A 55,776-nucleotide genomic window follows, 5' to 3' on the forward strand; every position below is an offset into this window, starting at 1 on the left:
TCGGCCAGCAAGGCTCGACCCGACGGCGTCAGACGGGCATTCTTATGGACGTTCATCCGGGGTCTCCCGGTTAGAGGTTGGAGCTTCGCAACCCCACTCTCTCAACCCGATCCCGGGTGAACAACCTTCATAGCTTCGACAGTTAGCCCGCCCGCTCCACGGCCCGCGCCGCGGCCTCTTCCAGCGCCTTGCCGACGCCCGCCGCCAGGCTGACCTCGGCGACGCCGATGTCGAACTCCACCACGAAGGGGGCCTTGCCGTCACCGGCCTCGAAGGCTGTGCAGCCGATGACGGCGGCGATGCGCTCTCCGGCCGCCCGGGCCGAGACCTGGGGCGTCGCGGGCAGGGCCAGGGCGAACACCTCGGGCCCGAGGCGTGCAGCCGTATCCTCCACCCGCACCAGGCGGCCGATCATCGAGCCGATCTGCGGGATGGCGCGGTCCAGCCAGCCCCCTTGCCGGGCGGCGCCGACATCGTGGCTCTCGGAAACCTTGAGCACGCACACCGACAGCGGCCGGTTGCGCAGCCGCGAGGCCTGGGCCAGGCGGCCGAGATGGGTGGCGAACAGGTCCCGGGTGAACAGGCCCGTCGCCGGGTCCATCAGGCCCGAGGCGCGCGCCTTTTCCAGCGCCTTGCGAATGGTGGTCTGGCGGCGGTAGGAGCGCGCCAGCTCAATCACCCGCTTGGCGGTCTCGGTCTCCGGCGTCTCGGGCGAGGCCACGTCAGAGATGCCGCGATGATAGGCCTCCGACATGGTCACATAGCTCTCCTGCTTCATGTAGAGCAGGGCGGGCGTGTGATAGAGGCGGGTGTTGCGGCGCATGCCCGCGGCGATGGACAGCGCCTCCTGGCTGTTGTCCCCGGCCCACAGCACCACGGCGTCGAAGGGCCGCTCGTGCAGGTAGTCGAAGGCCGTATAGGCCGTGAAGGCGCCCACCACCTCGGCGCCGGAGCCGGTCAGGGCGTTGGACAGGGCCAGGAACTGCGGCGCGGGCTCGCCGATGGCCAGCACCCGGAAGGGCGTGGGATCGGGTTCGGGGGTTTCCAGCCGCCGGCCGCGCTCGCTGAAGGTCTCCAGCCGCAGCTCGAACTCCTCCTCGGCGATGGCCATGCGCACCAGGGTCTCCAGGCGCAGCACCACCTGGGCCGGGTGCACCGGCGCCGTCAGGGTGAGGTCGAAGTTCAGGCCGTCCAGTTCCGGCCCCGGCGCGCCGATGGCGATCACCGGCAGGCGGCGCGGGGCGCAGGCGGCCTTCAGGCGCTTGGCCAGGGTCAGGGCCTCGTGGCCGCCGCTGGCGAGATCGACGATGGCGGCCTCCACCTGCAGGTCGCTGAGCGCGGCGATGGCGGCATAGGGGCCACGCGCCGTGACGGTGCGCCAGCCAAGCCGGTCCAGCCCCTCGGCGAGCGGACCCGCCAGGGCGTCATCTCGCGCGACGATCAGAACTCGCGCATGGACGCCCAGGGCCATTCCTCAACCTTTGAAACAACAAGACAGCCGACCTTGCCGCTTATAGGCGGGAATCGGGCTGAAGGCAGAATATACAGAGGCGCGCGACCGCGACAGGGACGCGCAGGTCATGGGTGTGGAGCATCGCCATGGACAAGCCGCTTTCGGGCCAGACGGCCATCATCACCGGAGCGTCCGGCGGGCTGGGAACCCATTTCGCCAGGCTGCTGTCCGGAGCCGGCGCCTCCGTCGCCCTGACCGCCCGGCGGCTGGACATGGTCGAGACCCTGGCCGGTGAGATCGCCGGATCGGGCGGCCGCGCCATGGCCCTGCGCCTGGACGTCGCCGACGCCGCCTCCATCGCGCCCGCCTTCGCCGAGATCGAGGCGGGCCTGGGACCGGTGTCCATCCTGGTGAACAACGCCGGGGTCGGCGGGGAGGGGCTGGCGCTCGATCTCACCGTCGAGGAGTGGGACCGCACCTTTGACGTCAATGTGCGCGGGGTGTTCTTCGCGGCGCAGGCCGCCGCCCGGCTGATGTTCGCCAACGGGACCGCCGACGCCGGCCAGGCCCGCATCGTCAACATCGCCTCCATCGCCAGCCATACGGTCCTGCCGGGCCTGGCGGCCTACAACGCCTCCAAGGCCTCGGTCGCCATGCTGACCCGCAGCTTGGCGCGTGAGTGGTCGCGGCGCGGGATCGCGGTCAACGCCCTGGCGCCCGGCTACATCGAGACCGACATCAACGCCTTCTGGTGGAGCACCGAGGGCGGCCAGAAGCAGCTCAAGGGCTTCCCGCGCCGCCGCCTGATGGAGGCGAGCGACCTCGACGCCGCCTTCATGATGCTCTGCGGGCCCGCCGCCCGGGCCATCGCCGGAACCGTGATCACGATCGACGACGGCCAATCGCTGCCCGGCGGGGGGTAGGAAATGGATTACACTGTCAATGTTGACCCGCCGGGCGTAACCGACCCGCACGTGCTCTACCAGTATCGCTTGGGCCTCTTCCATTCACTCTGGGCTACCGTTTATGTGACGGTTGATTTCCTGATCGGAAAGCTTCTGAAGCTTCCGGATGCCGATGCTCACATGATCACCTGGGGCATGATGTTTGGGCCGAAGGCGAAGCTGCTGGCGACTCTGATCAAGCTTAGTGATCACCCCAACAAGCAGGCGCTGATGACCGCGCTGAACATCATTCGTGCTGGCAAGCGAGATGTGATCACGCATGGCTACCAGCTGGAAAATGAAGGTGGCGTCGCGTTTCTGGAGAGGTCCAGAAGCAGTCAGGACTTCCAAACCAAGCTTCACGAATTCACTCGTGACGGATTCAGAGATCACGTGAACGGCTTGGTTGGCGCTTCGAATTCGTTCTTCGAGGCTTCCGGAGCCAAAGCCGAAGATATCCAGGCTTTCGTCGATGCCGCGGGAAGTCTAGCCAAGAAGTCTTGAGTGCATGTGCAGCCCCCTTGGCTGACCGCACGTCATTGGCGCTAAGCTCATGCAAAATCGATTGGGAGTTGAGACTATGCGCCAGGGACCGCTGACCGGACTGAAGATCATCGAGTTCGCAGGGATCGGGCCCGGCCCGTTCTGCGGCATGCTGCTGTCGGACCTGGGCGCAGACGTGGTGCGCATTGACCGCAAGGGGACCGGCGGCGCCTCGCCGGCCAATGTCAGCGCCCGCGGCCGCCGTTCCGTCGGCCTGGACCTGAAGAACCCGCAGGCCATCGAGACCTGCCTGAAGCTGATGGAGGGCGCCGACGCGGTGTTCGAGGGATTCCGTCCCGGGGTGATGGAGCGCCTGGGCCTGGGTCCCGACGCGGCGCTCCAGCGCAATCCCAAGCTGGTCTATGGCCGCATGACCGGCTGGGGGCAGACTGGGCCCTATGCCCAGGCCGCTGGCCACGACATGAACTACATCGCCATCAGCGGCGCTCTGCACGCCATCGGGACCAAGGATAAACCCGTCCCGCCGCTGAATCTGGTGGGGGACATGGGTGGCGGGGCCCTCTACCTCGCCTTCGGCCTGATGGCCGGGATCATCAGCGCCCGGGAGACCGGCAAGGGCCAGGTGATCGACTGCGCCATGAGCGACGGGTCGGCCTCCCTGATGGCGATGTTCTACGGCATGAAGGCCAGCGGCATGTGGACCAACGACCGCCGGGCCAACATGCTGGATGGCGGCGCCCACTTCTACGACACTTACCAATGCTCGGATGGCAAGTGGATCTCGATCGGCTCGATTGAGCCGCAGTTCTATGCCTTGCTGCTTGAAAAGACAGGGATTACTGACCCTGCCTTCGCAGGTCAGATGAAGCGCGGCGAGTGGGACAGCCTGCGCGCCAAGCTGGCCGAGGTGATCGCCAAGAAAACCCAGGATGAGTGGACCGCCATCATGGGCGGCACCGACGTCTGCTTCGCCCCGGTCCTCGACCTGGATGAGGCGCCCAAGCATCCCCATAACGTCGCCCGTCAGACCTTCGTCGAGGTCGCCGGCGTCATCCAGCCGGCCCCCGCGCCACGCTTCTCGGCCACGCCCGGCGCCATCCAGGGCCCGCCGCCCGCCATCGGCGCCCACGACACCGAGGCGCTCACCGACTGGGGTTTCTCAGGCGCGGAGATCGAGGCGCTGAAGGCGACCGGGGCGATGAACGGGTAGGGCGATAGCTCAGGCGTCATCCCGGCCGCCGCGAGGCGAAGATCCAGAACCCAAGGGCCGTACGCTGGCCCCTGGGGCCCGGATCAGCCTGGCGGCCGTCCGGGATGACGGAGTTAAGTCTTACGACGCCGGAGCCGTCATCACCGTCAGCGCCTTCACCGAGGCCTGCTGAGCCTTGTGCTCGGCTTCCGGCAGCGGGATCAGGCCGCGCGATTGCAGGTAGCCGCCCTTGCCGGTCGCCGCGTCGGAGACAAAGCCGTCGACGAATTCCCGCAGGCCCGGCGTCACGCCGATGCTGGCCTTCTTCACGTAGATGAACATCGAGCGCGACAGCGGATAGGCGCCGCTGGAGATGGTCTCGAAGGTCGGGGCCACGCCCTCGATCTTGGCGGCCTTCACCTTGTCCATGTTGTTCTCGAGGAACGAGTAGCCGAACACGCCGATCGAATGCGGCGTCTTCTGCAAGGTCTGGACGATGGCGTTGTCATTCTCGCCGGAGTCGACCCAGAGCCCGTCGGAGCGGATGGTGTGGGTCTTGGCCTTGAAGCCATCTTCATCGGTCTTCTTCAGCGCCGCGAGGGCGGCGACTTTCTCGCCGCCCTTTTCCAGGGCCAGTTCGTTGAAGGCGTCGCGGGTGCCCGAGGTGGGCGGCGGGCCATAGACCAGGATCGGTTCCTTGGGCAGGCCAGGGGCGACGGCGTCCCAGGTCTTGACGGTGTTCGGGACGAAGGCGCCGTCCTTGGGCGCCTCGGCGGCCAAGGCCCCGTAGAGGTGTTCGCGCTGCAGGTCATAGCTCAGCCCCGCCTTGGCGTTGGCCACGACGATGCCGTCGAAGCCGATCTTGATCTCGATGATGTCGGTGACGCCGGCCGCGGCGCACTTTTCGAATTCCGACTTCTTGATCGGCCGCGAGGCGGTGGCGACGTCGGGGTATTGCGAGCTCGCGCCGCCGCAGAACAGCTTGAAGCCGCCGCCGGTGCCCAGCGATTCGACTCGGGCGGGCTTGCCGCCGGTGGTCCGGGCGACGTTCTCGGCCACGCGGGTGGCGAAGGGGAAGACCGTGGAGGAGCCCGCGGCCCAGACCTGGGCGCGGTTTCCGCCGCCGCCGCCGCCAGCGGTCTCGGAGGTGGTGTCGGTCTTCTGGCTGCAGGCGCTCAGGGCGAGGGCCGCGCCGGCGGCGAGGTAGATGGCGGTCTTCATAAGGAAACTCCGATGGAGGGCGCCGCTTGCGGCGGCGCCACAGGGGCTCGGGTCCAGCTAACACCCGTTCTTGAAGTTTATGCGACAATGAGGTGACGCCGTCCCCAAGTGAACATGTTCCGCGAGCGCCGTTCAGCCTGGGTTCAGCGGCCGCTCGGTAATCTGTCCCCAGGTTGGTCGTCGGCCACTCCCGTCCCTCAGGCGGCGGCCCGCCCCGATGGTACGACACGCCCATCGATGGCGCGCCACTCCCCCAGGTGGCGCGCCGCTTTGGCTTGGTCGGTCCTTTGGCGCCGCGTCAGATCGCGGCTTGCCTAATCGGCTGGTCTTGATCACCTTCCGCCCGATGTCGATCCGGGGCCAGATTCAGCGTTTGCGAGACATCGACTGGGACCCGCTGCACTGGGTGCGGCGGACCTTGTCGGTGAACGGCAAGGCCCTGACGCGCCTCTGGGGCCGCGACGTGATGCTCTATGTCGGGGGGGTCTCCTTCTTTGTCCTGCTGGCGGTCTTTCCCGGCCTGGCCATCATGGTGGGGGTCTATTCCTTCTTCGCCGACGCCAGTCAGGCCGCCGCCCAGGCCGAGATGCTGTCTCACCTGATGCCGCCGGTGGCGCGCGGCCTGTTCGAGGGCGAGCTCACCCGTCTGGCCCGCGCGCCCCTGGAGGCGGTCTCGGCTCAGAGCGGCGTGGCCCTGATCATCGGATCCTACGCCTCCCACCGGGGGTTCAAGGCCCTGCTGGCGGGGCTGTCCTTCATTCACGACGACGAGGCCCCGCGCGGCTTCGTGGGCTTCAACGTCATGGCCCTGCTGGTGCTGGTGGCGGCCTTCGTGCTGCTGGGCTTCCTGTCGGCGGCCTTCTTCTACCTGCGCTTCGTGGCCGCGGCCTTCGACATCAAGCCCCTGGCCGGCGCGCCCTGGCTGTTCAGCGAGTGGACCTGGGCCAGCTTCGGCATCACCCTGGCCATGAGCCTGATCTACCGCTTCGCCATGTCCAGCCGCCCGGTGGCCTGGAAGGCCTCCATCACCGGGGGCATGGCCGCCGCCCTGCTGTGCCTGTTCATGTCCTGGGCCAGCGCCTTCTATGTCGAGCAGATCGCCCAGCTGGGGGCCACCTATGGCTCCGTGGCCGCCGTGGTGGTGTTCCTGATCTGGCTGTCCTGGACCGTGAACGCCATCTTCTTCGGCGGCGCCCTGGCCACCGAGATCGAGCTGGCCATGGACGAGCACCGGGCAACGACCGCCGCCGGCCTGCTGGCGGACCTGCGGGGCGAAAAGCCTAGGCTGGTTTCCGGATCAGGAAGCTGAGCGTCCCGGCCTCATCGGCCGTCTCCACCACCTCGAACCCGGCGCCCGACGCGAAGTGGGGCACGTCGATCCGCGCCATGGGGTCGTCGGCGTAGAGGCGCACCTGCGCCCCGGCGGGCGCATCCTCCAGCGCGCGCCGCAGCCGCAGGGTTGGCACCGGGCAGTGGTGGCCTCGGGCGTCGACGATGATCTCGCTGGCCATGATTCTGTGCATAGCCCAGTCGCGCCCTGGAACCCAAGCTTGGCCTGAATGCGTTCACTCCTCCAAAGAGGAAAGCGCCCCATGACCGCAGTCTTCACCACCAATATCCCGGCGCGGCTGGACCGCCTGCCCTGGAGCCGGTTCCACTGGCTGGTGGTGTTCGCCCTCGGCGTCACCTGGATCCTGGACGGGCTGGAGGTCACCCTGGTGGGGTCGCTGTCCCCGGCGATCGCCAGTCCCCAGGGGCTCGGTTTCACCGCCAGCCAGGTCGGCCTGACCGGCAGCGCCTATATTCTGGGAGCGGTCCTCGGCGCCCTGATCTTTGGTCGGCTGACCGACACCTTTGGGCGACGCAAGCTCTTCACCATCACCGTCGGGGTCTATCTGGTGGCCACCATCGCCACCGGATTCTCGTGGGATTTCTGGTCCTTCATGGTCTTTCGCTTCATCACGGGCATGGGGATTGGCGGGGAGTACGGCGCGGTCAATTCCGCGATCCAGGAGCTGATTCCCGCCCGGCGGCGCGGCTTCACCGACCTGGTGATCAATGGCAGCTTCTGGATCGGGGCGGCCCTGGGGGCGGTGGGCTCTATCATCGTCCTGGACCCCAACCTGGTGCCCCAGGAGTGGGGCTGGCGCGCCGCCTTCGTGATCGGCGGGCTCCTGGCCCTGATCATCATCTGGGTTCGCCGCTACATCCCTGAGAGTCCACGCTGGCTGATGACCCACGGCCGGGTCGATGAGGCCGAGACGATCATCGCGCAGATCGAGGCCCGGGTCGCTGAAGACAGCGGCCGCCCCCTGCCGCCGGTCCCCGACGCGCCGCACCTGCGGCTGAAGAGTGATCACCGCACCTCCTGGCTGGATATCGGCCGCATGCTGTTTCACCGCTACCCCAAACGGACAGCGCTCGGGGTGGTGCTGATGGCCACCCAGGCCTTCTGCTACAACGCCATCTTCTTCACCTACGCCCTCATTCTCACCCGGTTCTACGGCATCGCGCCCGCCTCCATCGGCTGGTTCATGCTGCCCTTCGCGGCGGGGAACTTCATGGGCCCCCTGTTGCTGGGCCACCTGTTCGACACCCTGGGCCGCAAGGTGATGATCACCGCGACCTACGGCCTGGCCGGGGTGCTGATGTGCATCATCGGCTGGATGTTCGCACAAGGCATGTTGTCGGCGGTCCAGCAGACCGCGGCCTGGACGGTGATCTTCTTCTTCGCCTCGGCCGGCGCCAGCGCCGCCTACCTGACCGTGGGCGAGAGCTTCCCCCTCGAAGTCCGGGCGGTGACCATCTCCCTGTTCTACGCCTTCGGCACCCTCTTGGGCGGCGTGGGCGGCCCGGCCCTGTTCGGCGCCCTGATCGACAGCGGCGAGCGCCATCAGATCCTCTGGGGCTACCTCTTGGGGGGCGGCCTGATGATCTTCGCCGCGATCGTCGAGGTGTTCCTGGGCGTCAACGCCGAGCGCAAGTCCCTGGAGGAGGTCGCGCCGCCCCTGTCCATGGCCCTCGACGACGCGCCCTAGGGTTACGCTCACTGTCGGCAAGGTTGTAGTTTTGTGGCCGAAACGCCTGGGATGACAGCTAACCCTAAGGGTAATGCTGTCGCAACCATGTCCTAAAGGTTGAATTTCGTAACCTGGGCGCAAGGACTGGTCTGTAGGTTCAGGCTTTCGGTGGGCCGTTGACGGGGCGATGAACTCTCTTTCGCGCAGATTCCTGATCAGCGTCGGGCTGATGTCGTTGGTGGTCACCATCCTGGGGTCCATCGGCGCCTTCGTCGTCTTCCAGCAGGAACTGACAAATCGACAGCTGAGCTATCTCTCGGACTATGTGCGCGAGCGCAGCTCCAACATCGACAAGCGTTTCACCAACCTCACCAACCTGCACAAGGCCGCCGGCGTCGAGCTTGAGCGCCGCATGAACCACCTCTCGGACGCTGACGTGGTCCGGCTGACCGATGACTATTTCCCGGCCAAGGGCGACGGCACCCGCCGCAGCCGCGACGCCCTGTTCGATGGCCACCTGACCGCCTCGGGCCGCTGGATCTACGGGATGGGCGCCTTCATTTCCGACGCCGACCAGGCCTCGATGGCCGAGCGCCGCGCCCTGACGGCGGCCTTCTCCGTGGTGTCCGACTTCGGCCAGGCCGCCCGCAGCGAGTACGACAACTTCTATTTCTTCACCCCGGCCGACGCCCGGCTGGTGATGTTCGGCCCCGACCGGGCCGACCGGTTGATGTTCTACCGCCGCGAGGCGCCTGCCAGCCTCGACGTGTCCAAGGAGGAGATGGCCCAGATCACCCTGCCCAAGAACGACCCGACCCGGGTGACCCGCTGCACCAACCTGCAGCGCCTGATCCAGGACAATATGGGCGAGCGCCTCGCCACCGGCTGTCTGACCCCGGCCTATGTGAACGGCCGCTATGTCGGTTCCTTCGGGTCTTCCATTGAACTCACGGGGTTCTTTCTCAACGCCATACGGACCACCCTGCCGGGCGCCTCCAACCTGGTGGTGACGGGGAAGGGCGAGCTGATCGCCTATCCGGGCTTCGGCACGCCGGGCCGCGCCTCGGAGGACACCGTCGCCGACTACGAACGCAAACTCAGCCTTAAGTCCCTGGTGAAGGCGATCCGCCGGGACGGCCAGATGCACGGCGTGATCGATAGCCCAGATGGCCGCCAGGTGGTGGCCTATGGCCGGCTTGCGGGTCCCGACTGGTACCTGCTGCTCACCTATCCCAAGTCGGCCATCACGCTCTCGGCGGCGCGGTCGGCGTCCTGGGTCCTGGCGATCGGCGCGATCGCCTCCCTGATCCAGACCCTGCTGGTGGTGGCCCTGGCCCGCCGCACCATCGTCTGGCCCCTGCGTCAGCTGGCCGGCGCCTGCGAGCCCGAGGTCTACGGCGTCCGTGACCGCCGTCCCGAGCGGGAGGACGTCAGCAAGATCGAGCGGCGCACCGATGAGATCGGCGTCCTGGCCAACGCCCTGCGTGGCGAGCGCGAGAAGGTCGAGGAGGTGCTGGCCAGTCTGGAGGACCGGGTCCGCGACCGGACCGCCGAGCTGGAGCGCGCCAACGCCGAGAAGTCCCGGTTCCTGGCCAATATGAGCCACGAGCTGCGCACGCCCCTCAATGGCGTCATCGCCATTTCCGAGACCCTGGCCGCCCAGCAGAAGACCCAGCAGAACCGCGAACTGGCCGAGCTGATCGTCTCCTCGGGACGCCTGCTGGAGCAGGTCCTCACCGACATCCTCGACTTCTCGAAGATCGAGGCCGGCGAGATTCAGCTCTCCAACGAGACCTTCGACATGCAGGCCATCGTGCGCCGCATCGCCGAGCTGCATCGCGCGGCGGCGGAGTCCAAGGGGCTGGAACTCGGCTGGACCGTGGCCGAGGCCGCCCGTGGCGCCTTCGTCGGCGACCAGGTCCGCCTGACCCAGGTGCTGTCCAACCTGCTCTCCAATGCCGTGAAGTTCACCCACGTCGGCGCGGTGCGCCTGGCCGTGACGGAGGAGGGCGGGCAGGTCCGCTTTTCGGTCACCGACACCGGTATCGGCTTCGACGACGCCGTGAAGGCCCGCCTGTTCGGTCGCTTCCAGCAGGCCGACGGCTCCATCACCCGGCGCTTCGGCGGCACGGGCCTGGGCCTGGCCATCAGCCGCTCGCTGGTGGAACTCATGGGCGGCGCCATCAGTGTCGAATCGACGCCAGGTGTCGGCTCGGTCTTCACCTTCGTCCTGCCGCTGGAGGCCGCCGAGGCCGCGGCCGCAACCGAGGCGGTGGAAGCCCAGACGGCCTTTGACCTCTCCGGCTGCCGCATCCTGCTGGCCGAGGACCACCCCACCAACCAGAAGGTGGTTCAGCTCATCCTGCAGTCGGTCAATGTCGAGCCGGAGATTGTCGAGAATGGCCAGCTGGCCCTCGACCGGCTGAGGGCCGAACGCTTCGACGTCGTGCTCATGGACATGCAGATGCCCGAGCTGGACGGACTGTCTGCCACCCGCATGCTGCGGGCGTTCGAGGTCGCCGAGGGCCTGGCCCGCACCCCAGTCATCATGCTGACCGCCAACGCCATGGACGAGCACATCCGCGCCGGCCGCGAGGCGGGGGCCGACCAGCACCTGTCCAAGCCGATCCGCGCCCAGGCCCTGATCGAAACCATCGTCCACGCCATCCTGGCCGCCGAGCAGGCGCAGGGAGACCGGGAAGTGGCCTAGACCCTTTCCGGATCAGGTTGAATCAACCTGATCGGATAAAAAGGGTCTATCTTCTTGAATCTAGAGCATGTCCGGGCGGCGAACCGGCGCCCACTTGCGCCTGACATGCTCTAGGTCGCCCGCACCCCGGCTCCGAACTGCGGCAGTCCCAGCCGCGCCGCCACCCGCTGCGACGAGACGTTGGTTGTCTGGGTCGAATAGAACAGGGGCCGGTCCGCCAGCTCGGGCAGGTTCGACCAGGCCGCCGTCGCCGCCGCGGCCAGGCCGCGACCTCGGAAGCCTGGAAAGGCATAGACCCCGGTCTCGGCCGCCCTCGGCCCGATGCGCGCGGCGAAGGCCATGGCGGCGATGGTGTCGCCCTCGAGCGCCACCACCCACGGCTCCCAGAAGTCGCCCACCCCCAGGAAGCCGGCCTCCAGCAGGTGTGGCGGCATCCCCGTCTGCGCCAGTCCGGCCAGCCAGCGGCGCCCCTCGCCGGTGTCGCCGCTGATGATCCGGACGTCGGCGGCGACAGGCCGGGCGTGGGGCAGGCGGTAGATCAGCGACCGGCTGACGCTTTCCACAGGCGCCTCGCGGCCCAGCAGGGCCAGCATGTCCTCCAGGCCGTCCGGGTCGGTCCAGGGATCGAACCACGGCGCCGCGCGGGCCACGAGCGCCTCAATCGCCCGCGCGGTCTCGGCGCCGACGTCGTGGCGCAGGACGGCGCGGACGCCCTCCCGACACCCCGCCAGGAACAACCTCGGCCCCGCCGGTCGGCCGGGCTCGTTCTCGCACACGATGCGGCCGGCCTCGGACAGGCCGAAGATGGTGGCGATATTGGCCTCCAGGGCCTCCAAGGCTATCTGCGCGCCGCCAGGATGTCGTCGAGGCGGGCAGGGGTCCCGGAGATCCGCTCGAAGCGCGGGTAGCGCAGGCCGTCGTGGTAGGCGATCGGCACCGTGCGATAGCGTTCGCCGGCCTTCACCAGCAGCTCGATGGGCGCCTTGCCGCCCTTGGCCGCGGTGACGGCCTCCTTCAGCCGGTCGCCGTCATAGGCCACCCCGTTCACCGCGATCAGCTTCACCCCGTCGGCCAGGCCCGCCTTGAAGGCCGGGCCCTCCCACTGCACCGACACGAACTCCCCGTCCTTGTTCAGCACCAGGCCCAGGGAATAGGTCAGGTCGGTGATCCTGCGCCGGGCCTCTTCGGTCTTGGTGTAGTCGGTCGGGGTGGCGGAATAGACCAGACGGTAGCCGCCGCGCGTCACGCCATCCAGGGGCGCGCCGGGCCCATGTCCGTCCAGACGCTGGCGCAGGAAGGCCGCCCAGTCGTGGGGATGGACGGCGTTCAGGGTCTTGACCACCTCGTCGAAGTCGTAGGTGAGGGGGTCCTTCCAGGCGCCGTCATTCACCCCGAAAAAGGCGCGGGCGAAGTCGTCGAGGGACTTCCTCCCCTTGGTCTGCTCGCGGATCAGGGTGTCGGCGTCGAGCCAGATCAGCTGGCCTTCGGAGTAGTAGTCTTCGCTGCGCTGCCAGCTGTTCCAGGGCTGGGGTTGGCGGGCGGAGATGATCGGGTCATGGACGGTGTCCTGCATGGCCCGCCAGCCACGGCCGACGCGGTTGTCATAGGCCGCCGCCATGGCGGCCATGGCGTCGAGGGCCTCCTGCTTGCTGGACATCCCTGAGCGCGCGGCCAGCACATTGCCCCAGTACTGGGTCTGGCCCTCATAGACCCACAGCAGGCTGTTGCGCATGGGGGTGTTGAAGTCGGCGGTCCACTGGTCGGCGGGGCGGCGGTACTTGCCGTTCCAGCTGTGGACGTATTCGTGCGGCACCACGCCCCGCACGGCCGCCAGCTTGTCCCAGTCCAGGAAGAAGCGCGGCGCCGTGCCGATCTCCGTGGACCTCTGGTGCTCAACCCCGATGCCCCCCAGCTTGTCGCTCAGCGCCACCAGGAAGTCGTAGTGGTCGAAGTGGCGGGCGCCGAACAGCCTGTCGGCCTGGACCACCATCGCCCGGTGCGCCGCCAGGTGGGCCGGCTTGACCTCCAGCAGCTTGGCTTCGTCGGCCACCAGGTTCAGGGTCACCCGCGATCGTCCGCCCGGATCGAGGTCGAGCTTCTTGACGTAACGCCCTGCATATAATGGAGAATCCACCAGGACGTCGAAGCTCACCGGCTTGAACTTCGCCGTGTCGCCGGCCTTGGCCAGGTCCTCCAGGGCGGTGGCGTAGGACCAGCCCTGCGGCAGGCGAATCTCCGGCGCGACCTGGATCTGCCGGGCGAAGTGGCCGGCGGGATAGAGGGCCAGGGAGAACCACTGGACGTGGGTCATCTCGGGCGTGACCGTCACCCGACCCTGGTCTTCGTCGGTGGGCGAGACGTGTTGGAAGCTGAGCTCGACGGCCTTCACCCCGGCCGGGACGTCGATGTGGAAGGCGAAGACGTTGAGCGGATCGCGGGTCCACTTCAGCGGCGCGCCATTTCCGGTGATGGTCAGGCCGGCCAGCTTCTCGATCATGCCCCGCGGGGCGTGCTTGCCGGGGATCCAGGCGGGAAACAGCAGGGTCATGGGCCCGGGCTGGACCACCGGGATCGTCTCGCGCACCCGCACGATGCGCCGGTCGGTGTCGGTTGCGTCCACCGACAGGGTGATCACCCCGGGATAGGGCGTGTCGCGCGGCGCGGCGATGGCCGGCGGCAGGGTCAGCGGCTGCGGCGGGGCGGGCTGGGCGAAGGCGGCCCCGGCGCTGAGCACCAGGACGGAGGCGGCGAGGAGCGCGCGGTTCACGGGCGACGACTTTCTGAATCAGGACAAGGGCTTGGCCCTATCCTGCGGCCGTGACGCGCGCGCGCAACCCCTCGCGGACGATCAACCCATCCTGGCGGGGTTCAGATAGGCGCCGTAGCCCAGGGCCTCCAGGGCCAGCCGCAGGCCGTCCTGGTCCAGGCCGCCGCCCGCGCTATTGGCCGCCGAGCCCTGGTCCTGCAGGCGATAGACGGTCCAGTCGGGTCCCTTGGGCGGGCAGCCGCCGGGCGCCAGCAGCATATGACTCCAGCCCACGAGGGGGGGCTCGCGGCCCGGAGCGATGTCGAATTCCCGGTCATGGAAGGCCAGGTCCATTCCCGCGGCGCGCGCCTCGGCCACGCGCTCGCTCAGCCAGACGTCGAAGGCGTCGAGAATCTGCCGGGCCGACAGCGCCCCGGCGTTCGCGATTTTGCTCATCTGTTCCAAGGCGATAGGCCCAATCCTGTTCAGCCTGAGACTGCCGCACGCCCGTCAATGGCTGGCCAAGAAGTTCGGTGAATAGGGGTTAAGCACGCCGGGCCGCCCCGCCGCCGCGCCTGACGCGGGGTCACGCTTTCGCCCGCGCCCGCCAGGGTCCAAGCTCTCGCCAAAGGGAGAGACGCAATGAAGGACTTCACCGGCAGGATCGCCGTGATCACCGGCGGCGGCACGGGCATGGGCCGCGAGCTCGCCCGGCAGCTGGTGGCCCAGGGCTGCCATGTGGCCATGTGCGACGTCTCGGCGGGAAACATGGCCCAGACCATCAGCCTCTGTCAGGGGGACCGCATCCCCCAGGGCGTGCGCATCACCGCCCATGTCGCCGACGTCTCCGACGAGGCCGCCCTGCAGCGCTTCCGGGACGAGATCAAGGATCAGCACCAGACCGACCACATCCATCTGCTGTTCAACAACGCCGGCATCGCGGGCGGCGGCAGCATGGTCACCGACAGCCGTGCGGCTTGGGAGCGGACCTTCAACGTCTGCTGGGGCGGGGTCTATCTGGGGGTCCGCACCTTCCTGGACATGCTGATCGCCGCGCCTGAGGCCCACATCGTCAACACCAGCAGCGTCAACGGCTTCTGGGCCACCATCGGGCCCAACACCTCCCACACCTCCTATGCGGCGGCCAAGTTCGCGGTGAAGGGCTTCACCGAGGCCCTGGTCACCGACCTGCGGCTGACCGCGCCGCACGTGAAGGCCAGCGTGGTCATGCCCGGCCACATCGGCACCGCCATCGTCGCCAATTCCCGCAAGGTGCAGGGCAATACCGAGAGCGACGACCTGACGCCGGAGGAACTGGCCGCCACCCGCCACCGCATGGTCGCCGCCGGCATGGACCTCTCCGACGTCCCCGACGCCGCCATCCAGGCCATGGTCACCGAGGGCGCGCGCCGCTTCGAACAGGACGCCCCCATGACCGCGGCGGCCGCCGCCACCGTGATCCTCGACGGGGTCAAGGCCGAGACCTGGCGCATCCTGGTGGGCGACGACGCCCGCCTGCTGGACGAATGGGTCCGCAAGGACCCCGAGCAGGCCTACGAACCAGCCTTCTACGAGGCCTTCGTCAAGGCCGTGGGGTGGAAGCTGGGGGGCGGCTGAAGGTCAGCTCATACTTCTCCCCTTGCGGGAGGAGGTGGCCCTGCGGAGCAGGGTCGGATGAGGGGTCGACAGGCCTCTCGGGTTGGGGCGTTCGCAAGATGTGAGGAGAGGGGAGTGCGACCCCTCATCCGACCGGTCGCTGACCGGCCACCTTCTCCCGCAAGGGGAGAAGGGGTCCCATCACTTCCTCACCACCCCCATCTCCTCATCCGGATAGGTCACCACCTCTTCCCCAGGCCGACGCGACCCCACCGCCAGGTAGGTCGCGGGCACATCCGACCGGTTCACCAGATGGTGCCCATTGGCCACCCCGGCCGGAAAGCCCGCTGAAGATCCGGTCATCAGCACGTGCTCTCCGTTGTCGTCGATCAGCACCAGTTCGCCGCTAAGCACATGGACGAACTCATCCTCCGCAGCGTGCCAGTGGCGCAGGGCCGAATAGGCGCCGGGCTTTAGCGTCACCAGGTTCACCCCAAACTGGGTGATCCCCAGCGGCTTGGCCAGCCGCCCCTCCGACTGGCCCGCGAACCACTCGGCCTTGATCGCTCCGGGCCGGGCCCGGTCAGCCCAATCGACCATCGCCGCCTGCGACAGGTGCAGAACCTGGGTTTCCATGTCAGAGACCTCCCGCCTGAAATCATCTTAGCTGAGATTCCATGAGCCGCCTCTGGAGCGACCTGACCCACACGCTCTCGCCCTATGTGCCGGGCGAGCAGCCGCGCATTCCGGGCCTGATCAAGCTCAACACCAATGAGAGCCCGCTCGGCCCCTCGCCCAAGGCGCTCGCCGCCATCGCCGCGCAGGCCACCGACGACCTGCGCCTCTATCCCGACCCCGAGGCCACCGAACTCCGCAAGACGCTGGCCGCCTATCACGGCCTCGACCCATCCCAGGTCTTCGTCGGCAACGGCTCCGACGAGGTCCTGGCCCACGCCTTCGCCGCCCTGCTGAAACACGACGCGCCCCTGCTGTTCCCCGACATCACCTACAGCTTCTATCCGGTCTACTGCCGCCTCTACGGCATCGAGGCGCAGACCATCCCCCTGGACGAAGCCTTCCAGGTCCGCGTCGCCGACTACCGCCGCAGGGCCGGGGCCATCATCCTGCCCAACCCCAACGCCCCCACCGGCGTCGCCATGCCGCTCTCCGACATCGAGACCCTGCTGAAGGACCACCCCGACGCCCCCGTGGTGATCGACGAGGCCTATGTGGACTTCGGCGCCGATACCGCCATTCCCCTGATCGCGAGCCACGACAACCTGCTGGTGGTCCGCACCTTCTCCAAGAGTCGGGCGCTCGCCGGCCTGCGCGTCGGCTACGCCCTGGCCCACCCGACCCTCATCCAGGCCCTGACCCGCGTGAAGGACAGCTTCAACTCCTACCCCCTCGGCCGCCCCGCCCAGGCCGGCGCCATCGCCTCGGTGCTGGACGAGGGGTATTTCCGCGAGACCTTGGCCGCGATCACCGCCACGCGGGTCCGCATGGTCGAAGGCCTCACCGCCTTGGGCTTCGAGACCCTCCCGTCCAGCGCCAACTTCGTGTTCACCCGCCACCCGAACCACAGCGGCGCGGCCCTGGCCGCGGCCCTGCGCGAGCGCGCCATCCTGGTGCGGCGATGGGATGCTCCGAGGATCGGCGACTACCTGCGGATCACGGTGGGGACGGAAGCGCAGACGGAGAAGCTTCTGACGGCGCTCACCGAAACCCTTAACGCCTGAAGGCTCCCACCTCCTCGCCCCCTTCAGGGGGAGAGGGTAGGGTGAGGGGGCCTCCGCACAGCGGAGGTCTTGCGGGTTGTAGGGTTGCAAGAGGTCCGAGATGAAGTTCGGGGAACTGAAGTCGATCGCGCACAATATCTCAGCGTCGCTCGCCAGCGGTCTGGGCTTCCTGATTGGCCACTATCAGACCGACATCTTCGGTGACGCATTGGCTGCGCCCGAAAGCTTCATCGAAGTAGATTTCCTCGCTGGCGAGGTCATCGGCGGTTCTGCCCCCCACAACTTGGCGGCCGCGATCAAGGCGTACCGGCTAGGCTTGGCGGAGTTGTGCGAGAAGCATGGCGTCGCGCCGTCCGCCTTTCGCGAACTGACAACGCGATATGAAACCCACGTTGCTTACGGTCCACGGTTCACGGTCACCGTCGAAGACCAATCAGGTCGTCGGTCGACAGATCGCTACATCGGTTACACCGGAGCCCGGCGGGATGCCCACCTCGGCAACGACTAGGCGTCCGCCCTCGACTTCCGCTCATCCCGGCGAAGGCCGGGACCCAGATTCCTCCCCTGCGTTCCGGATTCCAGACCGAAGCGGTGACCTACGACCTGGGCCCCGGCCTTCGCCGGGGTGAGGGGAAGGGGGGCGGCCCTTTCTCACCCCCGCGCCTCATCCAACCCCGCCCACATCGGCCCACAGTCCAGCATCACCCCCTCCGCCATCGCCTGGTCGATGGCCATCACCGTCAGCCCCGCTTCCATGGCGTCATAGGGCGTGACCGGGAACGCCGCCCCGGTCTCCAGCGTCGCCAGCAGGTCGCGCGCCATGGCCTGGTCGGCCCCGTTGTGGCTGTCGGCCGTCACGCCGCCATAGTCGATCCGCTCCGGCTTCTGGCGGCTCAGCGTGCGGCGGATCATCAGCTTGTTGCGCACCAGGTCGGCGATCAGGGTGGCGTCGGTGCCGGCCACGTACCAGCGGCGCTCGGGCAGGCTGACGTGGCTGTTGGCGTGGAAGGATAGCCGCACGCCGTTGGCGTATTCCACCATGGCGGTCTGGTGGTCGGTGACGTCCATGTCGCTTTCGAAGGCGTCGTTGGCGCCCATCCAGCCGGGATTGGTGGCGACATAGGCCGGCGAGCCGTCGTCATAGGTCCGGGGTGCGCCGGCCCGCTCCGAGGTGAACACGCGCCGCCCGCCGAAGCTCGCCACCTTGGCGGCCCGCGCGCCCGCGATGCGCCCGAAGATATCGAAGTCGTGGCACACCTTGTCCAACAGGTAGCTGCCGCCCCATTCGGCCTTGCGCCGCCAGTTGCGGGCCAGATAGGCGCCGTGCTCGACGTTCAGGTGCTCGGTGGCGTCGATGGAGATGATCTCCCCCAACTCGCCTGAGTCCACGCGCTTGATCACCTCGCGCACGATGGGCATGGAGCGCATCACCAGGCCGATAAACAGCGGCGGCCGGCCGGGCTCGGCCAGGGCGCGGGCCAGGCCATAGGTCTCCTCCACCGTGCGCACGATCGGCTTCTCGGCGAAGATCGGATAGCCGGCCGCCATGGCCAGGCCGAGATGGCGCATGTGCAGGTGGTTGGGGGTGCCGATCATCACCAGGTCATAGGGCCCGTCGTGCAGCAGGGCGCCGGGGGAGGGGTAGCTGACCCCCAGCGGGATCCCGGCGGCGGCCAAAATCGGCGCTCCCACCGGCCCCGGATCGACATAGGCCGCCACCTCCAGGCTCCAGCCGACCTCCTTCATGGCGGCCAGCACATGGGCGATCCGCTGGCCCAGGCCGATGACCCCGATGCGGTAGGTTTTCATGGCCGTTTCCCCCGTACTTCCCGCTTGGCGCACGTCGCGGAATGCCGACACTATGGAGCCACAACCAAAAATCAAAAAACGCCGGGACGAAACAATGCACTACGCGGAACTCAAGCAGGCCTGGGCCGAGCTGACGGCCCCTGGACAGCCCTTCGAGGTCGAGGAAATCGAGGTTCGCGGGAACTCCATCCGCAGCTACAAGCACGCCCCGCCCAATATCCGCGCCGTCTGGCTGTCCACCGCCGCCTACGCCGACCGCGTCTACATGGTCTACGAGGACGAGCGCATCACCTATGCGCAGGCCCACCAACGAGTGAACGCCATCGCCGCCTGGCTGTGGGCGCAGGGCGTGCGTCCCGGCGACCGGGTGGCCATCGCCATGCGCAACTATCCCGAATGGATGCTGCTCTACTGGGCCTGCGTCTGCCTCGGCGTCGCCGCCGTGGGCATGAACGCCTGGTGGGTGACCGACGAGCTGGAATACGCCCTCAAGGACAGCGCACCGAAGGTGGTCTTCTGTGACGAGGAGCGCCTGGCCCGGATTCTTGAGCGCCCGGCCATGGCCGCCGACACCCGCCTGGTGGTCACCCGCATGGCTGATCCGCCGGAGGGCGTCCTGCCGTTCTCCGAGGTGCTGAGCCGGGGCGGCGACATGCCCGAGGTCCAGGTCGATCCCGACGCAGACGCCTGCATCTTCTACACCTCTGGCACCACGGGCTTCCCCAAGGGGGCCCAGCTCACCCATCGCGGCTGCGTCGCCAACCTGATGAACATGGGCTTCTCTGGCCAGGTCCAGGGCCTGGCCACCATGCGGGCCAACGGAATCGATCCCGCCGCCGCCCCGGCGCCGGGCGTCCCCGCAGGCCTGATCGTCACCCCGCTGTTCCACGTCACCGCCAACAACTGCGCCGCCTACGCCCTCACCGCCGCCGGCGGCAAGATGGTGCTGATGTACAAGTGGGATCCGGGCGAGGCCCTGAAGCTGATCGAGCGTGAGAAGATCACCGCCATGAGCGGCGTGCCCACCATGGCGCGCGAGGTGATCACCCACCCCGACTTCGCGACGACCGACACCTCCAGCCTGCTGTCGCTCGGCGGCGGCGGCGCCCAGCTGCAGCCCGACCTGGTGGCCAAGATCGATTCGGCCGTCGCCACCGCCCGGCCCAACACCGGCTACGGCATGACCGAGACCTGCGGCATCATCACCTCGGTGGCCGCCGACTTCTTCGTCGACAAGCCCGACAGCTGCGGCCCAGCCATGCCCACCTTCGAGGCCCGCTGCGTGGACGACGACGGCCAGACCGTGCCGCCGGGCCATGTCGGCGAGCTCTGGGTCAAGGGCGCGCCGGTGATCAAGGGCTACCTCAACCGCCCCGACGCCACGGCCGAGAGCATCACCAACGGCTGGCTGCACACCGGCGACGTGGCCCGCATCGACGAGGATGGCTTCATCTTCATCGTCGATCGCAAGAAGGACATGGTCCTGCGCGGCGGCGAGAACGTCTACTGCGCCGAGGTCGAGGCCACCTGCTACCGCCACCCGGCCGTGGCCGAGGTCTGCGTCTTCGGCGTCCCCGACGAGCGCCTGGGCGAGGAGGTCGGCGCCGCCGTCCTCCTGCGCCCCGGCCACAGCCTCACCGCCGACCAGCTGCGCACCCATTGCACGGGCCTGATGGCCAAGCACAAGGCCCCCCGCTACGTCTGGTTCCTCGACGAGGCCATCCCGCGCAACGCCTCGGGCAAGTTCCTCAAGCGCGCCCTGCGCGAGAGCCTGAAGGTCGAGGACGCGGGGTAAAAGCTCCTCGCCAGGCGCGCAGCGGCGGGTCGGAGGGGGACCAACCGAGTTGGCCCCCACCCGCAGAAACAAGCTGCACTTTTCATGTCGCATACCCGTGCTATTCTCCCGTTGAGCCCGGGGGGGAGCCGATCATGAAACTGACCTTTGCAGGCCTTGCCGCCCTCGCGGCGCTCGCCGCAACGACGGCGGCCCAGGCCGCGCCTGCCGTGCCCGCCACCTGCCTGGCGCTGAAGTCGGGCGCCGACATGGCGCTGGGGGCGACATCGAGCGCGGCGCTCGCCAGCGTCTCCTATCCCGGCCAGGCCGACGCCCCGGGCTGTCTCATCAGCTTCACGGGCACGGGGGCGGTCTTCGGGGCCAGCTTCCAGGCGGTCGCGGGCAAGCTCGACACGATGATGCAGGGCCGGGGCTGGGCGCCGGACAACGCCGCCGCCGCCGACGGTCCCACCGGCACGGCCATGGGCTACCGCAAGGCCGCCCAGGCGGTGGCCGTCAGCGTCAACTACGACACCGCCAAGGGTGTCTGCCGCGAGGACGCGCCGGTGGCCAGCTGCCATCCGAGGCCCGCCCAGATGCTCTACACCATCACCCTGGGCCTGACGCCCGCCTCCTGACCGCTGTCCCGGAACCTCCGCCATGAAACGCCTGTTGATCGCCGCCGCGTTTTCCCTGCTCGCCAGTTCCAGCGCCTCGGCCATGGGCGGGGCGGGGATCATCCTGGATCCCAAGTGCCTGTCGGAAGCGGCCTGGGCCGTGGACCCGACGGCCGGACCCATCCGGTTCTTCGGCTGCCGGCCGGCCTCGGAGATCCCGGCGCCGGACGCCGATGGCTTCGTCACCTACACCCGGCCGCTGGTGGACGGGAATGACGGCGGCTTCACCCGGGTCAAGCTTATCACCCTCAAGCAGCCCAACATCGTGGTCTTCAACGTGCAGGACAACGGCGGCGGCAGCGGCACCATGTCGGTCACCGTCACCGGCGTGCCCGGTCCGGACGGCGTCATGCAGACCCAGGGGCTCGAGGTTCAATGATCGCGACCCCATTCCTGGCCGCCGGCCTCAGCCTCGCCCTGCAGGCCGCCGCCGCGCCCTATTACGAAGGCGTCGCGCGCGACAGTTTCGCCGCCTGGTCCTTCACCTCCGGCGAGATCGCCATCGACGGCGCCGTGAAGACCACCTCGGTCCAGACCCTCTACGCGACCCCCACCAACTTCGGCGCCAATCCCACCCCGGTGGCCTGGTCGATCCACAAGGTGGCCTTCGACTGCCAGGCCAAGACGGCGACCTATATCAGCGGCGCCAACTACGCTCAGAACGGCGCCATGCTCTATCCGGCCAACCCTGCCCCCGCCACGCCCTGGACCTCCTATACCCCCGGCTTCCAGCAACTGGCCGCGACGGTCTGCGCGATGAAGGTGCCGCTCTAGGGCATTTTCCGATAAGTGTGAAACGGTTATCGGATCGAAAAGATGCTCTAACCTTTTGAATTAGAGCCCGTTTTATCCGATCTGATTGACGCAATCAGATCGGAACGGGCTCTAGCTCTCGCCGGGGACCGGCGTCCAGGTCACCTGATCGCGCCATCCCGCGCCGCCCGGCGACCATGGACCATCCGGTAGAGCGCCGGCAGCACCAGCAGGGTGAGGATCGTCGAGGAGATGATCCCCCCGATCACCACGCTGGCCAACGGACGCTGCACCTCGGCGCCCGCGCCCACATTGAAGGCCATGGGCACGAACCCCAGGCTGGCCACCAGGGCGGTCATCAGCACCGGCCGCAGTCGGGTGAGGGCGCCCTCGGAGATCGCCGCGTCGAGGGGGCGACCCTCGGCCACCAGGTTGCGGATGAAGCTCACCATCACCACCCCGTTGAGCACCGCCACCCCCGACAGGGCGATGAAGCCCACCGCCGCCGAGATCGACAGCGGCAGGCCGCGCAGCAGCAGGGCCGCAACCCCGCCGGTCAGGGCCAGGGGCACGCCGGAGAACACGATCGCCGCGTCCCTGGCCGAGCGGAACAGGGCGTAGAGCAGGCCGAAGATCAGCAACAGGACCGCCGGCACCACGAGTTGCAGGCGCTTGGCCGCCGAGATCAGCTGCTCGAAGGTGCCGCCATAGGTGATCCAATAGCCGGTCGGGACCTCCACCTCGGCGCCGACCTTGCGCTGCACCTCCTGGACGAAGGAGCCCAGGTCGCGGCCACGGACATTGGCGGTGACCACCACCCGGCGTTTGCCGTTCTCGCGGCTGATCTGGTTGGGACCGATCTCCACCTCGATCTTGGCGACGTCGGCGAGCGGCACGAAGCCGCGCGGGCCTTGCCCGGTCGCGGCCAGGGGGATCCGCAGGCGGCCGATCTCATCGACGTTTCGGCGTAGGGGCTCCGGCAGCCGGACGACGATATCGAAGCGCCGGTCGCCCTCGAACACCTGCCCGGCCACCGCGCCGCCCAGGGAGGTGGCGACGACGTCCTGCACGTCCTGGACGTTCAACCCCAGCCGGGCGAGCGCGGCGCGGTTGGGGGTGATCTGCAGCACCGGCAGGCCGGTGATCTGCTCGACACCGACGTCCTGGGCGCCGTCGACGCCCTCCACCACGGCCTTCAGCTCATTGCCGATCGTCAGGAGCTGGTCCAGGTCGTCGCCGAACACCTTGACCGCCACATCGGCGCGGACGCCCGACAGCAGCTCGTTGAACCGCATCTGGATCGGCTGGGTGAATTCGTAGTTGTTGCCCGGCACCTGGGCCACGGCGGCCCGCAGTTCCTCGACCAGCTCGGCGCGGGGCTTGCGCGGGTCGGGCCACTCCTTCCGGTCCTTCAGGAAGATGAAGGTGTCGGCGACCGAGGGCGGCATCGGATCGGTCGCCACCTCGGCGGTGCCGATCTTGGCCACCACCCGCTCGACCTCCGGGAACCGCTTGATGCGGGCTTCCAGCGCGGCCTGCATCTGGACCGCCTGGCTCAGACTGGTGCCCGGGATACGCAGGGCGTGCATGGCGATGTCGCCCTCGTCGAGGTTCGGAATGAACTCCGAGCCCATCCGGCTCGCTGCGAAACCGGCCAACAGCACCAGGATCACGGCCCCGGCCACCACCGCGGTGCGCATCCGCAGGGCGAAGGCCAGGGCCGGCTCATAGAATCGCCGCGCGCCGCGCATCACCGGACTCTCGGTCTCCTCGACCTTGCCGGTGACGAACAGGGCCACGGCGGCGGGAACGAAGGTCAGCGACAGCACCATGGCGGCGCTCAGGGCCATGACGACGGTGATCGCCATCGGATGGAACATCTTCCCCTCCACCCCGGTCAGGGCGAAGATCGGCACATAGACCAGGGTGATGATCAGCACGCCAAACAGCGACGGGCCGATCACCTCGTCGGTGGCGGTGGCCGCCAGACTGAAGCGTTCGTCGCGGGTCAGCACCCGGCCCAGACGATGTTGGGCCTCGCCGAACCGCCGCAGGCAGTTCTCGACGATGATCACCGCCCCGTCGACGATCAGGCCGAAGTCCAGCGCCCCCAGGCTCATCAGGTTGCCGGAAACCCGGGTCTGCACCATGCCGGTGATGGTCAGCAGCATGGAGAACGGGATGATCGCGGCGGTGATCAGCGCCGCGCGGATGTTGCCGAGCAGCAGCAGGAGCACGACGATGACCAGCAGCGCCCCCTCAAGCAGGTTGGTCTCGACGGTCCTGATGGTGCGGTCGACGAGGTCGGTGCGGTCGTAGATCGGTACGGCCGAAACCCCCGCGGGCAGCGCCTTGGCCGCCTCTTCGAGCCGGGCGGCCGCGGCGCGCGCAACCGTGCGGCTGTTCTCGCCGACCAGCATGAACACCGTGCCCAGCACGACCTCGCGGCCGTCCTGGGTGGCGGCCCCGGTCCTCAGTTCCTCACCCATGCCGACGTCGGCCACATCGGCGATCCGGATCGGCACGCCGCCGCGGTTGCTGACGATGATCCCCTTGAGGTCGTCCAGCCCCGCGACCTGGCCCGGAACTCGCACCAGGTACTGCTCGCCGAAGCGCTCGACATACCCCGCGCCGACATTGGCGTTGTTGCGGTCCAGCGCTTCGATGACCTCGGTCATCGTCAGGCCATAGGCCGACAGCCGCTCGGGCAGGGGGGTGACGTGGTACTGCCGTTCGAAGCCGCCGATGGTGTTGACCTCGGTGACTCCGGGCGTGTTGCGCAGTTGCGGCCGGATCACCCAGTCCTGCAGGGTGCGCAGGTCCTCGGGGGTGTAGAGCTCGCCATCAGGCCTACGCGTGCCGGGCTTGGCCTGGACGGTGTACATGAAGATCTCGCCCAGACCGGTGGCGATGGGCCCCATCTCCGGGGCGATGGCGGACGGCAGTTGCCCGCGGGCGATCTGCAGTCGCTCGTTGATCAGTTGGCGGGCGAAGTAGATGTCGGTGCCGTCCTCGAACACCGCGGTCACCTGGCTCAGCCCGTAGCGCGAGACCGAGCGGGTGTATTGCAGGCCGGGCAGGCCGGCGATGGCGGTCTCCACCGGAAAGGTGATCCGCTGCTCGGCCTCCAGCGGCGAGAAGCCGGGTGCCTCGGTGTTGATCTGGACCTGGACATTGGTGATGTCCGGCGTCGCGTCGATGGGCAGCCGCTGAAAGCTCCACACGCCAAGGGCGGCGGAGAGGAAGACCAGGGCCAGCACGGCCCAGCGGAAGCGGATCGACAGCGTGACGATGCGGACCAGCAGGCCGGGGCGACCGGCGACGATGTCAGTGGTCATGGCTGGCCCCCGACTTCTCGATGTCGGCGCGGATCAGGAAGGCGCCGTCGACCACATACTCGGTTCCGGGCGCCAGGCCGCCGAGCACCTCGGTCCATTCCGGCGTCTGGCGGCCCAGCTCCAGCATCCGCACCTCGTAGGTGTTCCCGACCTTGGCGAACACCACGGTGAAGTCTCTGAACCGCTGCAGGGCCTTGGTGCGCACCGCCAGCGGGGCCGACTGCGCGCCGACGGAGAAGGATCCCTCCACCCCCATGCCGGGCCGGAAGCTCGTCGCCGCGCCTGGCGGCAAGTGGACGTGGGCCATCAGGGTCTGGCTGGCCAGGTCGGCGGTCGGCAGGATGGCCTCGACCCTGGCGGTCAGCCGCGCCTCGCCCGAAAGCGAGCGGACCTCGACCGGCTGGCCGACCCGGACGCGCTCGGCGTCACGCGGATAGACGAAGAACTCGGCGTGCAGCTTGGTGGGGTCGGCGACCACGAACAGGGGTTGATCGCCGGCCACGCCCCCGACATTGGCGTTCTTCTCGGTGATCACCCCGCTGATCGGCGCCGTGATCGCATAGGCCTGCAGGCTGTGGCTGGACTCCACCCGCGCCATCGCCTGCCCCTTGCGCACCGACTGGCCCAGCTCGCCGCGCATCATCAGGATGCGGCCGGGATAGACGGCCCGAACCTCGGCCATGCCCTCCGGAACGATTTCCACCCGGCCGGCCATGTCGACCAGCTCGCTGATCGTCGCCGGTCCGGCGATTTCAGTCCGCACGCCGCCGGCCTTGGCCGCCTCGGCCGAAATGCTCGTGCGGCCTTCATAGGAGGCATAGGCCCACTGATGGGTCCGGCCGCCCTCGACCGCCCGGATCTTGACGTCGAAGGAGTGCGGCTCGACCACCACCCCGGCCCCGCGCAGATAGTCCTCGACAGGGGCGAAGGCGAAGCGGTCGACCTTGCCGCCCAGCCGGGTCAGCTCGACGCTGAGCTGCACCTGTCGGGGATCGATGGGCTTGTCCTTGCGATAGACATAGGCGTGGAACTCGGGCGGCGCGCCGTCCTCGAAAATGGTGATCTCGACGGCGAAGTCCCCGTCGCGGAGCAGGCGGCCGCGATGCGGCCCGCGCTCGAAATCGGCGGCGGCGGCGGCGTGGTCGTCGCCCTCGGCCTTGGACTTGGGCCGGTCGCCGCAGGCGGCGAGCAGGCTGCCGGCCAGCAGGAGTGCGGCCAGGCCGCGGAAGGTCGAGGGGCGCATCAGCGGATCTCCGCGCTGGCGATGAGGGCGGCATGGCGACCGGTCAGCCGGTCAAGGCGCACGCCGTCGAGATGGAAGCGTTTCAGGAGGTCGATCCGCCGGGCCTTGGCCTCGATGACCGCCCGCTGGGCGTCGGCCACCTCCAGATAGGTGAAGGCCCCGCCGCCACGGTTGAAGCCGTCCCGGACCAGGGTTACGGCCCGCGCCGCGCTGGGAGCGACCTCAGCGTCGTTTCGGGTCACCTCGGCCAGGGTCGCCGCGCGCCGTGCGGTCAGGCGCGACACCTCCCGCTCCCGGTCGATCCGGGCGGCGGCCATGTCTGCTTCGGCGGCGGTGCGCTCGGCCTGGGCGCGCGCGATGGCGCCCTGGTTGGTGTCGTTGCGGCCAAGCGGGATCGATCCCCCGATGATGACCGCCACATCGTTGCTCTCCCCGAAGTGCCGCAGTCCGGCCCGCCAGCGGGGATCCTGCACGGCGCGGGCGCGCTCGACCCCGATCCGGGCCTGGCTCAGGTCGCGCTCCATCGCCAGCAGCCGCAGGTCCGGAGTGTCAGCGAGTGTGCCGGCAGGGGCCGCGGCCCGCGGTTCCAGGGCCGAGGCGCCGAGCTCGAAATCGGCGCCGGCGCCCCAGTAGGACGCCAGCAGCCCTCGCGCCTGCTCTGCGGCGGCCAGCGCCTGGTCGCGGTCGATACGGGCCTGGGCGGTGGCGGTGCGGGCGCGCTCGCCGGAGAACAGCGGATCACGCGCCGCGCGCACCCGGCGCGCCACCTCGCCTTCCAGGCGCCGGGCCAGGGCCAGGCGTTCTTCCGCCACCGCGATCTGGGCCTCGGCGGCCAGCGCCTCCACCCAGGCCGCCTGGACCTCCGCCAACAGGTCAAGGGCGCGAACCGAGGCCCGGCCTTGGGCCACGGCCAATTCCGCCCGCGCCACATCGACCCGCGCCTCGCGCTTGCCGCCCCGTTCCCAGGTCTGCTCGTAATAGAGCGTGGCCTCGGAGCGATCGGCCAGCCCCACGTCACCGGTGCCGGCGAAGTTTTCCAGGTCCGCGCCCAGGATAGGATTGGGGCGAACCCCCGCTTGGCGGACACCGGCCTGTGCGGCCTGCACGCGGGCGTCGGCGGCGGGGCGGGAGGGGTCATAGGTCGCGGCCCGTGTCAGGGCCTCGGACAGACTCAAGGTCTCGGCGACGGCGTCGAAACTGACCGCCGCGAACACGGCGGCGCAGGCCGTCAGCAGACGGCGGGACGGCGCCCGGAGGCGCGCGTTGTGGGGCTTTGGCATGGGGGTCTCACGAGACGGACTTGGGTCGGCCCACGTCGTGCGACGCGGGAGCTCAGACGCTGATGGGGAGATGTTTGGGAGGGCGCTCGGGCCCGGGTGAGCCGGGACTGGTGATCAGCTGGTCGGACAGGATGGCTGGCCTTTCGGTCAAGCTCGCGCTGACCCCGCACCCCTGGTTCTCTCCGAGAATGCCCTGCGGGCCATCGGCGTGGTGATGATGCCCGCTGCCAGGATCATGGTTGGTCGCGGTGTCGCCGTCCTGGTGGTGATCGTCGAAGGACAGGTCGCTGAAGCCGCCGTGCTCATGGTGTTGCGCCGGCTGGCTCTGGTGCTGCACCCGGTCCAGCACGCTGGCGGCCGAGGCGGTCGCATAGAGCAGCGACAACGCGATGCAGAACACCGCGAGGGCGGTCTTGAACGACAAGGACAGCGACCGGCTCACGCCGCAGCCGTACCGCGCCTGAAGCTGAGTCTCAAGGCTGGCCGGGGACCGGCGTCCAGATCACTTGACCGCGTTTGGTTAGACGTCTAGCTAACTAGTATGACATCAAATGAAATGACCTTGGAGATGGCGATGGAACGGCGACGGTTTCTTTCCTTGATCGGTGGCGGCGTGCTCGCTGGGGCGACGGCAGGGGCTGTGGGCTTTGCGCTGACTCGAGACCCCAAGCTTGCACTGGCCCCTTGGTCGGCCGCGGGACGACGGGACGACGTCCGGCTAGGGGCATTGAGTTACGCGATCCTCGCGCCTAACCCGCACAATCGGCAGCCGTGGTTGGCTGATGTGCGGACGCCGGGCCAGGTCACCCTCCATGTTGATCGCTCGCGCCTGCTCCCCCACACTGACCCGCTCAACCGTCAGATCACCATCGGCCTCGGCTGCTTCTTGGAGTTGATGGTGATGGCTGCGGCCGAAGCGGGCCATCGCGTGGACCTGGAGCTGTTCCCGGACGGCGAGACTCCCCAGGGACTGACCTCCGGTCGAGTGGCGATTGCGCGGTTTGTGCGTGACCGAACCGCGCGCCCCGACCCGCTATTCGCCCACGTGCTGGCGCGCAGATCAAACAAGGAGCCGTTCGACACGGCGCGTCTCGTGGATCCCGCGGTCGTTCCCCGGATCCTGGCGGCCGCGCGCCACGGCCCGGCGGTGGATGCATCTCTGGCGCCCACCTCGGTCGCGGCGCTGCGCAGCCTCACCGAACGCGCGCTGCGTATCGAGATCGCCACTCCGCGAACATATCGTGAGAGTGTGGATCTGTTCCGCATCGGCCGCGCCGAAGTGGAGGCGAACCCCGATGGTATCGACTTCACGGGCGTGGTGTTCGAGGGCTTGGCGCGCGTCGGCCAGTTTGACCGCCAGGTGGCGCTGGATCCGAAGTCTATGGCTTACCAGCAGGGGGTAGGGGCGGTGATCGAGAACGCGGCTTCCGCCACAGGACACGTCTGGATGGTTAGCGCACAGAACCGACGGATTGACCAAATCGCCGCAGGGCGTGATTGGGTGCGCATGAACCTGGCCGCTACCCGCGAGAGCGTCGGGTGGCATCCGCTGAGTCAGGCCCTGCAGGAGTTTCCGGAGATGGCCGGTCCTTACCGTGAGGCGCACGCGCGCTTGGCGCCTCGTGGCGGAACCGTGCAGATGCTGTGCCGCATCGGCCACGGCGCGGCTGTCGGACCCAGCCCCCGCTGGCCGCTCGCGGCCAAGCTGGTCGCCGCATGAGCGAGGGGGACCAGCTGACCGGCCGGCAGCTATTTGAGTTTCTGAACGAGGTCGGCATCATCAACCAGCTGGCCATGAATATGTTTGCCCGCGTGCTGCCGGAGGGCGTGCACGTGTCGCACTTCTTCATTCTTAACCACATGGTCCGCATGGGCGACGGCCGGACGCCCCAGCGGCTCGCCAGCGCAATGCAGGTCACGAAGGCGACAATGACTCACTCGCTGTCAGTGCTGAGGCAAAGAGGATTCATCTCGATAGGGCGCAACGCCCAGGACGGCCGCTCCAAGCTGGTTCACCTCACCGAAGAGGGTCGTCGTTTTCGCGAAGCCGCCATCGCCAACCTCGACGCGGCCACGGCCGGTATCGCCGAGCAACTGGACGCTGCGACGCTGGCGGACGCCTTGCCGGTCCTGCGCCACCTTCGCGCGGTGCTCGATCGCGCACGCGACAACGTTGATCAGACTGGAGCGGAGAAAAGCGTGCGAGACTGACGGCGCTTAGGTTTCCGGAGCCGGCGTCCAGAGCACCTGGTCGATCCGCGCCGCGCCCGTGGCCAGCATCACCAGGCGGTCAAAGCCCAGCGCGCAGCCGCTGGCTTCCGGCATCACGGCGAGCGCCGCCAGGAAGTCTTCGTCGATGGGGTATCGCTCGCCGTAGACGCGCTGCTTCTCGTCCATCTCGGCACCCAGACGGTCACGTTGCTGGTCAATGTCGGTCAGTTCGCCAAACGCATTGGCCAGCTCCACGCCGCAGGCATAGAGCTCGAAACGCTCGGCCACCCTTGGGTTTCCGGGTTTCGGTCGCGCCAGGGCCGCCTGCGCGATCGGGTACTCGGTGAGCAATGTCGGCCGGCCCATGCCGAGGTGCGGCTCGATCTTCTCCACCAGAATCCGGGACACGATATCGGACCAGGTGTCATCGTCGGCCACCCGCACCGGCGCCTGGGCCGCCAGGGCCGAACGGTCGACTGTTCCATCCGTGGCCACCGACATGAGCAGGTCGACGCCGGCCCACCGCTCGAAGGCCTGCGCCACCGTCACCCGCTCGGCTTCCGCGAAGGGGTCGCAGATGTGGCCCCGGAACCGCAAGGCGTCGGCCCCGACGCTCTCCGCCGCCAGGGCCAGCAGGCTCTGGCAGTCGTCCATCAGGCTCTCATAGGGCGCCTCGGCGCGGTACCACTCCAGCATGGTGAACTCCGGATGGTGCAGGGCGCCGCGCTCGCGGTTGCGCCAAACCTTTGCGAAATCAAAGATTTTCGTCTCGCCGGCGGCCAGCAGCTTCTTGCAGGCGAACTCCGGGGAGGTGTGCAGATAGAGCTGCGACCGCACTCCGTCCGTCGTGACGGCCTCGGTGGCGAAGGCGTGCAGATGGGCCTCATTGCCCGGCGATACGGCCAGGGCCGCGGCGTCCACCTCGGTGAAGCCCCGGTCCTCGAACCAGCCCCGGATGGCCCTCTGTATGGCGTTGCGCCCCAGCAGGAAGGGCCTGCGGTCCTGGTGGTTCTCGGGCCGCCACCAGGGCGAGGGCAGGGGGGAGGTCACGCGCGGCGCTCCAAGAGACTGGCGATCCTGGCCCGGATCGCTATAGGAGCGCAGGAACCTAGCACAACGCGCCGGCCATTGGCCCGCCGCGACCAGAGGACGAATGACTTGCCAAAGGTAGCCGCCAGCTCGCTCCGCAAGGGCGCCGTCGTCGACATGGACGGGAAGCTCTACGTGGTGCTCAGCGCCGAGAACATCCACCCCGGCAAGGGCACCCCGGTGACCCAGCTGAACATGCGGCGCATCTCCGACGGGGTGAAGGTGTCGGAACGCTATCGCACCACGGAGTCGGTGGAGAAGGCCTTCGTCGACGAGCGCGACCACACCTTCCTCTACCAGGACGCCGACGGGTTCCACTTCATGAACCCCGAGAACTACGACCAGCTCACCGCCAGCGAAGAGGTGATCGGCGACGCCGCCGCCTATCTGCAGGAGAACATGACGGTCCAGCTCTCGACCCACAACGACGTGCCGATCGCCCTGTCCCTGCCGCGCCTGGCCACCTTCGAGATCGTCGACACCGAGCCGTCGGTGAAGGGCCAGACCGCCTCGTCGTCCTACAAGCCCGCGGTGCTCTCCAACGGCCTGCGCACCATGGTGCCGCCCTATATTGCGCCGGGCACCCGGGTGGTCATCCTCACCGAGGACGGCTCCTATGTGGAACGCGCCAAGGACTAGGTTTCAAACCTGGACGGGTGGCCGAGTGGTTTAAGGCAGCGGTCTTGAAAACCGCCGTGGGTGAAAGCCCACCGTGGGTTCGAATCCCACCCCGTCCGCCACCTCAGCGCGCCAGCACCTCCTCGATGGTGTGGCGCAGCTGGCGTTCCGAGAGCGGCTTGAACAGCACCGCCGCCGGGTGGTCGGTGTCGATGCGGGCCATGGTCGCCGGCTCCCGCGATCCGGTGATGAAGATCACCTTCGAGCCGACCGTGTCGTAGATCGCCAGGGCGGCGTCGACGCCGTCCTTCTCGCCGCGCAGACGCATGTCCATCAGCACAATCCGGGGCCGGTGCGCCTGGGCCGCGGCGATGGCGTCCTCGGCGGTCGCAGCGATCGCGCAGACGCTCTGGCCCATTTCCTCGATCTGATAGCGCAGACCCTCGGCGATCAGGAATTCGTCCTCGACGATCAGGACGCAGTCACGAAGGTCGCTCAAGACGCCACCGGCGCGGCGAAGCGAATCTCGACCCTGGTTCCCTTGTCCCCCGCCACCGACATCATGCCCCCCATCTGCAACACCAAGCCCTTGATAATGCTGGCCCCCAGTCCGGAACCTGTTCCGCCTGCATGGGCCCCGTCGGCAGCATAGCCGACGCCATTATCGGCGACGATTAGCGCGATGCTCCCGTCAGCGCCACGTCGGAGCATGACGTCAATGGTCCCCGGCCTGCCCGGGAAAGCATGCTTCAGGGCGTTGGTCACCAGCTCCGTCACCAACAGCCCGAGGGGAATGGCGAAGTCCAGACCCACTTCGAGCGGGATCGCTTCCACGTTGAGTTCGATATTCTGATCGGCGCCGCCCTCCACCACGTTGGTGGACAGCTCGTGGAGGAATGGGGCGACATCGAAGGTGCTGAGGTTGGTCGATCCCATCAGTTGATGATGGACGAGGCCCAGGGCGTAGACCCGGCTGCGAAGGCTCAACAGGGCCTCCTTGGCCCCTGGGTCGGAAACCTGCCGGGCCTGCATCACCAGGAGGCTGTCGACGATCTGGAGGTTGTTCTTCACTCGGTGATAGACCTCCCGAAGCAGGAGGTCACGTTGCCTCAGGGCCGCCGTGCGCGCCTCGACCATATCTTCCAGGTCCCGCTTGGCGGTCTCCAGCGCGGCCTGGGCCTTGTGGCGTTCATCGATGTCCTCAACGACCCCAATGGAGAGCAGCGGCTCATTGGTTTCCGGGTCGCGGACGATAGACCCCGACAACCGTCCCCAGACCGGCTGCCCATCCCGTCGCAGATAACGCTTCTCACGGTGATAGGTGCTGACCTCTCCGGCAAGGAGCCGAGCATAGCCTTCCCGACCCTCTTCGCGGTCCTCAGGCCAGGTGAAGCTCCAGCCGTCCTGGCCGATCAGATCCTCTGGTTCGTAACCCAGCATATGGGCGAAGGCGCGGTTGACGCGGATGTACTTGCCGGTGAGGGGGTCGGTCTGAATCTTGCCGACCGCAGCAGCCTCGAAGCTGGCGCGATACTCGGCCTCGTTACGCGCCAGCGCCTGCTGAGCCTGGGACCGTTCGGCCAGGGCTTCGGTCAATTGGGCGTTGGCCCGCTCCAGCTGGCTCGTCCGTTCGGCGACACGGCGCTCAAGCTCCAGATTGGACAGCCGCGCCTCGGCCTCGCTCTCCCGCAGTCGAAGGTTCAACTGTTCCAGCTGCGCCACCGAGGGCAGGGCGGCGGCGCGGGGGATCAGCGGCCAGAGGATGGCGGCCGTGGCGATGGACAGGATCGCGGTCGCCATCTTGATCAGCCCCTCAATCCCGTAGGCCGGCACCCAGAGCGTCAGGATCGCCATAAGATGGGTGGTCCCGCAGGCCAGGATGAACGCCACGAACAGATATGCCACCCACCCGTACTGCAGGTCCGGTCGACGCCGGACGAAGGCGGCGATCGCCAGCGGGATGGAGAAGTAGGACAGGCCGATCAGCACATCGGAGACGACATGGATCGTCACCAGGCCAGGCGCCCAGCTCAGGCAAAAGCCGTGGGGGGTCAGGCCCGAAGGGTTGAGAAGCCAATCCCAGATCGACATGCCGAACCTCGCAAAGGATCGGGGCGCACCGGTCGCCACGTCGCAATGCGCGAACTCCGCCCCCCACTCGCGAAAGTATATGTGCGTCGGGGATTCGGCGCAGGCTTAACGAATTAACCGTCTTCCTTAACTGTCGTGCAAATCCTTACAGGCACTGTGGATGCCAGAACCGCGTGCTGGGGGGCGCGTGGGAAGAAGGATTTGCGGCCAATGAACGCCCATCGTCACAGCGCCACCGCGCGCAACCTCGCTGTCGTCCTGGTGGCCGGCGTCGCCCTGGCGGCCTGCGCCACGCCGCAACCCAGGTTGGCCGGCAAGCTGCCTGACGCCACGACCGGCAAGGCGCCGTCTGGGGCAGGGGGGCGCTACAAGGTCGGTTCTCCCTACCAGGTGGCGGGCGTCTGGTACGTGCCGCACGAAGATCCCCACTACAACGCTACCGGCACCGCCTCCTGGTACGGCGACGATTTCCACATGAAGCCGACGGCCAACGGCGAAACCTTCGACATGAACGCCGTGTCGGCGGCGCACCCGACCCTTCCGCTGCCCTCGATGGTCGAGGTCACCAATCTCGACAACGGCAAGACCCTGCGGGTGCGGGTGAACGACCGCGGGCCCTTTGTGGGCGGACGGGTGATCGATCTGAGCCACGAGGCCGCGCGCCAACTCGGCTATGACCGCAAGGGGCTCGCCAACGTCCGGGTGAAGTATGTGGGTCCCGCGACCCTGGGCGGGCCTGACACGGGTCTGCGGTACGCCAGTAACGCCGCTCCGGCTCCGGCCTATGCCTCGGCAAGCTACATCCCGCCGGCCTATTCCGCTCCGCTGCCGGCCTACACGCCGCCGGCGCCGGTCTCGGTGGCCGCCGCCAGCCTGCCGCCGATCACGGGGGCCGCGATAGCCTCGATCCAGATACCGCCCGTGTCCTCGGCGGCGCCGGTCTATGCCAGCGCGCCAGCCGTCGTGCGGGCCAGCGCCTACAGGGTTCAGGCCGGTGCCTTCAGTGATCGCAGCAACGCCCAGCGGGTCGCCGATCAGCTCTCCACCGCCGGACAGGCCATCATCGAGCCGGTGCAGCGGCCCGATGGCGTCACCCTTTATCGGGTCGTCCTGCAGGGCGGCGCCGACGAAGGGGAGGCCTGGGGGCTGCGCGACAAGGTGGCGTCCTACGGTTTTGCCGAGGCCCGGGTCTTGAGACCCTTCTAGGCCTCGACAAACCGCGCGAACCGGCCATGTTGCGCCGGTGTCGCGCGGCAAGTTCATCACCTTCGAAGGCGGAGAGGGCGCTGGGAAATCCACCCAGGTCCGACGCCTTGTGGCGCGCCTCGAAGCGTGCGGGATCGAGGTCGTCGCCACCCGCGAACCGGGGGGTTCCCCCGGCGCCGAGGCGATCCGCGCCCTGGTCCTGACCGGCTCCGCAGACCGTTGGAGCCCGGTGACCGAGACCCTGCTGATGTATGGGGCCCGGCGCGATCACATCGAACGGACGATTGTTCCCGCGCTCGAACGCGGCGCCTGGGTGGTGTGCGACCGGTTCGCCGATTCCACCCGCGCCTACCAGGGCGGCGCCGGGGGCGTGGCGCCGGACCTGATCGCGGCTCTGGAGAACCACGTCCTGGCGGAGGTGCGGCCGGATCTAACCTTGGTGTTCGATCTGCCGGTCGAGGTGGGGCTGGCCCGCGCCGAGGCCCATGCCGAGGCGTCGGGGCACGCCGAAACCCGGTTCGAATCCAAGGGGGCAGCCTTCCACGAACGCTTGAGGGCCGCCTTCCGCGAGATCGTCGCCGTCGAACCAGACCGGTGCGTCCTGGTGGAGGCCGCCGACACCATTGAGGGCGTCGAGGCCGCCGTATGGACCGCCGTGGCCGCACGATTGCCGGTCCATGGCTGAGGACATCCCCCATCCGCGTGATGTCTTTGGGCTGCAAGGCCATGAGGCGGCTGAAGAGTCGTTCGAGGCCAGCCGCGCTCGGGGCCGCCTGCACCACGCCTGGCTGCTCACCGGGCCGGAAGGCGTCGGAAAGGCCACCTTCGCGTACCGGGCGGCCCGCCGTCTGCTGGGGGCGCCGCCCGCCCCTGAATACGGCACGCTGGGCGCCGATCCGGCACATCCCGTCAGCCGCCAGATAATGGCGCGCTCCCATCCCGACATCCTGGTGCTGGAGCGCGTGGGCGAGGACGGCAAGCCGCGCAAGGTCATCCCGGTGGACGAGGCGCGCAAGCTGTCGGAGTTCTTCTCGAAATCCCCCGCCAGCGCCCCGCATCGTGTGGCGATCATCGACGCCGCCGACGACCTGAACGCCAACAGCGCCAACGCCGTCCTGAAGACCCTGGAGGAGCCGCCCCCCAGCGGGGTGCTGCTGCTGGTCTCCCATTCACCGGGCCGGCTGTTGCCCACGATCCGCTCGCGCTGCCGCAGGCTGACCTTCCATGGCCTGTCGGAGGGCGACACCGCCGCCTTTGTCCGGTCGCACACCAGCGCCAACGCCGAGGAGGCCATCCGCCTGGCGCGCATGTCGGTAGGGGCGCCTGGGCGGGCCTGGGCCCTGGCCAACGCCGGCGCCGTGGCGATCGATGACGCGGCCAAGGAGCTGCTGCGCGACTTGCCTCAGGTGGATGAGGCCGCGGCTCTGTCCCTGGCCGACCGGTTCCGCGGCGGGGAAGGCGCGACCCAGTTCAACCTGCTGTTCGAACGCCTGGCCGAGCGGGTCCATGCCCGTGTGCTGGCCCAGGCGGCGGATGGCCACGGCGGCCTTGATCGCTGGGCCTCGGCGTGGGAGACGCTGCAGCGCCTGCCGCGCGAGGTGGAAGCCGTGAACCTCGACCGCGCCGACGCCCTGTTCACGGCGCTTTCCGAACTGCGTGACGCCGCGCGCGCCTGAGCCCGTCATGCTGATCGACAGTCACGTAAACCTGCACGCCCCGCAATTCGACGAGGACCGCGAGGCGGTGATCGACCGCGCGCGCGCCGCTGGCGTCGGGCTGATGGTCAATATCTGCGACAAGATCCCGAATTTCCCGGCGGTCCGGGCGCTGGCGAACCATCCGGACATCTGGTGCACGGTGGGCGCGCACCCGCATGAGGCCAAGGACCATGCAGACCTCACGGCCCAGACCCTGATCGACTTCGCCGTCGACCCGCGCGTGGTGGGTATTGGCGAGTGCGGGCTGGATTTCCACTACGACCTCAGCCCCCGTGAGATTCAGGCCGCGGTGTTCCGTCAGCATATCCTGGCGGCGCGCGAGACCGGCCTGCCCCTGGTGGTCCACACGCGCGAAGCCGACCAGGTCATGGGCGATATTCTTGAGGAGGAGCACGCCAAGGGCGCCTTCCCCCTGTTGATGCACTGCTACACCTCAGGGGCCGAACTCGCGATCCGGTGCGCGGCGCTGGGCGCCTGGTTCTCGGTTTCCGGTATCGCCACCTTCAAGGCGGCCGAAGATGTCCGCGCCGTGGTGCGCGAGATGCCTGCCGATCGGATCGTCGTGGAGACCGACTGCCCCTATCTGGCCCCGGTCCCACACCGGGGTCGGCGCAATGAGCCCGCCTATCTGCCCGACGTCCTGGTCAAACTGGCGGAGATTCGCGGCTGGGGCCTTGATGAGGCCGAGCAGCGGACCGAGGACGCCTTCTTCAACCTGTTCAAGCGGATCCCGCGGCCGTGAGCGCGGCCCTTGAGTTCACCATTCTTGGCTGCGGCTCGTCCGGGGGCGTGCCGCGGGCCGATGGCGACTGGGGCGCCTGCGATCCGGCCAATCCGAAGAACCGCCGCCGCCGTTGCTCGCTGCTGGTGCGGCGCACCGGCGATGCGCCAGAGACCTCCACGACTCTTATCGTCGACACCTCTCCGGACTTGGTGAGCCAGACATCCGACGCGGGCGCGAGGCGCCTGGACGCCGTGCTGCTGACCCACGACCACGCCGACCAGATTCACGGCATCGACGACATCCGGGCCTTCTTTATCCGCCAGCGGGCCCGCATTCCCTGCCATACCGACGAGGCCACCGCGGTCTCCGCCCGGCGGCGTTTCGGCTACATCTTCGAGGGGGAGGGCGGCTATCCCGGCATCGCTGACCTGAGGCCGATCCCGCCGCACGGCGAGACGTGGAGCGTGTCCGGGCCCTCGGGCGTGATTCCTGTCGTCACCTTCGACCAGGATCATGGCGGCGTTCGCTCGGTGGGCTATCGCTTTGGCGGCGTGGCCTATTCCAGCGATGTCGTGAACCTGGACGAGGTGGCCTTCGCGGCCCTGGCTGACCTCGATGTCTGGATCGTCGATGCGCTGCGCTGGACCCCGCACCCGACCCACGCCCATGTCGAGCGGACCCTGGAGTGGGTGGCGCGCTTGAAGCCCCGGCGCACGGTCCTAACCAACATGCACATCGACCTGGACTACGAAGACCTCAAGTCCAAGCTGCCGGCCGGGGTCGAACCGGGCTTCGACGGGTTGCGTTTCGAACATCAACTCAGTGGCGAATTCACCTGATGTCTTTGCTGCTTAAGCTGGGTTTCCTCGCGTCGAGGAACGGGTCGTCGTTTCGCGCGATCGTCGACGCCATAGCCGCTGGCGAGCTTCGGGCCGAGGCGCGGCTGGTCGTCAGCAACAACCGCAAGAGCGGAGCGCTGGCCTTTGCGCAGGAACGCGGCGTGCCCAACCTCTGCATCCCTACGGAACGCGATCCGGCCGCTGCGGATATCGCCTTGCGCGACGCCCTGGAGGCCGCCGGCGTCGAACTGGTGGTCCTGTCAGGTTACCTGCGCAAGCTGGGACCCGCGACCTTGGCCCGCTATCAGCACCGCGTCGTCAACATCCATCCGGGCCTGCTGCCAGAGTTCGGCGGCGAGGGCATGTACGGCCGCCGGGTCCATGAGGCGGTGATCGCCGCAGGCGCGCTGAAAAGCGGCGCCACGATCCACCTGGTCGACGAGGAATATGATCGGGGGCCGGTCCTGACCCGCCGCGAATTGACCCTCGCCCCTGGCGAGACGGTCGACAGCCTGGAGGCGCGGATCACCGCCCTGGAGCCCTTGTTCTTCGTCGAGACCCTGCGAGCCATCGCGGGCGGCGACTTGAGGCTGCCTTAGAGCTCCATGCCCGCGTGGCGCCGCAGCTCGCGACCAAACCGGCGGATCGAGATGGTGTTGCGGGTGATGTGCTCGGTGAAATTGGGGGCAGGGGGCTCGAAATTGGGCTTCAGCGACCCGTCGCGGCTACTCTCGCGCACCAACCCCCTGGCCATCAGGTCCTCGACCTTACGGCGCACGGTCTCCTTGGGAATGCCTGTGGTCCGGGAGACGCCGGCGCGCGAGATCCCCGGAACATTGACCAACCCCACGAGGTCGGGGTCCACCGCGGGATCGAAGCCTTCGGCGCGGAAAACCCGGCCGACGCTGGTGGCGAGGATCGTCAGATAGACGACGAAGCCGTTGTAGTCGGCTCCGAACTCCTTGTTCATGCTGCAAGCAATGCGCAGCAGAAGCTCGGCGGTGATGATCGAGGCGATCTTCTCGTTAGGCTCAAGGGCCTGTTCGCCGACGCTCATCCTGTACTCCTGCCACAGTGAAGCTTGGCGTCTTGCGGCATGGTACGTGTCACTGTCAACGCTATACCCATTTTGGGTATGCGGGTCGGCCCTGACAGTCAGGCGTCCGCCAGGGCGCGGCCGGGCACGGGGAGGTGATGGCCCGCCGCCTTCGCCCGCTTTGCGCCACGTGCGATTTCGCGGTGCAGGTCGTCGACATAGATTCCGAAGTCGACCTGAATGGTGTGGCGCTTGGCCTGGTAGTATTGGCCCAGGTGGGTTTCCTCGTCCTTGACGATGATCCGTTCCATCTCGGCGGCGGGCGGCGGCAGGTAGCGGCCGGCGAGGTAGGCGGCAGCCAGTTTGCTCTGCTGCTCGGCGAAGTTCACCAGGGTCGGGAGGGGCTGGGCCAGGGCCATGTAGAACAGGTTCGGCACGCCGGGCTTCATCATGCGCTTGAACAGCGGCAGGCGGTGATTAGCGTCCGGGACGAGCTCGGGGTCATCGAAGAACGGGAAGCGCATGTCGTAGCCGGTGGCGAAGACGATAGCGTCGACATCCTCGACCGTGTCGTCGGCGAAGCGGACGCGGTGGCCCTCCAGGGCCTTGATGGCTGGCTTGAACCTGATGTCGCCGCAGCCGGCGCGGGTCAGGAACTCGCCGCTGACCGAAGGGTGGGCCTCGAGGGGCTCGTGATCAGGCTTGGGAAGGCCGTAATCTTCCATGTTTCCAAGGGTTTTCTTGATCATCTTGCGGGCCATGGAGAGGCCCAGCTTGCGCGGCATCCAGGTCGGCATCGCCGACTTGTCGGCCGGCTTGCCGTTCATGTACTTGGGCAGAACCCAGACGCCACGGCGGGCGGAGACCCAGAGGGTCTTGGCGATGGGCCGCTGGGCGAGTTCCGAGGCGATATCCATCGCTGAATTGCCCATGCCCACCACGACGACGTTCTTGCCACGCATGTCGACGGGATCGAAGGGGTCGCAATAGGCGTGGCTGTGGAAGGCCGGGCCGTCGAACGCGCCCGGATACTCGGGAATGCGCGGGCTCCAGTGGTGGCCGTTGCAGACGAAGAGCACGTCGTAGGTTCTGGTTTCGCCAGTGGAAAGCGCCACTGACCAGAGGCCGTCCGGAGTGCGCCGGGCTTGCTGGACGCCGGTGTTAAAGGTGATGGTCTCGCGCAGGCCGAAGTGGTCCACGTAGTCCTTGAAGTACTGCAGCAGCTGGGCGTGATGCGGGAAATCAGGCCAGTCGGCCGGGACCGGGAAATCCTCGAAGGCCAGGCGCCATTTCGAGGTGTCGATGTGCAGGCTCTCGTAGCAGGCCGACATGCCGTTGGGGTTCTTGAAGTACCAGTTGCCACCGATGTCGTCGGACATCTCGAAGCAGTCGTAGGGAATGCCGAAGTCCTTCAGCCGCTTGGCGGTCGTGAAGCCGGAGCAGCCGGCGCCGATGATGCAGGCCTTGGGCAACTGACTCATGGCGGAACTCCTGGCGGTCTGGGTGTTGCGCGAGCCTAGCCAGAGCCTGGAGGAAGCGTCAAAGGTCACGCCACGGCATGCCCCAACGCCAGGTCATAATTTCCGATAATATTCCTTAGGCGACGAAACGATATGACGGCGCGGGCGTCATGCGCCGTCCCCTCAGTGTGGATACTGGTCCACCAGGGCCAGCCTCACCACACGAGCCGTCCTCTCCAGGATCGCGCCCGGCGCGATCACCGCATTGGCGCCGACCCGGGTCTCGTCCCCCAGCAGTGCACCGAACTTCTCCACGCCGGTCTCGAGCACGCCGCCGCGCCAGGCGATGCGGATGGCCTTGTCCTCCAGCTCGTTGCGGTAGTTGGCGACGATGGCGCCCGCCTCGATGTTCACGCCCGCTCCCAGGATGGAATCTCCGACGAAGTTCAGGTGAGCCAGCTTGGCGCCCTTGAACATGAAGCTGGTCTTCAGCTCCGCGTTCGGCCCCACGATGCAGGCCTCGTCGAGGAAGACGCCGCCGCGGAGATAGGCCCCGGCGGCCACGAAGCAGAGCGGACCGATGATGGCCGGGCCCTTTACGACAGCGCCGGCCTCGACCGTGGCGGAACGGTGCAGCGCCACGTCGCCGTTAACCACGTAGTCTGTTGAGAGACATGCAATCGCCGCCGCCACGTGGGCCTCGGCACATGCTGGGTGACGTCCCATGGGGCGGCCACCAGGGCGCCGAACGGCGAGGCGGCCCAACGGGCGACGAAGGCGGCGATCTCAACGGTCATGGTGTGCTCCCGGGCTGAGGGGCTTTCCGCCGGATCAGATGAGTCGGTCGAGTGGTGTCGGCGGCGGCTTGCGCTAGGTTGGCGGGCATGAGTCCCCCGGTCCTTTCCCTCACCGCCCTGCGCAAATCCGTTCCAGGCGGCCGCGTCCTGTTCGAGGGCCTGGACCTGGACGTTCCGCCCGGCGAGATCGTCGCCATCATGGGCGAGTCCGGGGTTGGCAAGTCCACCCTGCTGAACCTGGTCGCAGGACTGGACCAGGCTGACAACGGCGGCGTGGCCATCGACGGCGTGGCCCTGGAGAGCCTGGACGAGGACGGGCGCACGCGGGTGCGGCGGGACCGGATCGGCTTCGTGTTTCAGGCCTTCCACATCCTGCCGCACCTGACCCTGGCCCAGAACGTCGCCCTGCCCCTCGTCCTTCAGAATGTGGAGGCCGGTGAGGCGACGGCGAAGGCCACGACGATGCTGGACTCGATCGGCCTGCCTGGCCGGGCTGGCGACCGGCCCTCGCAGCTTTCCGGCGGCGAGCTTCAGCGCGTCGCCCTGGCCCGCGCCCTGGTCCACCGACCGGCCCTGGTCCTGGCCGACGAGCCCACCGGCAACCTCGATCCCGAGACCGCGGCGCGGATTCTCGACCTGTTTGTCGCCGAGGTGCGCGGCTCGGGCGCGGCCGCGATCCTGGTGACCCATTCCGAGCGCGCAGCGGCCGTGGCCGACCGCAGCCTTGTTCTCACGCGCGACGGCCTGCGCCATGCCGGCTGATCGCCGCCCTCTCAGCCGCACGGCGCTCAGGTGGATGATGGTCGGGGAATGGCGCGACCATCCTGGCCGTGTGGTGACGGCGGCCCTGGCCATCGCCATCGGCGTGGCCCTGGGCTTCGCTGTCCACCTGATCAACGGTTCGGCCCAGAACGAGCTGGCCCAGGCGGTGCGCTCGGTGAACGCTGACGCCGACCTGCAGGTCCATGCCACGACGCCGCTCGGCTTCGACGAAGCGCTCTATCCGGTCCTGGCGCGGACGCCGGGAATCGCCGCGGCGAGCCCGGTCGTCGAACTGTCGGCGCGGTTCGGGACCGGCCCATCGCGATCCCTGGAGGGCGGCCGTCTGACCGTCCTCGGGATCGACCCGCTGCGGGCCGCCAGCGTCACCCCTGCCCTGCTTGGTCGGGTGTCGGCCCCCGCGCAGGGGGCCAGCGGCTTCGTGCCGGAGAGCCTGTTCGATCCCCGGGCCATCGTCCTGTCGCCAGCCGCTCTGGCGGCCAGCGGTCGCCAGGTTGGCGAGGCGGTGACCATCACGGCGGCGGGGCGCAGCGTGGAATTCGTCGTGGCGGGCCTGCTGAGCGGCGCGACCTCGGAGCAGCAGGTGGCGGTGCTGGACATCGCCACCGCCCAGTGGCTGTTCGGCAGCCTGGGGCGTCTGCAGCGCATCGACCTTAAGTTCACGCCAGGCGCCGACCCCGCTGCGGTGCAGGCCGCCCTGCGCGCCCGCCTCCCTGCTGACGCCCAGATTGTCACCGCGCAGTCGGAGGCGCGGCGTGGCGACAACCTCACCAGGGCCTATCGGGTCAATCTGGAAATGCTGGCCATGATGGCCCTGCTGACTGGCGGGTTCCTTGTCTATTCGGCCCAATCCCTGTCGGTGGCACGCCGGCGGCCGCAGTTCGCCCTGCTCCGGGTCCTGGGTCTCGAGCGCCGCGGTCTGCTGGCCCAGGTCTTCGTCGAGGGCGCCCTGCTCGGCGGCGTCGGGGCCGCGCTCGGGCTCGCCCTCGGGCTTGGCGTCGCGATGGGAACCCTGCGCTTCCTGGGCGGCGACCTTGGCGGCGGTTATTTCCGGGGCACGGCCCCCGACCTCGTCGTGGCGCCCCTCCCCGTCGTGGTCTTCTTCGTCCTTGGACTGGTGGCCGCCTTGCTCGGCAGCCTGCTGCCAGCCCTTGAGGCTGGTCGCGCACAGCCGGGCATCGCGCTCAAGGACCTGGGCGACAAGAACGATCCCAATACCCGTCCCGCCGGGTGGTGGGGCCTGGGCCTCCTGGCGGCGGGCGGCGCCGCGGCTTTCCTGCCGGCCGTCTGGGGTTTGCCGCTGTTCGGCTATCTCTCCATCGCGCTGATGCTGGCCGGCGGCGTCGCGGCCATGCCCTGGCTCGCCAGGATCCTGCTGACCCCCCTGCTGGGGGCCGGCCGCGGCAATGTCTCCATCGACCTGGCGATCAAGCGCCTGTGGGGCGCGCCGGCCCAGGCGGCGGTCGCGCTGTGCGGGATCGTCGCCAGCACCAGCCTGATGGTGGCCATGGCGGTCATGGTGGCCAGTCTGCGGGGCTCGGTGGACGATTGGCTGACCGAAATTCTGCCGTCGGACCTGCTGTTCCGGGTCGAGAGCGGCGGCTTTGACGCCGAGACCCGCGCCCGAATCGCGCGGGCGCCGGGCGTCGCGGACATCGTGTTCCAGAAGTCCCTGCCCATGCAGCTTTCGGCCGACATGCCGCCCCTCGTCCTGCTGGTCCGGCCAGTGGACAAGGCCCAGCCCAAGGCCAGTCTCCCGGTGATCGGGCGCACCGCGACCGCACCGCCGGGCGTGACGCCGGTCTGGCTCTCGGAACCGGCCGCCCGGCTCTATGGCCACCGCGTCGGCCAAAGGATGGTCCTTCCCCTCGGCGGCGGAGACCCGAATGTGTTCGTGGCCGGGGTCTGGCGCGACTATGCCCGCCAATCCGGCGCCGTCGCCATGGACGAGGCCGACTACACCCGCCTGACTGGCGACGACCTGCGCACCGAAGCTTCCCTCAGCCTGTCGCCCGGCGCGACGGCGGCCAGCACCCGCGAGGTGATCCGCGCCACCCTGCCCCCGGCCCTCGCCGCCCAGGTCCAGTTTTTCGAGACGCGGCAGATGCGAGCGATAGCCTTGCGCCTGTTCGATTCCAGCTTCGCCCTGACCTACGCCCTGGAGGCCATCGCCATTGTCGTCGGGCTGGCCGGGGTGGCCGCCACCTTCTCGGCCCAGACCCTGGCCAGGACCAAGGAGTTCGGCATGCTGCGCCATGTGGGCGTCCTGCGCCGGCAGATCGTCCTGATGTTGGCCGTGGAGGGCGGGCTGCTGGGGGCTGTGGGGGTCATCGCCGGGCTGGGCCTCGGTCTCGCCATGAGCCAGGTGCTGATCCATGTCGTGAACCCGCAATCCTTTCACTGGACGATGGAAACCCGCCTTCCCCTTGGTCTATTCGCAAGCCTCGCCATAGCCTTGGTCGCGGCCGGGGCGGGAACAGCCGTGCTGGCCGGCCGGCGGGCGCTGTCGGCCGACGCCGTCCGCGCCGTGCGAGAGGATTGGTGATGCCCCGCGCCTTGCGGCTGGCAGGCCTTGCTCTGCTGGCCTGGATGCTGACCGCCGCGGCGGCGGACAAGCCGGTCCTGCCGGTGTTTCCCGAGGTGCGGGCCGGCCGCCCCCTGAGTTTCCCCGCCGACCACGGCTCGCATCCCGACTACCGGACCGAGTGGTGGTACGTCACGGGCTGGCTGAAGACGGAAGACGGCCGCGACCTCGGCTTCCAGGTGACCTTCTTCCGCAGCCGCCTGTCGGTTGACCAGCGCAACCCCAGCGCCTTCGCACCCAAGCAGATCCTATTCGCCCATGCTGGCCTGTCGGACCCCGCGGTGGGCAGGCTGCGGCACGATGGGCGCATGGCTCGCCAGGGCCTTGGCCTGGCGGAAGCCTCCACCAAGGACGCCCGTATCGTCATCGACGACTGGCGCCTGGAGCGTGGGGCGGATGGCCGGTTCGTCGCCAAGGCCATCGGCGCCGACTTCACCCTCGATCTCGCCTTTACTCCGACCCAGCCGGTCCTGTTGCAGGGCGACCGGGGGCTTAGCCGCAAAGGTCCCCTGCCCGCCCAGGCCAGCCACTATTACAGCCTGCCGCACTTGAAGGTGACCGGTTCAGTCCTCCAGGGCCGCGGGCGCGCCAAGGTCACCGGCGAGGCCTGGCTCGATCACGAGTGGTCCTCCACCCTGCTCGATCCGAAGGCCGTCGGCTGGGACTGGGTGGGGCTGAACCTGGACGATGGGGGCGCCCTCACCGCTTTCCGGGTGCGTGATGCGGCCGGAAACGCGCTGTGGTCCGGCGGGTCCCTGCGAGCGGCGGACGGCACGACCTCTCGACTGGGGCCACAAGACGTGCGGTTCACCACGGAGCGGATCTGGCGCTCGCCACGGACCGGGGGCCGGTATCCAGTGCAGGGCGAGGTGATTGTGCGCACCCCGACCGGCGAGCGCCGCTGGCGACTGACGCCGCTCTTCGATGACCAGGAACTCGATAGCCGGGCCACCGGCGGTCCGGTCTATTGGGAGGGAGCTGTAAGGGCGCCAGGCGCCCGCGGCTACCTCGAGCTCACCGGCTATGTGTCGCCTCTGAAGATGTGAGAAAACCCGGTCGGCCGGGCGGTTTCCCGGACCGGTGACCCTGCCCCAGCGCCAACAATGCCTTGCGTTCTGAAGACATTCATGAGAGATGGGCCTCATCGAATTTCGACTTGGCGCGGCTCGCGATTTCGGCTCACCACTGGTGAGACCCCGAAGTTACCCTCCCTACCATCATGAACTTTGATTCTGCGGCGACGCTTTGTCAGCCGAATACACTATTGCTAGGACTAAACGACTATGGCTACCGGTACTGTGAAGTGGTTCAATGCGACCAAGGGCTTCGGTTTCATCGAGCCTGAAAATGGCGGCGGCGACGTGTTCGTCCACATTTCGGCTGTTGAACGTTCGACCCTGGGCTCGATCCACGAAGGTCAAAAGCTCAACTACGAACTTGAACGCGATCAGCGCAGCGGCAAGATGTCCGCCGGGCAACTGACTGCGGCTTAAGACGAACCGGACGTCCGCAAACGCGGAGTCCTGAACGTTCTGACGGGCCGGCCTCGCGCCGGCCCGTTTTCGTTTTGTCTGTCTGTTTTGAGACAGGTCCATGAAAGACCCCCGGCGGGCCGGGTTTGTGCTATGGTTCAGGCCGCTCTCTGGAGCCCTGTCGGCGCGCCGCCCAACCCCGCCGACCTGCCCGACGCGTGCCGCCCAAGGCGGGGCCCCTCGGGGAAGAAAGGCGAATGATGATCAAGTCCTACAAGGTTGCAGCCACCAGCACCCGCGGCCCCACCATTGAAGACCTGCGTGCGGCCGTGACCAAGGCCGAAGCTGACGGCGTGTCGCGCGACACCATGCTGCTTCGCCTGACTTTCCGTGACGAATCCCTGATCAAGCGCAGCCCCGAGGTCGGCCTCGATGAGGTCAGCTTCATCGACGGCGAAATGCGCTTCGTCGGCGTCCGGGTGAAGGTCGGCAACATCCCCCTCAGCCTCCTGGATGTCGATCCGCAGCCCGATCCCGAGCCGGAACCCGCGCCTGTGAAGGTCAAGAAGACCCGCGCAAAGGCCAAGCCGAAGGTTGTGGCCGAAGCCACCGCCGACTAGCACAAGCTTCGCCACAGTAAGGCCACGCTTGGGCGGCTCCATGGCGCTCGGGCGGCCGACCCCCATATCCGCCTGACACTGCTTCATCCTCGGAGCCTGCTCATGCGCCTCATTCTTTCCTCTCTCGCGGCCCTGGCGGCGAGTTCGGTTATGGCCGCGCCGCTATCGACCGTGGGCAGTGTCGAGGTTTCCATCTCGCCTGAACTTCAGAAGAAGGCCGCCGACGATCTCGGCGTGCGGGATGTCGACCGCCTGGCGGCCGAACTGCGCCGGGATGTCACCCGCGAGCTCGAGCGCACCGGTGTGCTGGCTGGCGGTCGCATGCAGCTGGTGCTGACCGACGTGCGGCCGAACCGGCCGACATTCCGCCAACTCGGCAACCAGCCAGGCCTGTCCTACGAGAGCTATGGAATCGGCGGCGCAACCATTGATGGTCAGGCGATCTCGGTGACCGGAGAAGTCACTCCTATCCATTTCCAATGGTACGACAGCGACATCCGCCAAGCCTGGACCAAGAGCACCTGGTCGGACGCGAACTACGCCTTCCATCGTTTCGCCTACCGCTATGGCCGCGGCGAGTCCTACGCCGCACGTTGAACCGACGCCGGCCCACGGTCGGCCCAGATCGCCCTTGCCTGGCCACGCCGCGCGCGGTCAGATCGCGCCTCGCGGAAAACAGGTTTCCGCGTGCTCCTGGGATCTTGCAACATGGCCGCGGAACGACCGATCGACAGGCTGTTGGCCATCATGGCCCGTCTGCGCGATCCTCAGGGCGGCTGCGAGTGGGACCTTGAGCAGACCTTCGCCACCATCGCTCCCTACACCGTCGAGGAGGCCTATGAGGTCGCCGACGCCATCGAGCGCAACGACCTGACCGACCTGCGGGATGAACTCGGGGACCTGCTGTTCCAGGTCGTCTTCCATGCCCGCATGGCGCAGGAGCAAGACGCCTTCGACTTCGACGACGTGGCCGACGCCATTTCCGAGAAGATGATCCGCCGCCATCCCCATGTGTTCGGCGCCGAGGCGCAGCGCACCGCCGCCCAGCAGACCCAAGCCTGGGAGGAAATCAAGGCGAAGGAACGCGCCGGCAAGGGCCGGAACGAAAGCCTCCTGGACGACGTGCCGGCCAGCCTCCCGGCCCTGACCCGCGCGGTGAAACTGTCGCGTCGGGCCGCCACCGTGGGCTTCGTCTGGCCAACCATCGGGGAAGTGGTGGCCAAGCTCGACGAGGAGGTCCGCGAGCTGAAGGTCGAGATCGCGGCTGACGATCGGGACAAGGCCCGGGCCGAATTGGGGGACGTGCTGTTCGTGGTCGCCAATATCGCGCGCACCCTGGACATCGACCCCGAGGATGCGCTTCGCGCCACCAACGCCAAGTTCGCCCGCCGCTTCCGCCATATCGAGAGAGAGTTGAAGGCGCGTGGCAAGACGCCGGACCAGTCGGACCTGGCGGAAATGGACGCTCTGTGGGACGCGGCCAAGGCGGCCGAGAAGGCTGCCGCCGCGGAGTAGACTAGAGGCCGCCTGCGATGATCAGCAACGCCCAGATCCCCGGGCTCCACAGCAGCGGCCAGACCGCGCCGTCGGCGCGGCGGAGGAAGGCGATCCAGGCCAGCGGCGGGGCGGCCAGCAGGGCCAGAGGCAGGGTGTCGCCCGCCAAGGTCGTGATCACCTCACGATGGTTCATGATCTCGCTCGGCGAAATCCGGGTCAGCCCGACCCACGCCGCAGCCAGCGCCAGAAGCACCTCCAGAACAGACATCACGATGAGGCCGGGAGGCGCCCGGCGCGGGCCAGGCTGGATAGGGACATAGTCCACGTAAACGCTCCGGCGTCAGGCCCGCAGGCGGGCCTGCGGGAAGAGTTGCTCAAACTGTCCCAGGGCCTGGGCGCTCAGCTTCACCGCAAGACGCGTGCCACCATCGTCCTGGGTCTCGCGCTCCATCACTCGTCCATGTCGGTAGAGCCAGGCCACAGCCGCGCCCTGAGCCGCCGTTGCGGTGATCTCAACGGCGGGCGCCTCGTCCACCATCTCGGCGACCAGCGCCAGCAGTTCGTCGCAGCCCTCGCCGGTGACGGCGGAGACAGTGATGGCCGGGGGATTGGCGCGTCGGGCGTCGCCGATCACCCGGTCGCGGTCCTCGGCGTCGACCATGTCCAGCTTGTTCCAGACCTCGATCAGGCGTCGCTCCTCGATCTCCACACCGAGCCGGGACAGCACGGTGCGCACATCCTGCGCCTGCGCGTCGGTTTCGTCGCTGGAGATGTCGCGGACGTGCAGGATGACATCGGCCTCCTTCACCTCCTCCAGGGTAGCGCGGAACGCTTCGACCAGTTCGTGCGGCAGTTCGGAAATGAAGCCCACCGTGTCCGACAGGATCGCCGGCCGCCCGTCGGGCAGGTCCAGCATCCGGATGGTGGGATCCAGGGTGGCGAACAGCATGTCCTCGGCCACCACCTCGGCCTTGGTCAGCCGGTTGAACAGGGTCGACTTGCCAGCATTGGTGTAGCCGACGAGCGCGACCGATGGGTAGGGGTGACGCTGGCGCGCGCCGCGCTGAAGGTCACGGGTCCGCCGGACCTCGACCAATTCCTTCTTCAGCTTGACGATCTTGTCGGCGATCAGTCGACGGTCGGTCTCGATCTGGGTTTCCCCCGGACCGCCCATCACCCCTGCCCCGCCCCGTTGCCGTTCGAGGTGGGTCCAGGTGCGGACCAAGCGTGACTTCTCGTAGGACAGGCGCGCCAGTTCGACCTGCAGCCGCCCTTCCTTGGTCCGCGCCCGGCGGGCGAAAATCTCCAGGATCAGGCCGGTTCGGTCGATGACCTTGACCTTCCAGGCCTTCTCCAGGTTCCGCTGCTGCACCGGAGTCAGCTGGTCGTCGACGACCGCCACGTCAGCCTCGGCGGCCTCGATGATGTTGCCGATCTCCTCGACCTTGCCCTTGCCGAACAGGGTGGCGGGCACGCGTTTGCGCAACGGCGCGATGAAGGCGTCGGCGATCTCGAGATCCAGGGCCAGGGCAAGCCCGATGGCTTCCTCCAGCCGCCCTTCGGCGGTCCGGGATTGGCCCCGTTCGTCACGGACGGGGTGGATGACGATGGCCCCCTGCGGGGGGACTTCGCGATCTATGAGTTTAGAGTTCAATCGGCCTCGTCTTCCGCCGGCTCGTACAATTGCACGGGCTGGGCCGGCATAATGGTCGAGATGGCGTGCTTGTAGACCAGTTGCGACTGGCCATCGCGGCGGAGAAGCACGCAGAAGTTATCGAACCAGCTGACCACGCCCTGCAGCTTCACGCCGTTCACCAGGAAGATCGTCAACGGCGTCTTCGACTTGCGCACGCTGTTCAGAAACGTGTCCTGCAGGTTTTGTTTCTTTTCGTTCGACATGGCTTTTCGCCCTTTGTTCTGGATCGGCGGCCAACACGGCCGCCACACACAAGTTGGACGCTAGACCTCTCTCTGTGACCGACGCAATCGCGCCGTGCTGTTCAGATCGCGGTTGCTCGCGCACGCTCGATATAGAGGCTTCGCAGCTTCATCGCCACTGGCCCAACGGTTCCATCTCCAACCGGTTGCCCGTCTACTGCGACGACGGGCATGACGAGGGTCCCGGCGCCGGTGATGAAGGCCTCCTTGGCGGCGCGCGCCTCATCGGGGGTGAAGGGGCGTTCGTCCACCTTCATCCCCTGCTCCCTCAGGATATCCAGCAGGCTGTAGCGGGTCACGCCGCGCAGGATGTTGGCGTTGGTGGCGCGAGTGCGCACCGTGCCGTCGGCGTCGATGATCCAGGCGTTGGAGGACGAGCCCTCGGTCACCAGGCCCATCTCGTCCACGAACCAGGCCTCCGCGGCCCCGCGTTCCTTCGCCGCCTGCTTCGCCATCGCGTTGGGCAGCAGGCCCACCGTCTTGATGTCGCAACGGCCCCAGCGGTTCTCCTGGGTGGTGATCACCGAGACGCCCTTGGCGGCCTTGGCCTCGGTGGCGGCGCGGTCGATCGCCTTGACCGTGACCACGATGCTGGGCGGGGTGCCTGGATGGGGGAAGGCGTGATCGCGGGGCGCGACACCGCGGCCGACCTGCAGATAGACCAGCCCCTCGCGGATACGGTTCCGCCGCACGGTCTCCTTCAGCACCATGGTCAGGGCTGCCCGGCTCATGGGCATGGCGATCTTGAGCTCGCCCAGGCTCCGTTCAAGGCGGGCGAAGTGGCCCTCCGGATCGGCCAGCTTGCCATCGAACAGCGACCACACCTCGTAGACCGCGTCAGCCAGCTGATAGCCGCGATCCTCGATATGGACGACGGCCTGATCATGACGCGAGAAGCGTCCGTTCACATAGGCGATGCGGCCCATCAGGCGTCCTCTTCTTCCACGGGGCGGGCGCCCGAAAGGCCAAGCGACTTCAGTTTCCGGTGCAAGGCCGAGCGCTCCATGCCGATAAAGGCCGCGGTGCGCGAGATGTTGCCGGAGAAGCGCAGCATCTGGGCGTTCAGGTACTCACGCTCAAAGACCTCGCGGGCCTCGCGCAGCGGCAGGGCGATGATCCGATCGGCCCCCAGCGACGAACCCTGGTCCGACGGCGAAGAATCGCCCGGCAACATGTCGGCGCTAATGGCTTCGCTGGGGTCGCCTGAGGCCAGGATCAGCATCCGCTCCACATTGTTGCGTAGCTGGCGCAGGTTCCCGGGCCAGGCCTTGACCTGCAGGGTCGCCAGGGCGTCGTCCGCCAGCCGACGGCGCGGCATGCCAGTGGCCTCGCAGATGCGCTGGATGAAGTAGTCCACCAGTTCGGGGATATCCTCCCTGTGCTCGGCCAGTCCCGGCACCATCACCGGCACCACGTTCAGGCGGTGGAACAGGTCCTCGCGGAATCGCCCGCCGGCGATCTCCTCGCGCAGATCCCGCGAGGTGGAGGAGACGACCCGAACGTCAACCTGCACGTCGCTGTCGCCGCCCACGCGCCGGAAGCGCTGCTCCACCAGCACCCGCAGGATGCGGCTCTGAGTCTCGAAAGGCATGTCGGCCACTTCATCCAGATAGAGGGTGCCGCCATGGGCGCGCTCGAAGACGCCGATCTTGGCCGGGCGACCGGTCTCGGCCTCTTCGCCGAACAGCTCGAGATCCATGCGCTCGGGGGTCATGCCGGCGGCGCTGATGACGACGAACTCCGCCTTGGCCCGGGCGCTGGCGGCGTGGATCATCCGCGCCACGGTCTCCTTGCCTGCGCCGGGCGGGCCGGCGATCAGGACGCGGCTGTTTGCGCCGGCCAGCTTGGGGATCAGGCTGCGCAGCTGCTGGGTCGCCATCGATCTACCCACCAGGCCGTCGGGCATGATCGCCTGGGTGCGAAGCCGCCGGTTCTCGCGCTTCAGGCTGGTGGCCTCCAGGGCGCGCTCAACGATGAGCAGCAGCTTATCGGACTTGAAGGGCTTCTCCAGGAACTCGTAGGCCCCGCGCTTTATCGCGCTGACGGCGGTCTCGATATTGCCGTGGCCCGAGATCATGATCACCGGGAAGTCGGCGTCGAGGGTGCGGAGCATGTCCAGGAGCTCCAGCCCGTCCATGCCGCCGCCCTGCATCCAGATGTCGAGCACCAGCAGGGACGGCTTGCGCGCCCGGATGGCGGCGAGCGCCGATTCCGAGTCGTTGGCCGTCCGGACCGCATAGCCCTCGTCCGACAGGATGCCGGCCACGAGTTCGCGGATATCGGCCTCGTCGTCCACCACCAGAATGTCAGCCGCCATTGGTCACCTCTAGTCCGTGATCGTCGGTGACGGCGCCTACCCGCGCCGTCGTCGGAAGTTTTAGCAGGACGCGGGCGCCCCTGCCCTGCGTCGCGTCGGTCAGAATCAGCTCGCCACCGTGGTCCTCGAGGATCCGCTTGACGATGGCCAGACCAAGGCCCGTGCCCTTCTCGCGGGTCGTGACATAGGGCTCGGTCAGCCGGTCGCGGTCCTTTTCGGGCAGGCCCACGCCATTGTCCTCGATACTTATGCAGACGCCGGCCGCATCGGAGGTCAGCTCGGCGATGATCCGCCCCTCGGGCTGGGGCTCATCGGCGACCCTGGCCGCGACAGCCTCCGCCGCATTCTTCAGGATATTGGTCAGCCCCTGGGCCAGCATCCGTCCATCGGCCATCAGCACGGTGGGCGGCAAAGGCTCCACCAGGTCGATCTCGATATCGGGGCTCGCCACGCGCTGGGCGAAGACGCCGGCGCGCAACAGCTCCACCAGATCCTGCTCGGCGAACTTGGGCGCCGGCATGCGTGCGAAGGCCGAGAATTCGTCCACCATCCGGCCGATGTCCCCGACCTGACGCACGATGGTGTCGGTGCAACGGTCGAAGATTTCCAGGTCCTCGACGGGGACGCCCTTGCGGAACTTGCGTTGCAGGCGCTCGGCCGACAGCTGGATGGGGGTCAGGGGGTTCTTGATCTCATGGGCGATACGCCGCGCCACGTCGCGCCAGGCGGCGTTCCGCTGGGCTGAGACCAGGCGGGTGATGTCGTCGAAGGTCAGGACCAGGCCGCTTTCGCTGCGGCTGGCGCGCACACGCAGGCGGCGCGTCTCCCGATCGCGGTCGACGTCCACCTCTTCCTCGGCCTCGCCGGCGATGCGGGCGTTTTCGGCGATCAGCACGAACTCCGGGGCCACATCGGCGAGCCTGCGGCCACGCGCGAAAGACGCACCCAAGCCCAGCAGTTCGGTCGCCTGCCTATTGGCGGCCGAAATCCGCCCGTCGGAATCCAGACCAATGACCCCCGCCGACACCTCGGCGAGCACCGTCTCGATGAACTGCCGATCCTGGTCGGCCTCGTCGCGGGCCCGCTGCAGGGCCGCCTGCTGAACCTGAAGATCATGGGTCATGCTGTTGAATGCCCTAGATAATACGGCGATTTCCCCAGGATCCTTGTCGGCGTCAACTCGGGCCGTAAGATCGCCCCCGGCCACCTTGCCCGCGGCCTGCACCAGGCGTCCCACGGGACCGGAAATGGCGTTGGCCGCCGCCATGCCGAGCCACACAGCGCCCACCAGGACCAGCAGGGCGGTCTCCATGTACGAGAGCGCGAACACGGCCTGGATTCGCTGACGGCTTTGGGCCGCCTCGCGATAGGAGACCAGGGATGCATCGGCGTCGGTCAGGTGGTTGATGATCCCCTTCTCAACGGGCTTGGCCACATAGAGATAGGCGTCGGGATAGGCCGTCAGCTTGAAAACCGCCCGCATCAGGTCCGCCGAATCGAAGGCCGGCACCGAGATGTCGCCCTCGTCGGCCGCCTTGAAGCTGCTCTCCGGCGGCGTGACATAGGCGGGCGCGTCGCCGGCCTCGGCGCGGGCGAGCACCCGGCCTTCGCCATCGATCAGATAGGCGGCCGGGAAGGCGTGATACGACGCCTGGTAGGCCAGGAAGTGACTGAAAGTGATGGGGCTGGACTGCAGGGCCGGCGCTGCGCGGTTGAGGTCCACGGCCATCAGGGTCACGTGGTCGCCGATGTAGCGTTTCTGGTCCTCCACATAGGACCGCGCCACCGTGGCCGAGTTTTCCACCACGGTCTGGACCCGCTCGGAGAACCAGTTTTCCACGCCCCGGTTGACCAGCACGCCGTAGAACAGCGCCACGACGACGGCCGGGGCGACGGCCGCGAGCGCGAACATCGCGACGAATCTCAGATGTAGGCGGGCCCCGGCGTCCATCGACCGAGCGTCCAGTAAGGCCACCAGGCGTGTGGCCATGATCGCGGCGAGGCCAAGGATCAGCACCAGATTGAAGCCGAGCAGCACCAGGATGTTCTTGCTGGCCGGCGCCAGGGGCCCGGTCTCTGGCGGCGACGCGGCGAGCAGGATGGCGACGCCGGTCAGCACCAGGGCCAGGGCGTAGCCGCCGCCGAGCACATAGCGTGACTGAACAGCCCGCCACAGCCGCGCGGCCGGCGCTCGAGGATTCTCGCCGTCGTGGGTCAGGGACGCCATAACGCCGCGACCCTAGGCGGAACTGTGCCTGAGACTCAACAGGTTGTTGCGAGAATGCTTCACATACGCGTCAGGAAGTTCAGCGGCGTCCTCGAGCCATCTCCACACCCAGGTCCTGGATTTTCTTGCGCAGGGTGTTGCGGTTGAGACCGAGGATCTCGGCGGCGCGAACCTGGTTGCCTCGCGTGGCGGTGAGGGTCAGCTGGATCAGCGGCCGCTCGATTTCCTCCAGCACCCGGTCGTAGAGCCCCGCGGGCGGCAGGCCGTCGGGCTGTTCGGCGAAATAGCCGCCCAGGTGGCGCTCCACCAGGGTGGCCAGGGTCACCGGCCCCTCCTGGCCCTGAATCTGCGGCTGCTGATCGGCTAGCTCGCGCTCGACGATTCGGGCGCTGATCAGCTCTTCGGCATAGAGGGCGCAGATCCGGCGGATCAGGTTCTCCAGCTCGCGGACGTTGCCGGGCCAGAAGTGCAGCTTCAGCCTTTCGAGCGCGGCGGCGTCGATGGTCTTGGAGGGAAGGCCTTCGCGGTTGGCGCGCAGCAGGAAGGCGCGCGCCAG

54 protein-coding genes and 1 tRNA gene (1 of these 55 only partly in view) are annotated in these 55,776 nt (G+C 68.0%); 30 read left to right on the forward strand and 25 right to left on the reverse strand.

What is annotated here, in order from left to right:
- Window positions 1-142: 142 nt before the first annotated feature.
- Window positions 143-1,465 (reverse strand): diguanylate cyclase domain-containing protein, encoded by a 1,323-nt coding sequence (locus tag Q8N10_RS04895; RefSeq protein ID WP_304777178.1) that lies wholly within the window; start codon window positions 1,463-1,465, stop codon window positions 143-145.
- A 134-nt stretch (window positions 1,466-1,599) separates the two neighbouring features.
- Here Q8N10_RS04895 and Q8N10_RS04900 point away from each other — a divergent pair, with 134 nt between their 5' ends.
- From Q8N10_RS04900 to Q8N10_RS04910, 3 genes are all read left to right on the forward strand, one after another.
- The gene (locus Q8N10_RS04900; RefSeq protein ID WP_304777074.1) at window positions 1,600-2,376 is read left to right on the forward strand and encodes an SDR family NAD(P)-dependent oxidoreductase; all 777 of its coding nucleotides are present in this window, start codon (window positions 1,600-1,602) and stop codon (window positions 2,374-2,376) included.
- Window positions 2,377-2,379: 3 nt separating this feature from the next.
- Entirely contained in the window at window positions 2,380-2,901 is a 522-nt protein-coding gene (locus Q8N10_RS04905; RefSeq protein ID WP_304777075.1) for a hypothetical protein, read from the forward strand.
- A 76-nt stretch (window positions 2,902-2,977) separates the two neighbouring features.
- Window positions 2,978-4,111: a CaiB/BaiF CoA-transferase family protein gene (locus tag Q8N10_RS04910; protein WP_304777076.1), complete on the forward strand. Its 1,134-nt coding sequence runs from the start codon at window positions 2,978-2,980 to the stop codon at window positions 4,109-4,111.
- Between the two features lie 120 nt (window positions 4,112-4,231).
- Here the strand turns inward: Q8N10_RS04910 and Q8N10_RS04915 are convergent, their stop codons facing one another.
- Entirely contained in the window at window positions 4,232-5,311 is a 1,080-nt protein-coding gene (locus Q8N10_RS04915; RefSeq protein ID WP_304777077.1) for a substrate-binding domain-containing protein, read from the reverse strand.
- A 310-nt stretch (window positions 5,312-5,621) separates the two neighbouring features.
- Between Q8N10_RS04915 and Q8N10_RS04920 the strand changes: the two genes are divergently transcribed.
- Window positions 5,622-6,620 carry a YihY/virulence factor BrkB family protein gene (locus Q8N10_RS04920; RefSeq protein ID WP_304777078.1) on the forward strand — a complete coding sequence of 333 codons (999 nt, stop codon included), beginning with the start codon at window positions 5,622-5,624 and terminating at the stop codon, window positions 6,618-6,620.
- Here the strand turns inward: Q8N10_RS04920 and Q8N10_RS04925 are convergent.
- Complete coding sequence (locus Q8N10_RS04925) at window positions 6,592-6,822, reverse strand: sulfurtransferase TusA family protein (RefSeq protein WP_304777079.1); 231 nt, start codon at window positions 6,820-6,822, stop codon at window positions 6,592-6,594. The two genes, Q8N10_RS04920 and Q8N10_RS04925, sit on opposite strands and share 29 nt — an antisense overlap.
- Before the next feature lie 81 nt (window positions 6,823-6,903).
- On the opposite strand from Q8N10_RS04925, the gene Q8N10_RS04930 reads away from it, so the two are divergent.
- Together Q8N10_RS04930 and Q8N10_RS04935 are read left to right on the forward strand one after the other, a co-directional pair.
- Window positions 6,904-8,349 (forward strand): MFS transporter, encoded by a 1,446-nt coding sequence (locus tag Q8N10_RS04930; protein WP_304777080.1) that lies wholly within the window; start codon window positions 6,904-6,906, stop codon window positions 8,347-8,349.
- Window positions 8,350-8,518: 169 nt separating this feature from the next.
- A complete protein-coding gene (locus tag Q8N10_RS04935; RefSeq protein WP_304777081.1) occupies window positions 8,519-11,041 on the forward strand; it encodes an ATP-binding protein in 2,523 nt (840 codons plus the stop codon).
- 110 nt (window positions 11,042-11,151) lie between these two features.
- Here the strand turns inward: Q8N10_RS04935 and Q8N10_RS04940 are convergent, their stop codons facing one another.
- The 3 genes from Q8N10_RS04940 to Q8N10_RS04950 all read right to left on the reverse strand — a co-directional run bounded on the left by Q8N10_RS04940 (window position 11,152) and on the right by Q8N10_RS04950 (window position 14,243).
- Window positions 11,152-11,877 carry a hypothetical protein gene (locus Q8N10_RS04940; protein WP_304777082.1) on the reverse strand — a complete coding sequence of 242 codons (726 nt, stop codon included), beginning with the start codon at window positions 11,875-11,877 and terminating at the stop codon, window positions 11,152-11,154.
- A gap of 2 nt (window positions 11,878-11,879) precedes the next feature.
- On the reverse strand, window positions 11,880-13,808 hold the full coding sequence (locus tag Q8N10_RS04945; RefSeq protein WP_304777083.1) for a M61 family metallopeptidase: 1,929 nt from the start codon (window positions 13,806-13,808) through the stop codon (window positions 11,880-11,882).
- Window positions 13,809-13,889: 81 nt separating this feature from the next.
- Complete coding sequence (locus Q8N10_RS04950) at window positions 13,890-14,243, reverse strand: hypothetical protein (protein WP_304777084.1); 354 nt, start codon at window positions 14,241-14,243, stop codon at window positions 13,890-13,892.
- 186 nt (window positions 14,244-14,429) lie between these two features.
- Between Q8N10_RS04950 and Q8N10_RS04955 the strand changes: the two genes are divergently transcribed.
- Entirely contained in the window at window positions 14,430-15,404 is a 975-nt protein-coding gene (locus tag Q8N10_RS04955) for an SDR family oxidoreductase (protein ID WP_304777085.1), read from the forward strand.
- 180 nt (window positions 15,405-15,584) lie between these two features.
- On the opposite strand, the gene Q8N10_RS04960 is transcribed toward Q8N10_RS04955, so the two are convergent.
- A complete protein-coding gene (locus tag Q8N10_RS04960) occupies window positions 15,585-16,019 on the reverse strand; it encodes a cupin domain-containing protein (RefSeq protein WP_304777086.1) in 435 nt (144 codons plus the stop codon).
- A gap of 41 nt (window positions 16,020-16,060) precedes the next feature.
- Between Q8N10_RS04960 and hisC the strand changes: the two genes are divergently transcribed.
- Window positions 16,061-17,122, forward strand: a complete 1,062-nt coding sequence (hisC, locus tag Q8N10_RS04965; protein WP_304777087.1) for a histidinol-phosphate transaminase — start codon at window positions 16,061-16,063, stop codon at window positions 17,120-17,122.
- A 100-nt stretch (window positions 17,123-17,222) separates the two neighbouring features.
- Window positions 17,223-17,630 (forward strand): hypothetical protein, encoded by a 408-nt coding sequence (locus Q8N10_RS04970; protein ID WP_304777088.1) that lies wholly within the window; start codon window positions 17,223-17,225, stop codon window positions 17,628-17,630.
- A 143-nt stretch (window positions 17,631-17,773) separates the two neighbouring features.
- On the opposite strand, the gene Q8N10_RS04975 is transcribed toward Q8N10_RS04970, so the two are convergent.
- A complete protein-coding gene (locus Q8N10_RS04975; RefSeq protein ID WP_304777089.1) occupies window positions 17,774-18,931 on the reverse strand; it encodes a Gfo/Idh/MocA family protein in 1,158 nt (385 codons plus the stop codon).
- 94 nt (window positions 18,932-19,025) lie between these two features.
- Here Q8N10_RS04975 and Q8N10_RS04980 point away from each other — a divergent pair, with 94 nt between their 5' ends.
- From Q8N10_RS04980 to Q8N10_RS04995, 4 genes are all read left to right on the forward strand, one after another.
- Window positions 19,026-20,726 carry a class I adenylate-forming enzyme family protein gene (locus Q8N10_RS04980; RefSeq protein WP_304777090.1) on the forward strand — a complete coding sequence of 567 codons (1,701 nt, stop codon included), beginning with the start codon at window positions 19,026-19,028 and terminating at the stop codon, window positions 20,724-20,726.
- 134 nt (window positions 20,727-20,860) lie between these two features.
- Window positions 20,861-21,343 carry a hypothetical protein gene (locus Q8N10_RS04985; RefSeq protein ID WP_304777091.1) on the forward strand — a complete coding sequence of 161 codons (483 nt, stop codon included), beginning with the start codon at window positions 20,861-20,863 and terminating at the stop codon, window positions 21,341-21,343.
- 22 nt (window positions 21,344-21,365) lie between these two features.
- Window positions 21,366-21,761, forward strand: coding sequence for a hypothetical protein (locus Q8N10_RS04990; protein ID WP_304777092.1), 396 nt, complete (start codon window positions 21,366-21,368; stop codon window positions 21,759-21,761).
- The gene (locus Q8N10_RS04995) at window positions 21,758-22,156 is read left to right on the forward strand and encodes a hypothetical protein (protein WP_304777093.1); all 399 of its coding nucleotides are present in this window, start codon (window positions 21,758-21,760) and stop codon (window positions 22,154-22,156) included. Before Q8N10_RS04990 ends, Q8N10_RS04995 begins: the two co-directional genes overlap by 4 nt.
- Before the next feature lie 140 nt (window positions 22,157-22,296).
- On the opposite strand, the gene Q8N10_RS05000 is transcribed toward Q8N10_RS04995, so the two are convergent.
- From Q8N10_RS05000 to Q8N10_RS05015, 4 genes are read right to left on the reverse strand one after another with little or no spacing between them, the layout of a single operon-like run.
- Window positions 22,297-25,440, reverse strand: coding sequence for an efflux RND transporter permease subunit (locus Q8N10_RS05000; RefSeq protein ID WP_304777179.1), 3,144 nt, complete (start codon window positions 25,438-25,440; stop codon window positions 22,297-22,299).
- 22 nt (window positions 25,441-25,462) lie between these two features.
- Window positions 25,463-26,716, reverse strand: coding sequence for an efflux RND transporter periplasmic adaptor subunit (locus tag Q8N10_RS05005; protein ID WP_304777094.1), 1,254 nt, complete (start codon window positions 26,714-26,716; stop codon window positions 25,463-25,465).
- A complete protein-coding gene (locus Q8N10_RS05010; protein WP_304777095.1) occupies window positions 26,716-27,996 on the reverse strand; it encodes a TolC family protein in 1,281 nt (426 codons plus the stop codon). The genes Q8N10_RS05005 and Q8N10_RS05010 overlap by 1 nt, the downstream gene beginning before the upstream one ends.
- Before the next feature lie 52 nt (window positions 27,997-28,048).
- Window positions 28,049-28,438, reverse strand: coding sequence for a hypothetical protein (locus Q8N10_RS05015; RefSeq protein ID WP_305338381.1), 390 nt, complete (start codon window positions 28,436-28,438; stop codon window positions 28,049-28,051).
- A 114-nt stretch (window positions 28,439-28,552) separates the two neighbouring features.
- Here Q8N10_RS05015 and Q8N10_RS05020 point away from each other — a divergent pair, with 114 nt between their 5' ends.
- On the forward strand, window positions 28,553-29,716 hold the full coding sequence (locus Q8N10_RS05020; RefSeq protein ID WP_304777097.1) for a hypothetical protein: 1,164 nt from the start codon (window positions 28,553-28,555) through the stop codon (window positions 29,714-29,716).
- Window positions 29,713-30,207, forward strand: coding sequence for a MarR family winged helix-turn-helix transcriptional regulator (locus Q8N10_RS05025; protein WP_304777098.1), 495 nt, complete (start codon window positions 29,713-29,715; stop codon window positions 30,205-30,207). Before Q8N10_RS05020 ends, Q8N10_RS05025 begins: the two co-directional genes overlap by 4 nt.
- Before the next feature lie 6 nt (window positions 30,208-30,213).
- On the opposite strand, the gene epmA is transcribed toward Q8N10_RS05025, so the two are convergent.
- Window positions 30,214-31,257, reverse strand: coding sequence for an EF-P lysine aminoacylase EpmA (epmA, locus tag Q8N10_RS05030; RefSeq protein ID WP_304777099.1), 1,044 nt, complete (start codon window positions 31,255-31,257; stop codon window positions 30,214-30,216).
- Window positions 31,258-31,365: 108 nt separating this feature from the next.
- Here epmA and efp point away from each other — a divergent pair, with 108 nt between their 5' ends.
- Both efp and Q8N10_RS05040 read left to right on the forward strand, forming a co-directional pair.
- A complete protein-coding gene (efp, locus tag Q8N10_RS05035; protein ID WP_304777100.1) occupies window positions 31,366-31,935 on the forward strand; it encodes an elongation factor P in 570 nt (189 codons plus the stop codon).
- A gap of 11 nt (window positions 31,936-31,946) precedes the next feature.
- Window positions 31,947-32,036, forward strand: a tRNA-Ser gene (locus Q8N10_RS05040).
- 2 nt (window positions 32,037-32,038) lie between these two features.
- Here Q8N10_RS05040 and Q8N10_RS05045 read toward each other — a convergent pair.
- Together Q8N10_RS05045 and Q8N10_RS05050 are read right to left on the reverse strand one after the other, a co-directional pair.
- On the reverse strand, window positions 32,039-32,413 hold the full coding sequence (locus Q8N10_RS05045; protein WP_304777101.1) for a response regulator: 375 nt from the start codon (window positions 32,411-32,413) through the stop codon (window positions 32,039-32,041).
- A complete protein-coding gene (locus Q8N10_RS05050; RefSeq protein ID WP_304777102.1) occupies window positions 32,410-34,005 on the reverse strand; it encodes a sensor histidine kinase in 1,596 nt (531 codons plus the stop codon). Before Q8N10_RS05050 ends, Q8N10_RS05045 begins: the two co-directional genes overlap by 4 nt.
- A 210-nt stretch (window positions 34,006-34,215) precedes the next feature.
- On the opposite strand from Q8N10_RS05050, the gene Q8N10_RS05055 reads away from it, so the two are divergent.
- From Q8N10_RS05055 to Q8N10_RS05080, 6 genes are read left to right on the forward strand one after another with little or no spacing between them, the layout of a single operon-like run.
- Window positions 34,216-35,211, forward strand: a complete 996-nt coding sequence (locus tag Q8N10_RS05055; RefSeq protein ID WP_304777103.1) for a septal ring lytic transglycosylase RlpA family protein — start codon at window positions 34,216-34,218, stop codon at window positions 35,209-35,211.
- 37 nt (window positions 35,212-35,248) lie between these two features.
- Window positions 35,249-35,896 (forward strand): dTMP kinase, encoded by a 648-nt coding sequence (gene tmk / locus Q8N10_RS05060; protein WP_304777104.1) that lies wholly within the window; start codon window positions 35,249-35,251, stop codon window positions 35,894-35,896.
- Window positions 35,889-36,887 (forward strand): DNA polymerase III subunit delta', encoded by a 999-nt coding sequence (locus tag Q8N10_RS05065; protein WP_304777105.1) that lies wholly within the window; start codon window positions 35,889-35,891, stop codon window positions 36,885-36,887. Before tmk ends, Q8N10_RS05065 begins: the two co-directional genes overlap by 8 nt.
- A 7-nt stretch (window positions 36,888-36,894) precedes the next feature.
- Window positions 36,895-37,671, forward strand: a complete 777-nt coding sequence (locus Q8N10_RS05070) for a TatD family hydrolase (RefSeq protein WP_304777106.1) — start codon at window positions 36,895-36,897, stop codon at window positions 37,669-37,671.
- On the forward strand, window positions 37,668-38,492 hold the full coding sequence (locus Q8N10_RS05075) for an MBL fold metallo-hydrolase (RefSeq protein WP_304777107.1): 825 nt from the start codon (window positions 37,668-37,670) through the stop codon (window positions 38,490-38,492). The genes Q8N10_RS05070 and Q8N10_RS05075 overlap by 4 nt, the downstream gene beginning before the upstream one ends.
- Window positions 38,492-39,091, forward strand: a complete 600-nt coding sequence (locus Q8N10_RS05080; RefSeq protein WP_304777108.1) for a phosphoribosylglycinamide formyltransferase — start codon at window positions 38,492-38,494, stop codon at window positions 39,089-39,091. Before Q8N10_RS05075 ends, Q8N10_RS05080 begins: the two co-directional genes overlap by 1 nt.
- Here Q8N10_RS05080 and Q8N10_RS05085 read toward each other — a convergent pair.
- The 3 genes from Q8N10_RS05085 to Q8N10_RS05095 all read right to left on the reverse strand — a co-directional run bounded on the left by Q8N10_RS05085 (window position 39,088) and on the right by Q8N10_RS05095 (window position 41,630).
- On the reverse strand, window positions 39,088-39,549 hold the full coding sequence (locus tag Q8N10_RS05085; RefSeq protein WP_304777109.1) for a hypothetical protein: 462 nt from the start codon (window positions 39,547-39,549) through the stop codon (window positions 39,088-39,090). The two genes, Q8N10_RS05080 and Q8N10_RS05085, sit on opposite strands and share 4 nt — an antisense overlap.
- A 98-nt stretch (window positions 39,550-39,647) precedes the next feature.
- Window positions 39,648-41,009: an NAD(P)/FAD-dependent oxidoreductase gene (locus tag Q8N10_RS05090; RefSeq protein ID WP_304777110.1), complete on the reverse strand. Its 1,362-nt coding sequence runs from the start codon at window positions 41,007-41,009 to the stop codon at window positions 39,648-39,650.
- Between the two features lie 162 nt (window positions 41,010-41,171).
- The gene (locus Q8N10_RS05095) at window positions 41,172-41,630 is read right to left on the reverse strand and encodes a hypothetical protein (protein WP_304777111.1); all 459 of its coding nucleotides are present in this window, start codon (window positions 41,628-41,630) and stop codon (window positions 41,172-41,174) included.
- A 242-nt stretch (window positions 41,631-41,872) separates the two neighbouring features.
- On the opposite strand from Q8N10_RS05095, the gene Q8N10_RS05100 reads away from it, so the two are divergent.
- From Q8N10_RS05100 to mazG, 7 genes are all read left to right on the forward strand, one after another.
- Window positions 41,873-42,547: an ABC transporter ATP-binding protein gene (locus tag Q8N10_RS05100; RefSeq protein WP_304777112.1), complete on the forward strand. Its 675-nt coding sequence runs from the start codon at window positions 41,873-41,875 to the stop codon at window positions 42,545-42,547.
- Complete coding sequence (locus Q8N10_RS05105; RefSeq protein ID WP_304777113.1) at window positions 42,537-45,110, forward strand: ABC transporter permease; 2,574 nt, start codon at window positions 42,537-42,539, stop codon at window positions 45,108-45,110. Before Q8N10_RS05100 ends, Q8N10_RS05105 begins: the two co-directional genes overlap by 11 nt.
- Window positions 45,110-46,195 (forward strand): carotenoid 1,2-hydratase, encoded by a 1,086-nt coding sequence (locus Q8N10_RS05110; RefSeq protein ID WP_304777114.1) that lies wholly within the window; start codon window positions 45,110-45,112, stop codon window positions 46,193-46,195. The genes Q8N10_RS05105 and Q8N10_RS05110 overlap by 1 nt, the downstream gene beginning before the upstream one ends.
- 237 nt (window positions 46,196-46,432) lie before the next feature.
- Window positions 46,433-46,642 carry a cold-shock protein gene (locus Q8N10_RS05115; protein ID WP_215340550.1) on the forward strand — a complete coding sequence of 70 codons (210 nt, stop codon included), beginning with the start codon at window positions 46,433-46,435 and terminating at the stop codon, window positions 46,640-46,642.
- A 236-nt stretch (window positions 46,643-46,878) separates the two neighbouring features.
- The gene (locus Q8N10_RS05120; RefSeq protein WP_304777115.1) at window positions 46,879-47,241 is read left to right on the forward strand and encodes a hypothetical protein; all 363 of its coding nucleotides are present in this window, start codon (window positions 46,879-46,881) and stop codon (window positions 47,239-47,241) included.
- A 102-nt stretch (window positions 47,242-47,343) separates the two neighbouring features.
- The gene (locus tag Q8N10_RS05125) at window positions 47,344-47,838 is read left to right on the forward strand and encodes a hypothetical protein (RefSeq protein ID WP_304777116.1); all 495 of its coding nucleotides are present in this window, start codon (window positions 47,344-47,346) and stop codon (window positions 47,836-47,838) included.
- Between the two features lie 111 nt (window positions 47,839-47,949).
- Window positions 47,950-48,756 carry a nucleoside triphosphate pyrophosphohydrolase gene (mazG, locus tag Q8N10_RS05130; RefSeq protein ID WP_304777117.1) on the forward strand — a complete coding sequence of 269 codons (807 nt, stop codon included), beginning with the start codon at window positions 47,950-47,952 and terminating at the stop codon, window positions 48,754-48,756.
- Window position 48,757: 1 nt separating this feature from the next.
- Here mazG and Q8N10_RS05135 read toward each other — a convergent pair whose 3' ends face one another.
- The 7 genes from Q8N10_RS05135 to Q8N10_RS05165 form a co-directional block, all read right to left on the reverse strand.
- On the reverse strand, window positions 48,758-49,063 hold the full coding sequence (locus tag Q8N10_RS05135; RefSeq protein WP_304777118.1) for a hypothetical protein: 306 nt from the start codon (window positions 49,061-49,063) through the stop codon (window positions 48,758-48,760).
- Window positions 49,064-49,078: 15 nt separating this feature from the next.
- A complete protein-coding gene (gene hflX / locus Q8N10_RS05140) occupies window positions 49,079-50,392 on the reverse strand; it encodes a GTPase HflX (RefSeq protein WP_304777119.1) in 1,314 nt (437 codons plus the stop codon).
- Complete coding sequence (gene hfq / locus Q8N10_RS05145; protein WP_215340521.1) at window positions 50,389-50,637, reverse strand: RNA chaperone Hfq; 249 nt, start codon at window positions 50,635-50,637, stop codon at window positions 50,389-50,391. Before hfq ends, hflX begins: the two co-directional genes overlap by 4 nt.
- Window positions 50,638-50,738: 101 nt before the next feature.
- A complete protein-coding gene (locus tag Q8N10_RS05150) occupies window positions 50,739-51,602 on the reverse strand; it encodes a D-amino-acid transaminase (protein ID WP_304777120.1) in 864 nt (287 codons plus the stop codon).
- Window positions 51,602-52,993 (reverse strand): sigma-54 dependent transcriptional regulator, encoded by a 1,392-nt coding sequence (locus tag Q8N10_RS05155; RefSeq protein WP_304777121.1) that lies wholly within the window; start codon window positions 52,991-52,993, stop codon window positions 51,602-51,604. The genes Q8N10_RS05150 and Q8N10_RS05155 overlap by 1 nt, the downstream gene beginning before the upstream one ends.
- Window positions 52,983-55,220, reverse strand: a complete 2,238-nt coding sequence (locus Q8N10_RS05160; protein ID WP_304777122.1) for a PAS domain-containing sensor histidine kinase — start codon at window positions 55,218-55,220, stop codon at window positions 52,983-52,985. The genes Q8N10_RS05155 and Q8N10_RS05160 overlap by 11 nt, the downstream gene beginning before the upstream one ends.
- 79 nt (window positions 55,221-55,299) lie before the next feature.
- On the reverse strand, window positions 55,300-55,776 hold the final stretch of the coding sequence (locus Q8N10_RS05165) for a sigma 54-interacting transcriptional regulator (RefSeq protein WP_304777123.1). Its footprint extends 954 nt past the window's final position; the window shows 477 of its 1,431 coding nt (coding positions 955-1,431); its start codon lies beyond the right edge, outside the window — the gene reads right to left on this strand; it ends in the stop codon at window positions 55,300-55,302.

The sequence above is a fragment of the Phenylobacterium sp. genome (assembly GCF_030693625.1).
Lineage (GTDB): Bacteria > Pseudomonadota > Alphaproteobacteria > Caulobacterales > Caulobacteraceae > Phenylobacterium > Phenylobacterium ferrooxidans.

Excerpts from the sequence above, each read along its gene's own strand:
- Q8N10_RS04900 (WP_304777074.1), top strand. The coding sequence starts at position 1,600 with ATGGACAAGCCGCTTTCGGGCCAGACGGCCATCATCACCGGAGCGTCC.
- Q8N10_RS04905 (WP_304777075.1), top strand. The coding sequence starts at position 2,380 with ATGGATTACACTGTCAATGTTGACCCGCCGGGCGTAACCGACCCGCAC.
- Q8N10_RS04910 (WP_304777076.1), top strand. The coding sequence starts at position 2,978 with ATGCGCCAGGGACCGCTGACCGGACTGAAGATCATCGAGTTCGCAGGG.
- Q8N10_RS04915 (WP_304777077.1), bottom strand. The coding sequence starts at position 5,311 with ATGAAGACCGCCATCTACCTCGCCGCCGGCGCGGCCCTCGCCCTGAGC.
- Q8N10_RS04925 (WP_304777079.1), bottom strand. The coding sequence starts at position 6,822 with ATGGCCAGCGAGATCATCGTCGACGCCCGAGGCCACCACTGCCCGGTG.
- Q8N10_RS04930 (WP_304777080.1), top strand. The coding sequence starts at position 6,904 with ATGACCGCAGTCTTCACCACCAATATCCCGGCGCGGCTGGACCGCCTG.
- Q8N10_RS04935 (WP_304777081.1), top strand. The coding sequence starts at position 8,519 with ATGAACTCTCTTTCGCGCAGATTCCTGATCAGCGTCGGGCTGATGTCG.
- Q8N10_RS04950 (WP_304777084.1), bottom strand. The coding sequence starts at position 14,243 with ATGAGCAAAATCGCGAACGCCGGGGCGCTGTCGGCCCGGCAGATTCTC.
- Q8N10_RS04955 (WP_304777085.1), top strand. The coding sequence starts at position 14,430 with ATGAAGGACTTCACCGGCAGGATCGCCGTGATCACCGGCGGCGGCACG.
- Q8N10_RS04960 (WP_304777086.1), bottom strand. The coding sequence starts at position 16,019 with ATGGAAACCCAGGTTCTGCACCTGTCGCAGGCGGCGATGGTCGATTGG.
- hisC (WP_304777087.1), top strand. The coding sequence starts at position 16,061 with ATGAGCCGCCTCTGGAGCGACCTGACCCACACGCTCTCGCCCTATGTG.
- Q8N10_RS04970 (WP_304777088.1), top strand. The coding sequence starts at position 17,223 with ATGAAGTTCGGGGAACTGAAGTCGATCGCGCACAATATCTCAGCGTCG.
- Q8N10_RS04975 (WP_304777089.1), bottom strand. The coding sequence starts at position 18,931 with ATGAAAACCTACCGCATCGGGGTCATCGGCCTGGGCCAGCGGATCGCC.
- Q8N10_RS04980 (WP_304777090.1), top strand. The coding sequence starts at position 19,026 with ATGCACTACGCGGAACTCAAGCAGGCCTGGGCCGAGCTGACGGCCCCT.
- Q8N10_RS04985 (WP_304777091.1), top strand. The coding sequence starts at position 20,861 with ATGAAACTGACCTTTGCAGGCCTTGCCGCCCTCGCGGCGCTCGCCGCA.
- Q8N10_RS04990 (WP_304777092.1), top strand. The coding sequence starts at position 21,366 with ATGAAACGCCTGTTGATCGCCGCCGCGTTTTCCCTGCTCGCCAGTTCC.
- Q8N10_RS04995 (WP_304777093.1), top strand. The coding sequence starts at position 21,758 with ATGATCGCGACCCCATTCCTGGCCGCCGGCCTCAGCCTCGCCCTGCAG.
- Q8N10_RS05005 (WP_304777094.1), bottom strand. The coding sequence starts at position 26,716 with ATGCGCCCCTCGACCTTCCGCGGCCTGGCCGCACTCCTGCTGGCCGGC.
- Q8N10_RS05010 (WP_304777095.1), bottom strand. The coding sequence starts at position 27,996 with ATGCCAAAGCCCCACAACGCGCGCCTCCGGGCGCCGTCCCGCCGTCTG.
- Q8N10_RS05020 (WP_304777097.1), top strand. The coding sequence starts at position 28,553 with ATGACCTTGGAGATGGCGATGGAACGGCGACGGTTTCTTTCCTTGATC.
- Q8N10_RS05025 (WP_304777098.1), top strand. The coding sequence starts at position 29,713 with ATGAGCGAGGGGGACCAGCTGACCGGCCGGCAGCTATTTGAGTTTCTG.
- Q8N10_RS05050 (WP_304777102.1), bottom strand. The coding sequence starts at position 34,005 with ATGTCGATCTGGGATTGGCTTCTCAACCCTTCGGGCCTGACCCCCCAC.
- Q8N10_RS05055 (WP_304777103.1), top strand. The coding sequence starts at position 34,216 with ATGAACGCCCATCGTCACAGCGCCACCGCGCGCAACCTCGCTGTCGTC.
- Q8N10_RS05065 (WP_304777105.1), top strand. The coding sequence starts at position 35,889 with ATGGCTGAGGACATCCCCCATCCGCGTGATGTCTTTGGGCTGCAAGGC.
- Q8N10_RS05070 (WP_304777106.1), top strand. The coding sequence starts at position 36,895 with ATGCTGATCGACAGTCACGTAAACCTGCACGCCCCGCAATTCGACGAG.
- Q8N10_RS05080 (WP_304777108.1), top strand. The coding sequence starts at position 38,492 with ATGTCTTTGCTGCTTAAGCTGGGTTTCCTCGCGTCGAGGAACGGGTCG.
- Q8N10_RS05085 (WP_304777109.1), bottom strand. The coding sequence starts at position 39,549 with ATGAGCGTCGGCGAACAGGCCCTTGAGCCTAACGAGAAGATCGCCTCG.
- Q8N10_RS05090 (WP_304777110.1), bottom strand. The coding sequence starts at position 41,009 with ATGAGTCAGTTGCCCAAGGCCTGCATCATCGGCGCCGGCTGCTCCGGC.
- Q8N10_RS05100 (WP_304777112.1), top strand. The coding sequence starts at position 41,873 with ATGAGTCCCCCGGTCCTTTCCCTCACCGCCCTGCGCAAATCCGTTCCA.
- Q8N10_RS05105 (WP_304777113.1), top strand. The coding sequence starts at position 42,537 with ATGCCGGCTGATCGCCGCCCTCTCAGCCGCACGGCGCTCAGGTGGATG.
- Q8N10_RS05110 (WP_304777114.1), top strand. The coding sequence starts at position 45,110 with ATGCCCCGCGCCTTGCGGCTGGCAGGCCTTGCTCTGCTGGCCTGGATG.
- Q8N10_RS05115 (WP_215340550.1), top strand. The coding sequence starts at position 46,433 with ATGGCTACCGGTACTGTGAAGTGGTTCAATGCGACCAAGGGCTTCGGT.
- Q8N10_RS05120 (WP_304777115.1), top strand. The coding sequence starts at position 46,879 with ATGATGATCAAGTCCTACAAGGTTGCAGCCACCAGCACCCGCGGCCCC.
- Q8N10_RS05125 (WP_304777116.1), top strand. The coding sequence starts at position 47,344 with ATGCGCCTCATTCTTTCCTCTCTCGCGGCCCTGGCGGCGAGTTCGGTT.
- mazG (WP_304777117.1), top strand. The coding sequence starts at position 47,950 with ATGGCCGCGGAACGACCGATCGACAGGCTGTTGGCCATCATGGCCCGT.
- hfq (WP_215340521.1), bottom strand. The coding sequence starts at position 50,637 with ATGTCGAACGAAAAGAAACAAAACCTGCAGGACACGTTTCTGAACAGC.
- Q8N10_RS05150 (WP_304777120.1), bottom strand. The coding sequence starts at position 51,602 with ATGGGCCGCATCGCCTATGTGAACGGACGCTTCTCGCGTCATGATCAG.
- Q8N10_RS05155 (WP_304777121.1), bottom strand. The coding sequence starts at position 52,993 with ATGGCGGCTGACATTCTGGTGGTGGACGACGAGGCCGATATCCGCGAA.
- Q8N10_RS05160 (WP_304777122.1), bottom strand. The coding sequence starts at position 55,220 with ATGGCGTCCCTGACCCACGACGGCGAGAATCCTCGAGCGCCGGCCGCG.